General features: G+C 64.7%; 49 protein-coding genes, 1 tRNA gene and 9 pseudogenes (1 of these 59 cut by a window edge). 37 read left to right on the top strand and 22 right to left on the bottom strand.

Annotated elements, in window-relative coordinates:
• Positions 1 to 191: 191 nt before the first annotated feature.
• Positions 192 to 410 carry a DUF3126 family protein gene (locus FOM02_RS08965; protein ID WP_007602550.1) on the bottom strand — a complete coding sequence of 73 codons (219 nt, stop codon included), beginning with the start codon at positions 408 to 410 and terminating at the stop codon, positions 192 to 194.
• 122 nt (positions 411 to 532) lie between these two features.
• Positions 533 to 1,356, bottom strand: a pseudogene (gene cysE / locus FOM02_RS08960) (serine O-acetyltransferase).
• Positions 1,357 to 1,633: 277 nt separating this feature from the next.
• On the opposite strand from cysE, the gene FOM02_RS08955 reads away from it, so the two are divergent.
• The 4 genes from FOM02_RS08955 (at position 1,634) to FOM02_RS08940 (ending at position 5,259) form a co-directional block, all read left to right on the top strand.
• A complete protein-coding gene (locus tag FOM02_RS08955) occupies positions 1,634 to 3,004 on the top strand; it encodes a hypothetical protein (protein ID WP_265441657.1) in 1,371 nt (456 codons plus the stop codon).
• Between the two features lie 326 nt (positions 3,005 to 3,330).
• Positions 3,331 to 4,317: a c-type cytochrome gene (locus FOM02_RS08950; protein WP_231164079.1), complete on the top strand. Its 987-nt coding sequence runs from the start codon at positions 3,331 to 3,333 to the stop codon at positions 4,315 to 4,317.
• Between the two features lie 265 nt (positions 4,318 to 4,582).
• Complete coding sequence (locus FOM02_RS08945) at positions 4,583 to 4,888, top strand: hypothetical protein (RefSeq protein WP_265441656.1); 306 nt, start codon at positions 4,583 to 4,585, stop codon at positions 4,886 to 4,888.
• A gap of 137 nt (positions 4,889 to 5,025) precedes the next feature.
• Complete coding sequence (locus tag FOM02_RS08940; RefSeq protein ID WP_265441655.1) at positions 5,026 to 5,259, top strand: hypothetical protein; 234 nt, start codon at positions 5,026 to 5,028, stop codon at positions 5,257 to 5,259.
• Positions 5,260 to 5,457: 198 nt separating this feature from the next.
• Here the strand turns inward: FOM02_RS08940 and FOM02_RS08935 are convergent, their stop codons facing one another.
• Together FOM02_RS08935 and FOM02_RS08930 are read right to left on the bottom strand one after the other, a co-directional pair.
• Positions 5,458 to 6,213 (bottom strand): alpha/beta fold hydrolase, encoded by a 756-nt coding sequence (locus tag FOM02_RS08935; protein ID WP_027560097.1) that lies wholly within the window; start codon positions 6,211 to 6,213, stop codon positions 5,458 to 5,460.
• 109 nt (positions 6,214 to 6,322) lie between these two features.
• Positions 6,323 to 7,459 (bottom strand): hypothetical protein, encoded by a 1,137-nt coding sequence (locus FOM02_RS08930; protein ID WP_265441654.1) that lies wholly within the window; start codon positions 7,457 to 7,459, stop codon positions 6,323 to 6,325.
• Positions 7,460 to 7,777: 318 nt separating this feature from the next.
• Here FOM02_RS08930 and FOM02_RS08925 point away from each other — a divergent pair, with 318 nt between their 5' ends.
• Positions 7,778 to 8,023, top strand: a complete 246-nt coding sequence (locus FOM02_RS08925; RefSeq protein WP_007602543.1) for a zinc-finger domain-containing protein — start codon at positions 7,778 to 7,780, stop codon at positions 8,021 to 8,023.
• Between the two features lie 19 nt (positions 8,024 to 8,042).
• Positions 8,043 to 9,188, top strand: a pseudogene (locus tag FOM02_RS08920) (FAD-dependent monooxygenase).
• Between the two features lie 21 nt (positions 9,189 to 9,209).
• On the opposite strand, the pseudogene FOM02_RS08915 reads toward FOM02_RS08920, so the two are convergent.
• Positions 9,210 to 9,633 (bottom strand): annotated as a pseudogene (locus FOM02_RS08915) (twin-arginine translocation pathway signal).
• Positions 9,634 to 9,806: 173 nt separating this feature from the next.
• On the opposite strand from FOM02_RS08915, the gene FOM02_RS08910 reads away from it, so the two are divergent.
• From FOM02_RS08910 to FOM02_RS08900, 3 genes are all read left to right on the top strand, one after another.
• Positions 9,807 to 9,895 (top strand) — tRNA-Leu (locus FOM02_RS08910).
• 277 nt (positions 9,896 to 10,172) lie between these two features.
• The gene (locus tag FOM02_RS08905) at positions 10,173 to 10,838 is read left to right on the top strand and encodes a hypothetical protein (protein WP_265441653.1); all 666 of its coding nucleotides are present in this window, start codon (positions 10,173 to 10,175) and stop codon (positions 10,836 to 10,838) included.
• Positions 10,839 to 10,883: 45 nt separating this feature from the next.
• On the top strand, positions 10,884 to 11,315 hold the full coding sequence (locus FOM02_RS08900) for a hypothetical protein (RefSeq protein WP_265441652.1): 432 nt from the start codon (positions 10,884 to 10,886) through the stop codon (positions 11,313 to 11,315).
• 171 nt (positions 11,316 to 11,486) lie between these two features.
• Here FOM02_RS08900 and FOM02_RS08895 read toward each other — a convergent pair.
• Positions 11,487 to 12,265 (bottom strand): annotated as a pseudogene (locus FOM02_RS08895) (crotonase/enoyl-CoA hydratase family protein).
• Positions 12,266 to 12,352: 87 nt separating this feature from the next.
• Between FOM02_RS08895 and FOM02_RS08890 the strand changes: the two are divergent.
• The 3 genes from FOM02_RS08890 to FOM02_RS08880 all read left to right on the top strand — a co-directional run bounded on the left by FOM02_RS08890 (position 12,353) and on the right by FOM02_RS08880 (position 14,501).
• The gene (locus FOM02_RS08890) at positions 12,353 to 12,940 is read left to right on the top strand and encodes a TetR/AcrR family transcriptional regulator (protein WP_027560104.1); all 588 of its coding nucleotides are present in this window, start codon (positions 12,353 to 12,355) and stop codon (positions 12,938 to 12,940) included.
• A gap of 114 nt (positions 12,941 to 13,054) precedes the next feature.
• Complete coding sequence (locus FOM02_RS08885) at positions 13,055 to 14,305, top strand: multidrug effflux MFS transporter (protein ID WP_092213638.1); 1,251 nt, start codon at positions 13,055 to 13,057, stop codon at positions 14,303 to 14,305.
• A 55-nt stretch (positions 14,306 to 14,360) separates the two neighbouring features.
• On the top strand, positions 14,361 to 14,501 hold the full coding sequence (locus tag FOM02_RS08880; RefSeq protein ID WP_167336490.1) for a hypothetical protein: 141 nt from the start codon (positions 14,361 to 14,363) through the stop codon (positions 14,499 to 14,501).
• A 3-nt stretch (positions 14,502 to 14,504) separates the two neighbouring features.
• On the opposite strand, the gene FOM02_RS08875 is transcribed toward FOM02_RS08880, so the two are convergent.
• The 3 genes from FOM02_RS08875 to FOM02_RS08865 all read right to left on the bottom strand — a co-directional run bounded on the left by FOM02_RS08875 (position 14,505) and on the right by FOM02_RS08865 (position 17,212).
• Positions 14,505 to 16,100, bottom strand: coding sequence for a glycosyltransferase family 39 protein (locus FOM02_RS08875; protein ID WP_265442173.1), 1,596 nt, complete (start codon positions 16,098 to 16,100; stop codon positions 14,505 to 14,507).
• Positions 16,101 to 16,457: 357 nt separating this feature from the next.
• A complete protein-coding gene (locus FOM02_RS08870) occupies positions 16,458 to 16,835 on the bottom strand; it encodes a LysR substrate-binding domain-containing protein (RefSeq protein ID WP_265441651.1) in 378 nt (125 codons plus the stop codon).
• A complete protein-coding gene (locus FOM02_RS08865; RefSeq protein WP_265441650.1) occupies positions 16,832 to 17,212 on the bottom strand; it encodes a LysR family transcriptional regulator in 381 nt (126 codons plus the stop codon). Before FOM02_RS08865 ends, FOM02_RS08870 begins: the two co-directional genes overlap by 4 nt.
• Between FOM02_RS08865 and FOM02_RS08860 the strand changes: the two are divergent.
• The 3 genes and pseudogenes from FOM02_RS08860 to FOM02_RS08850 all read left to right on the top strand — a co-directional run.
• Positions 17,198 to 18,069, top strand: a pseudogene (locus FOM02_RS08860) (MFS transporter); the annotation flags it as partial. The gene FOM02_RS08865 and the pseudogene FOM02_RS08860 sit on opposite strands and share 15 nt — an antisense overlap.
• A gap of 36 nt (positions 18,070 to 18,105) precedes the next feature.
• The gene (locus FOM02_RS08855; RefSeq protein WP_322596982.1) at positions 18,106 to 18,666 is read left to right on the top strand and encodes an MFS transporter; all 561 of its coding nucleotides are present in this window, start codon (positions 18,106 to 18,108) and stop codon (positions 18,664 to 18,666) included.
• Between the two features lie 324 nt (positions 18,667 to 18,990).
• Positions 18,991 to 19,329, top strand: coding sequence for a RidA family protein (locus FOM02_RS08850; protein ID WP_265441649.1), 339 nt, complete (start codon positions 18,991 to 18,993; stop codon positions 19,327 to 19,329).
• 206 nt (positions 19,330 to 19,535) lie between these two features.
• Here FOM02_RS08850 and FOM02_RS08845 read toward each other — a convergent pair whose 3' ends face one another.
• On the bottom strand, positions 19,536 to 21,143 hold the full coding sequence (locus FOM02_RS08845) for an ABC transporter substrate-binding protein (protein ID WP_265441648.1): 1,608 nt from the start codon (positions 21,141 to 21,143) through the stop codon (positions 19,536 to 19,538).
• 136 nt (positions 21,144 to 21,279) lie between these two features.
• A pseudogene (locus FOM02_RS08840) lies at positions 21,280 to 22,886 on the bottom strand (ABC transporter substrate-binding protein).
• A 268-nt stretch (positions 22,887 to 23,154) separates the two neighbouring features.
• Here FOM02_RS08840 and FOM02_RS08835 point away from each other — a divergent pair.
• The 8 genes and pseudogenes from FOM02_RS08835 to FOM02_RS08800 all read left to right on the top strand — a co-directional run bounded on the left by FOM02_RS08835 (position 23,155) and on the right by FOM02_RS08800 (position 33,564).
• Positions 23,155 to 24,285 carry a M20/M25/M40 family metallo-hydrolase gene (locus FOM02_RS08835; protein ID WP_027560111.1) on the top strand — a complete coding sequence of 377 codons (1,131 nt, stop codon included), beginning with the start codon at positions 23,155 to 23,157 and terminating at the stop codon, positions 24,283 to 24,285.
• 240 nt (positions 24,286 to 24,525) lie between these two features.
• A complete protein-coding gene (locus tag FOM02_RS08830; protein WP_027560112.1) occupies positions 24,526 to 25,467 on the top strand; it encodes an ABC transporter permease in 942 nt (313 codons plus the stop codon).
• 21 nt (positions 25,468 to 25,488) lie between these two features.
• A pseudogene (locus tag FOM02_RS08825) lies at positions 25,489 to 26,375 on the top strand (ABC transporter permease).
• A gap of 150 nt (positions 26,376 to 26,525) precedes the next feature.
• Positions 26,526 to 28,175, top strand: coding sequence for an ABC transporter ATP-binding protein (locus FOM02_RS08820; protein ID WP_027560114.1), 1,650 nt, complete (start codon positions 26,526 to 26,528; stop codon positions 28,173 to 28,175).
• A gap of 235 nt (positions 28,176 to 28,410) precedes the next feature.
• A complete protein-coding gene (locus FOM02_RS08815) occupies positions 28,411 to 29,916 on the top strand; it encodes a M81 family metallopeptidase (RefSeq protein WP_092213622.1) in 1,506 nt (501 codons plus the stop codon).
• A gap of 14 nt (positions 29,917 to 29,930) precedes the next feature.
• Complete coding sequence (locus FOM02_RS08810) at positions 29,931 to 31,094, top strand: M20 aminoacylase family protein (RefSeq protein ID WP_265441647.1); 1,164 nt, start codon at positions 29,931 to 29,933, stop codon at positions 31,092 to 31,094.
• Positions 31,095 to 31,096: 2 nt separating this feature from the next.
• Positions 31,097 to 32,518 (top strand): amidase, encoded by a 1,422-nt coding sequence (locus FOM02_RS08805; RefSeq protein WP_265441646.1) that lies wholly within the window; start codon positions 31,097 to 31,099, stop codon positions 32,516 to 32,518.
• 155 nt (positions 32,519 to 32,673) lie between these two features.
• A complete protein-coding gene (locus FOM02_RS08800) occupies positions 32,674 to 33,564 on the top strand; it encodes a crotonase/enoyl-CoA hydratase family protein (RefSeq protein WP_092213616.1) in 891 nt (296 codons plus the stop codon).
• Positions 33,565 to 33,692: 128 nt separating this feature from the next.
• Here FOM02_RS08800 and FOM02_RS08795 read toward each other — a convergent pair whose 3' ends face one another.
• The 3 genes from FOM02_RS08795 to FOM02_RS08785 form a co-directional block, all read right to left on the bottom strand.
• Positions 33,693 to 34,670, bottom strand: a complete 978-nt coding sequence (locus tag FOM02_RS08795) for an NADPH:quinone oxidoreductase family protein (RefSeq protein WP_092213614.1) — start codon at positions 34,668 to 34,670, stop codon at positions 33,693 to 33,695.
• A complete protein-coding gene (locus tag FOM02_RS08790) occupies positions 34,670 to 35,278 on the bottom strand; it encodes a 2-hydroxychromene-2-carboxylate isomerase (RefSeq protein ID WP_265441645.1) in 609 nt (202 codons plus the stop codon). The genes FOM02_RS08795 and FOM02_RS08790 overlap by 1 nt, the downstream gene beginning before the upstream one ends.
• Positions 35,279 to 35,425: 147 nt before the next feature.
• Positions 35,426 to 36,127 carry a glutathione S-transferase N-terminal domain-containing protein gene (locus FOM02_RS08785; protein ID WP_265441644.1) on the bottom strand — a complete coding sequence of 234 codons (702 nt, stop codon included), beginning with the start codon at positions 36,125 to 36,127 and terminating at the stop codon, positions 35,426 to 35,428.
• 147 nt (positions 36,128 to 36,274) lie between these two features.
• Here FOM02_RS08785 and FOM02_RS08780 point away from each other — a divergent pair, with 147 nt between their 5' ends.
• Together FOM02_RS08780 and FOM02_RS08775 are read left to right on the top strand one after the other, a co-directional pair.
• Positions 36,275 to 37,297 (top strand): methionine synthase, encoded by a 1,023-nt coding sequence (locus FOM02_RS08780; RefSeq protein ID WP_265441643.1) that lies wholly within the window; start codon positions 36,275 to 36,277, stop codon positions 37,295 to 37,297.
• Entirely contained in the window at positions 37,297 to 37,530 is a 234-nt protein-coding gene (locus FOM02_RS08775; protein WP_265441642.1) for a hypothetical protein, read from the top strand. The genes FOM02_RS08780 and FOM02_RS08775 overlap by 1 nt, the downstream gene beginning before the upstream one ends.
• Here the strand turns inward: FOM02_RS08775 and FOM02_RS08770 are convergent, their stop codons facing one another.
• From FOM02_RS08770 to FOM02_RS08760, 3 genes are all read right to left on the bottom strand, one after another.
• A complete protein-coding gene (locus tag FOM02_RS08770) occupies positions 37,531 to 38,154 on the bottom strand; it encodes a hypothetical protein (protein WP_027560124.1) in 624 nt (207 codons plus the stop codon). It lies immediately after the preceding gene.
• Positions 38,155 to 38,308: 154 nt separating this feature from the next.
• Positions 38,309 to 38,836 (bottom strand): xanthine phosphoribosyltransferase, encoded by a 528-nt coding sequence (gene gpt / locus FOM02_RS08765; RefSeq protein ID WP_027560125.1) that lies wholly within the window; start codon positions 38,834 to 38,836, stop codon positions 38,309 to 38,311.
• 124 nt (positions 38,837 to 38,960) lie between these two features.
• Positions 38,961 to 39,698 (bottom strand): competence/damage-inducible protein A, encoded by a 738-nt coding sequence (locus FOM02_RS08760; protein WP_092213608.1) that lies wholly within the window; start codon positions 39,696 to 39,698, stop codon positions 38,961 to 38,963.
• Positions 39,699 to 39,979: 281 nt separating this feature from the next.
• Between FOM02_RS08760 and FOM02_RS08755 the strand changes: the two genes are divergently transcribed.
• From FOM02_RS08755 to FOM02_RS08725, 7 genes are all read left to right on the top strand, one after another.
• Positions 39,980 to 41,398 carry a circularly permuted type 2 ATP-grasp protein gene (locus FOM02_RS08755; RefSeq protein WP_027560127.1) on the top strand — a complete coding sequence of 473 codons (1,419 nt, stop codon included), beginning with the start codon at positions 39,980 to 39,982 and terminating at the stop codon, positions 41,396 to 41,398.
• A gap of 5 nt (positions 41,399 to 41,403) precedes the next feature.
• Positions 41,404 to 42,348, top strand: a complete 945-nt coding sequence (locus FOM02_RS08750) for an alpha-E domain-containing protein (protein WP_027560128.1) — start codon at positions 41,404 to 41,406, stop codon at positions 42,346 to 42,348.
• Positions 42,349 to 42,459: 111 nt separating this feature from the next.
• Entirely contained in the window at positions 42,460 to 43,308 is an 849-nt protein-coding gene (locus tag FOM02_RS08745; protein WP_027560129.1) for a transglutaminase family protein, read from the top strand.
• Between the two features lie 219 nt (positions 43,309 to 43,527).
• A complete protein-coding gene (locus FOM02_RS08740; RefSeq protein WP_265441641.1) occupies positions 43,528 to 44,613 on the top strand; it encodes an acyl-CoA dehydrogenase family protein in 1,086 nt (361 codons plus the stop codon).
• Between the two features lie 54 nt (positions 44,614 to 44,667).
• Positions 44,668 to 45,075 (top strand): carboxymuconolactone decarboxylase family protein, encoded by a 408-nt coding sequence (locus FOM02_RS08735; protein ID WP_027560131.1) that lies wholly within the window; start codon positions 44,668 to 44,670, stop codon positions 45,073 to 45,075.
• A 224-nt stretch (positions 45,076 to 45,299) separates the two neighbouring features.
• Entirely contained in the window at positions 45,300 to 46,058 is a 759-nt protein-coding gene (locus FOM02_RS08730) for a proteasome-type protease (protein WP_027560132.1), read from the top strand.
• Positions 46,059 to 46,082: 24 nt separating this feature from the next.
• On the top strand, positions 46,083 to 46,841 hold the full coding sequence (locus FOM02_RS08725) for an SDR family oxidoreductase (RefSeq protein ID WP_027560133.1): 759 nt from the start codon (positions 46,083 to 46,085) through the stop codon (positions 46,839 to 46,841).
• A gap of 199 nt (positions 46,842 to 47,040) precedes the next feature.
• Here the strand turns inward: FOM02_RS08725 and FOM02_RS08720 are convergent, their stop codons facing one another.
• On the bottom strand, positions 47,041 to 48,264 hold the full coding sequence (locus tag FOM02_RS08720) for an MFS transporter (RefSeq protein ID WP_265442171.1): 1,224 nt from the start codon (positions 48,262 to 48,264) through the stop codon (positions 47,041 to 47,043).
• A gap of 187 nt (positions 48,265 to 48,451) precedes the next feature.
• Between FOM02_RS08720 and FOM02_RS08715 the strand changes: the two are divergent.
• Positions 48,452 to 49,701: pseudogene (locus tag FOM02_RS08715) on the top strand (NupC/NupG family nucleoside CNT transporter).
• A 128-nt stretch (positions 49,702 to 49,829) separates the two neighbouring features.
• Here FOM02_RS08715 and FOM02_RS08710 read toward each other — a convergent pair.
• The 3 genes from FOM02_RS08710 to FOM02_RS08700 form a co-directional block, all read right to left on the bottom strand.
• Entirely contained in the window at positions 49,830 to 50,960 is a 1,131-nt protein-coding gene (locus tag FOM02_RS08710) for a rhomboid family protein (RefSeq protein WP_265441640.1), read from the bottom strand.
• A 343-nt stretch (positions 50,961 to 51,303) separates the two neighbouring features.
• Positions 51,304 to 51,843, bottom strand: coding sequence for a cupin domain-containing protein (locus tag FOM02_RS08705; protein ID WP_027560137.1), 540 nt, complete (start codon positions 51,841 to 51,843; stop codon positions 51,304 to 51,306).
• 300 nt (positions 51,844 to 52,143) lie between these two features.
• A complete protein-coding gene (locus FOM02_RS08700) occupies positions 52,144 to 52,431 on the bottom strand; it encodes an usg protein (protein ID WP_027560138.1) in 288 nt (95 codons plus the stop codon).
• Positions 52,432 to 52,818: 387 nt separating this feature from the next.
• On the opposite strand from FOM02_RS08700, the gene FOM02_RS08695 reads away from it, so the two are divergent.
• The gene (locus FOM02_RS08695; RefSeq protein WP_014494241.1) at positions 52,819 to 53,133 is read left to right on the top strand and encodes a co-chaperone GroES; all 315 of its coding nucleotides are present in this window, start codon (positions 52,819 to 52,821) and stop codon (positions 53,131 to 53,133) included.
• A 45-nt stretch (positions 53,134 to 53,178) separates the two neighbouring features.
• Positions 53,179 to 54,084 (top strand): annotated as a pseudogene (gene groEL / locus FOM02_RS08690) (chaperonin GroEL); the annotation flags it as partial.
• Positions 54,085 to 54,280: 196 nt separating this feature from the next.
• On the opposite strand, the gene FOM02_RS08685 reads toward groEL, so the two are convergent.
• The gene (locus tag FOM02_RS08685) at positions 54,281 to 54,832 is read right to left on the bottom strand and encodes a cytochrome b (protein WP_027560223.1); all 552 of its coding nucleotides are present in this window, start codon (positions 54,830 to 54,832) and stop codon (positions 54,281 to 54,283) included.
• A gap of 175 nt (positions 54,833 to 55,007) precedes the next feature.
• Between FOM02_RS08685 and murI the strand changes: the two genes are divergently transcribed.
• Both murI and FOM02_RS08675 read left to right on the top strand, forming a co-directional pair.
• Positions 55,008 to 55,799 carry a glutamate racemase gene (gene murI, locus FOM02_RS08680; protein ID WP_265441638.1) on the top strand — a complete coding sequence of 264 codons (792 nt, stop codon included), beginning with the start codon at positions 55,008 to 55,010 and terminating at the stop codon, positions 55,797 to 55,799.
• Between the two features lie 61 nt (positions 55,800 to 55,860).
• Positions 55,861 to 56,630: the 5' portion of an HpcH/HpaI aldolase family protein gene (locus FOM02_RS08675; RefSeq protein WP_092213505.1), read on the top strand. 4 nt of this gene lie beyond the right edge of the window; 770 of the gene's 774 nt are visible here — the first part of the coding sequence; the start codon lies at positions 55,861 to 55,863; the stop codon falls past the right edge of the window.

Genomic DNA, 56,630 nt, shown 5'->3' with positions numbered 1-56,630 from the left:
ACGGTGCGCTGCAGAGCCGGGGGCCCATGTTGCAGAGATGCGCTGTGTAGCTTCTGGGTCCCGGCTCTGCGCAGCAACGCTAAGAGCGTTGCAGCGCGTCCGGGACACGAGAAGACGCCTCGCGGAGCCCACACGGCTTCATTGCGAGCCCAGCGAAAACGCCGCTTCGCTCGCAATGACGGCGTCGAAAACTATTCCTGATCGACGAGATCGTCCTCGAGGATCGCCATCTGGAACTGGAACGAGCGATCGTCGTCCTCGTCGTCGACGAAGAGCACGCCGATGAATTCCTCGCCGATATAGACCTCGGCGGAATCATCTTTCTTCGGCCGCGGCACGACGCGGATCTTGGGATTGCCGAATACGCGCTTCAGATACGCGTCCAGCTTTCTGACTTCTTTGACGTCCACGGCAAGTCTCCGATCGAAATTGGTCGGCGGGTTTTAGGACGAGACGCGACGAACCGCCAGCATGAATTGCCAAAGAATTTGGGGACGACAAGCGCCGGAAAATCCGGCGCTTGCTCGCGCGCTCAAAGCCCCATCGCGTTGATCATCTGATCCATGGTGCGTGACGGCTCTGCGCAGCCGGCCTCACGACGATCTTGGCCGGCACGCCGGCGACCGTGACGTTATGCGGCACGGGCTTGACCACGACCGAGCCGGCAGCGATGCGCGCGCAATGGCCGATCTCGATATTGCCGAGAATCTTTGCGCCGGCGCCGATCAACACGCCGTGACGGATTTTCGGATGACGGTCCTCGTTCTCCTTGCCGGTGCCACCGAGCGTGACGCCGTGCAGGATCGAGACGTCGTCCTCGATCACAGCGGTCTCGCCGCAGACAAAACCGGTGGCGTGGTCGAGGAAGATGCCGCGGCCGATGCGCGCGGCCGGATTGATGTCGGTCTGGAACACCGCGGAGGCGCGGCTCTGGAGATAATACGCAAAATCCTTGCGGCCCTTCAGGTAGAGCCAGTGCGCGAGGCGATGGGTCTGGATCGCGTGAAAACCCTTGAAGTAGAGCAAGGGGTCGATGAAGCGCGCGGTGGCGGGATCGCGGTCGTAGACGGCGACGAGATCGGCGCGGAAGGCGTTGCCGAGATCGGGATCGTCGCGGAGCGCCTCGTCGTAGGTCTGGCGCACCAGATCGCCCGACAGCGCGGAGTGATCGAGCCGGTCGGCGAGACGATGGATCACCGAATCTTCCAGGCGGCTGTGATGCAGCACCGTCGAATAGATGAAGGTCGCAAGCTCGGGCTCGCGATGGACGATGTCCTCCGCCTCGCCCCGGATCCGGTCCCAGATCGGATCGAGCGATGCGAGCTTTCCTCCCGGATTGACCTGATGCACTGCCATGGGATCTGCTCTTTCGAATGGGCTGGTTTTGTTGGCTCTATAACACAGTCTAGGCGACAAAGTCCTGACGGGCTTGCCTGAGAGTGAACAGCGCCTTGCCCCGCGAAAGCAGCCAACGCGTTGAAACACAACGGTTTCTTTTGACGCCCCCAAGCGGCAAGGTGGGCTCAAAATGGTCAGGCTTTGGCCAAATTCAAGCCGGGCGGCGTCAAACTATTGGTGAATTCCGTCTCGACGGTTATTGCGGGCATGGTCCCCGGGGGACGACGGAGCAATCTTGAGCATCACCACCGATCAATTGCGCGCGCGCGCCGCGGGCTCGTTTTGGCTGCGGCTGGCGGCGGCAACCCTGCCCCTCCTGCTGATCGCGCCGGCGTTCTGGAACGGCTATCCGCTATTGCAATGGGACACCGGCGGCTATCTGGCGCGCTGGTACGAGGGCTATCTGGTCCCGAGCCGCTCCACCGTGTTCGGCCTCTACCTGCACTATGGCGAGAGCTTCAGCTTCTGGATCAACCTCGCGGTCCAGTCGCTGGCAACGCTGTGGCTGCTTCAGCTCACGCTGCGCGTGCTCGGCCTGATGCAGACCTTCCGCTTCGTCGCGATCAGCCTGCTCCTGATCCTGTCGACCGCACTGCCCTGGCTCGCCAGCATGCTGCTCACCGACATCTTTGCCGGCCTCTCGATATTGTCACTGTTCCTGCTGGTCGTCGGCGGAGAGCGCACGTCGCTGCTCGAAAAGATCTCGCTGTTCGTCTTCACCGCCTTTGCCGCCGCGACCCACAGTGCCACGCTCGGCGTGCTGCTCGGCCTCTGTGTCGTCGGCTGGACGGCGCGGCCGCTGCTGGGCAGCCGACTTCCGCTGGCCGGATTGGCGCAGGCGAGCCTGACCATCGTCGTGGGCGCCTTGATGCTGGTGTCGGCGAACCACGCGCTGTCGGGCAAATGGGCCTGGACCCCCGGCGGCTACGGCGTCGCCTTCGGCCGCATGATGCAGGACGGCATCGTCGCACATTATCTCAACGACCATTGCCCGCATGAGCACTACAAGCTTTGTCCCTATCGCAACGAGCTGCCTGCAACTGCCGACGAGTTCCTGTGGGGCAAGAGCATGTTCAACACGCTCGGCCGCTTCGAAGGCATGAATGACGAGATGGGCACCATCGTGGTGCATTCGCTCGCAGACTATCCGGCCTGGCAGGCCGGCGCAGCGCTCCGAGCGATGGGCCAGCAATTGCTGCACGTGGCGACCGGCGAAGGCGCCAGTGTCTGGCTCGGGCACACCTGGGGCATCATTGAGCGCTACATCCCGGCACAGGTCGCGCAGATGCGCGCGGCGCGCCAGCAGAACTGGGGCCTCGATTTCGACTATGTCAACTGGCTGCACGTCCCCGTCGCGCTGGTCTCGATGCTGGCGCTGGTCGCACTCCTCGCCCATGCGCTCGCAAACCGCCGGCTCGACGATCTGACGCTGCTGGCTGCGACCGTGACGCTGGCGCTGCTCGGCAACGCCTTCATCTGCGGCGTGATCTCGGGCCCGCATGACCGCTACGGTGCGCGGATGGTGTGGGTCGCGACCTTCGTGGTGCTGATGGCGCTGGCGCGCGCGTTCGGTGATGACGACGAGCCTAAGACCCAACGAGATTAGGGCGTGTACTCATAAACACTTGCCGAGGATCAGCGCCTCGATGTCTGCTCTACCCCCGACAGCGGCGGAATAGCGGACATCCCTCAACTGCCGCTTGGGGCCATGTGCAGTCAAGCCCCCTTTCGCCCCGCCCTGTGATTGATGTAGCCTAACTACGGAGCTGCTCAACGGGATGTGCCGAAGTCTCCGTCTATTGTGATGAGCAGCAATTGTGCCGTCGGCGGGCATCGCATTCTCTACTGATCGCATTTTTTGCAGCGCCGTCATCTCACGCCAAGTGTGTGTTCCGCCGCGGAACACCACCGGAGAAGCACGAGGGCTCAATCATGAATAGGTTCGAGGGCGCGATGAAAATCGCTAGAGCTGTCCTTGCGTCGGCAGCAATTTGCGTAGCGCTACCCATCACCACAGCCACGGCGGGCGACTCACCGCCACGATGGGCTTATCCGGAGAACAATCCCAACTACAAGCCGCCGGTCGATGACGGTAACGTTGTGCGTGTGCCGAACAGCACGGCCGGTTATACCTGGAGCCAGCTCCGGGACCGATTCATCGCGCCGATCTGGCACCCGGACGACCATCGGCCACTGCCGGACATCGTAGCCAACGGCCGCAAGCCCGACGTATTCGCCTGCGGGTTTTGTCACCGCGCTGACGGACCTGGGGGTCCGGAAAACGCCGACCTAGCAGGTCTTCCGAAGAGCTACATCATCCGACAAATGGCCGAATATAAGAGCGGCCTGCGCGGCACCGCTGTCGCTGGCCGTTTGCCGCCGAGCTTGATGATCGCCCTTTCCAAGCCGATCACCGATGCCGAAGTGGAAGCAGCTGCGACCTATTTTTCTGGCCTCCAGCCGCGCAAGCGCATCAAGGTGGTCGAGAGCGACACCGCGCCGAAAAGTTACATCGCGGCGTTGCTCTGGGCAGCGGTGGAGGACGGTGAACGTGATCCGCTTGGGCAGCGCATTCTCGAAATTCCCGACGACCTGCACCGTTTCGAGAGCCGCGATCCGCGCTCGACCTTCACCGCCTATGTGCCGGTCGGTAGCCTGGCGAAAGGCGAGGCACTGGTGAAAAGCGGGTCGGGAAAGACGGTCGTATGCGCACCGTGCCACGGGCCGGAGCTCAAGGGGCTCGGGCCAGTGCCGAGCATCGCCGGCCGCTCACCGAGCTATATGTTTCGCCAGCTCTACGACTTCGGGCATGGCGCGCGGAACGGCGAGTGGAGCCCGCTAATGACGCAGGTGGTGAGCAACCTCGACCAGGACGACACGCTGGCGATCGTTGCCTATCTTGCTTCGCTCGATCCGTGACACGGGGCGGAGCCGCCCGACCGGAAGCAGGGCCGAGGCCAAGTGCAAGCGTGGCTCGCAATGCCGACGATTCAATCAGGCCTGTTTTAGGTCAAACTGCGAAGAACTCAGGTTGAGCAAATCTGGTCCGCTCTGGCTTGATGAGCGGACCTCCGTCGAACACGACGCAAGTTCGCAGGTGGGCCATTAGCAGACCTCGCTAGGTAGCGCGCTATTATGGTAATGTTACGCGGGATGCGTTCTGGCTCAAGTCGAGACCCACTCCATGAGAGATGAAAAGCCAAGGGGAGTTCTTAAGCTCGTTAGCGAGAAGCCTGGGCCCTCGCACGACCCGGGGCCGATAGTCGCTCACGAGACGATGCGTAGCAGCGCCGAACTCGATCCGCTCGTTAGGCTCGTCGCAGCCAATGCCTCCCTAATGAAAAGGTTTCGAGAGACTGTCGGCTGCAACGACGAAGCTCGTGTACGCGCCGTGATCGATGAAGTTAGAAGTTATGCCATCAGGATAGATCCCAATTTGACCTATGCCGAAGGCGCGAAACTCGCTCTTTTGCTTGCAGACTATCGATGAGCTGAATGGCCCGGTCGATAATCCTAAAGGTTTTCAGAGGTGTTAGCCTGTTTTGCTTATGCATCGTGGGGGTTGCCGTCGTTGTAGCCCCCTTGGAGCTTGTCGCTTACCCTATACTGAAATCCATCGGGTGCAGCTTGAGCGAGGAACAGCAAAGCTTCACTTGCGGAGGTGGCTGGGTCGGTAACTTCATCTCGACCGCTCTCAACCTGCCGATACTGTTCTCTGACGCGCGAGAGTTTACGTTCGGGGCGGGAGCGTCGTTCGGGCGCGGATTAGCGGTCTACCTGTTCGACGCGATTTTCATTCTCGCGCTGGCGTATCCCCTACTGATACTCTTTGCGCGGAAAGGCGGCCGCCGAAGCAGCTAATGTCGGCAACGGGTCAAAACCAGTAAAGCTCAACCCGAGCAGATGCTTTCCGCTTGGCCGTCAGCAGCCGACGTTGCCTTTATGAGTACGCTCCTTAGCTAGGATGAATCGTCATTGCGCTTTACGTTGTTTGTTTAGGCATGATCTTTTCGGAAAACCGTTGCGCACATTTCCGGGTCATGCGCTCGGGACGAGACCTCAGCCGCGGCGTGACAGGAAATCCAGCACGCCGGTCTTGTAGACCTTGTCGCCGACCGCGCGCATGTGGTCGCGGCCCGGAATATCGAGCACTTCCGAACCCGGGATGATGGCGCCGAGCGCGCTGGCCGAGCCCGCGACGTCGTCGGTCGAGCCGACCGCGATCAGCACGGGCACGTCGATGCGTGCGGCTTCGCCCTTCGTCATGAGATCTCGCGTCCCGCGCAGGCAGGCGGCGAGCGCACGGCGGTCGGAACGGGTTTGGTCTGCGAATGCACGAAAGGTGCGGCCGACGGGATCGCTGACGTCGTCGAGCGATGGCGCCTCCAATGCCTTGGCGACGTTCTCGCCGGGCCCGGTGCCTTCGATCAGGCCGCCAATGCCGATGCCGCCGAGGATCGCCGAGCGCAGCCGCTGCGGCTCGTTGAGGGCGAGCCAGGCCGTCATCCGTCCGCCCATCGAATAGCCCATCATGTCGGCCTGCGGGATGGCGAGATGATCCATCAGCGCGAGCACGTCGCCGGCCATTGTGGGGATCGAGTATTGCGCGGGATCGTAAAGTTTTGCGCTCTCGCCATGGCCGCGATTGTCGAGCGCGATCACACGGCGGCCGTTCTTGCGCAGCTCCGAGACCCAGGTCGGATAGACCCAGTTCACGTTCTTGCTGGAGGCAAAGCCGTGCACGAGGATGATCGGATCGCCCTCGCCTTCGTCGAGATAGGCAATTTCAACGGCGCCGTTGTGAAAGCTCGGCATCATCAGTTCCGCAAGTCTTGAGGGGGAATGGGTGATCTTAGAGCATGATCCGGAAAAGTGTGCAGCGGTTTTCCGGCAAGATCATGCTCAAAGAATAGCGCGTTCCGCTTCAGGCCGTGACGGCCGTGTTCGCCAGAGCAGCCTGGGCTGCAATCTGGGCACGGCGGAGGCGCCGCGCCCGTCTGCGATCGCACCACGCCTGCGTCAGGCGCTCGGTGGTCGCCTTGATCGAGGACAGAAGGCCGAACAGCGTCAGTGCCGCACTGAGCAGCCAGAGCGCCAGATCGAACGCGCCGCCGATCAGCAGCAGCGCGCCGCGGCCGAGCAGCTTCATGATCGCGCGGGTCTTGCCGCCCTGCGCTTCCGCAAGCCGTGCCGCGCGCGCGACATCCTTCGGACCCTCGGCGATCCGCAAGCTATCCATGGCGCCGCGCGTGCCGGTCTTTTCGGCGACGCGCGTGACATCCTTGCCGAGCCGGACCAGCGCGCCGGCCTTCTCGGCCCGGAACGCCGCCCTGATCGCGCTGACGGTCTCGCCGGGGCGGAACACCGAACCCTTGGCGACGGCGTTCTGGAGCATCGGCGCATCGACCACCTCGCGGGCGGACCGGCCGGCCCATGCGGCGAGCCCCTCGCCGAGCCGCCCGACCTTGCGGGCATCCTTCACCAGCGTCAGCCCGGCGCGAACCGGCGCAGCACCGCCAACGGAGACATAGGTCACGGCAGTGACCGCAAGGCCCGCGGTCGCAAGGCCCAGCACCAGACGGTCGGTGTCCTCGCCCATCGCCAGATGCTTGCCCTCGCGCACGACGTCCCTGATGTCGCCGATCACGAACAGATCGCCGGCGACAGTTCCGGACAGACTCGCGACATCGTCGGCGTTGCCGGTGATGAGGCCTGTGGCGAACCGTTTGGCGAAGTGCGAGGTGGAATTCTCGGCCTTGACCGCATCGCTCACGCGATTGATGAGGTCATCGGGCAGCGCGAGGTTGCGGTCACGCGCGAGCGCAACGAAACTGTCGGCGAGATCGGCATCGCCTGCGGCGAGCGCGGCCTCGATATTGTCCTGAACCAGATGGTCGTTCTGCCGGAGCAGCGCATCGAGCTTGAGCTCGGAGAGCGCGGCCGGATCATCCTGGGCGGTGAGAATCGCGCCGGCCTCGCGGGCATGCGGCGCTACCTGCACGAGCATGAAGCTGCACGCCGCGATCCCGGTCAACGCTGTGATGATTCGCAGCCACTTCATGCGAAAAGCCTGGACGGTCCTGAAATCGTCTTGAAATCGTCTTGCGCCTGATGGTTCGTCTTTCGTCGCAACTTGCGCTTGCCCCAGACATAGTATGCCAAAATTGCGACACAACGTCCCCGACGAAAGAAGGGCTTCTCTCAGGCCGCAAGATTGTGTCGAATTTGCATGAGCAAATGAGCATGGGGCAATGCGAACCTTTCGGTTCCGCTGGACTAGCAATCATCAGCACCCACCATTATGGTCCGCGGCGCCTTAAAGATGCCGCGTCAGTTTTTGATTGTGTCTGCCGCCATTGCCACTCCAGGATGAACTACGATGTCCGACCATGTCGTCCCGCACTTCCATAACGATGCCGGTGTTCCCGTCATCGAGATCGGCTCGCAAGAGTTCATGTGCGTGGGCGCTAATCCGCCGTTCGATCATCCGCATGTCTTCCTGGACCTCGGCAACGACAACGAGATCATCTGCCCCTACTGCTCGACGCTGTACCGTTTCGCGGCGGACCTGAAGGCGGGCGAAGCCCGCCCGCCGGAATGCGTCTTGAAGGACAAGGTGGCCTGACCGTTCCCATCGGTCAGGGGTGGCGCTCTCCCGAACGATTGTCATCACCGGTGCCGGTATCGGTGGCCTGACGGCCGCGCTGGCGCTCGCGGCCCGCGGCTTCCGCATCGTCGTGCTGGAAAAGACCGAGCGGCTCGAGGAAGTCGGCGCCGGCCTGCAACTCTCCCCCAATGCCAGCCGCGTGCTGGTCGAGCTCGGCCTCACCGAGCGCCTCAAGCTGCGCGCCGTGACCCCGGAGGCGGTCTCGATCATGAGCGCGCGCGCCGGCGGCGAGCTCTTGCGCATGCCGCTCGGCGAGGCGGCGTCCGCGCGCGCCGGCGCCCCCTATTGGGTGGTGCATCGTGCCGACCTGCAATCGGCGCTGGCGGGCGCTGTTGCCGATCATCCTGACATCGACCTGAAATTGGGTGCGACCTTCGAGGACGTCGCGCCGCACGCCAAGGGGCTGACGGTGGTCCATCGCAGCGGCACGATCCGCCGCAGCGATCTTGCGAGCGCGCTGATCGGCGCCGACGGCATCTGGTCGACTGTACGCCAGCATCTTTTTCCCGAGGTGCAGCCACGCTTCTCCGGGCTGATCGCCTGGCGCGGCACGCTGGACGCCACGCAGCTGCCGAAGGACTACACCGCCCGCCGGGTGCAGCTCTGGATGGGCCGGAATGCCCATCTTGTCGCCTATCCGATCGCGGGCGGGCGCCAGATCAACGTGGCGCGTGCTGCCGGGCACCTGGAACAGGCCGGGCTGGAGCACGCCCGGCGATCCCCTCGAGGTGATGGACGCCTTCGCCGCGCCGCGTTGGCCGCCGGCGGCGCGGATGATGCTGGCTGGAGCAAGGGTCCGGTCGCGCTGCTCGGCGATGCCGTGCATGCGATGCTGCCGTTTGCAGCCCAAGGCGCCGGCATGGCGATCGAGGATGCCGCCGTGCTGGCGCAGCATCTCAGTCCGGAAGCTGCCGAGAGCGCAGCCGGCATCACGGCGGTGCTGAAGCAATATGGCCGCGCGCGGGCGGCGCGCGTGCAGCGGGTGCAGCGGACCGCGCGGCAGCAGGGCCGCATCTACCATTTGGGCGGGCCGCTCGCGCTCGCGCGCGATATTGCCATCCGCGCGCTCGGCCCGGACCGCATGCTGGCGCGGCAGGACTGGATCTACGGCTGGCGGCCCTGACGCAGGCTCGATTGCGCCGGCTCAGCGAGCGGCGCTGCCGGGTTTCGGCGCGGGCTTGATGTCCGGCCGCTGCGGCGTCGAGGGCGATGGCGGCGCATTCGGCGGCGTCTCCCGGCACCTGTTGCGGCGCCAGGCGTCGTCGGCAAGCTGCGCCGAGCCGCGCACTGCGACGTAGTCGTTGCGATAGGCGAGCTCGGACACCACGGCGCCGCCGGTCCCCGTCTCCGCCTTGTCCATCAGCCTCTGCAGATCGGCGGTGCGGGCCGCGAGCCCCTTCCGCTCGGCCTCGAGCTGCTTGCAATCGTACAATTCGTACTTGCCGGATCGGCAAGGCCGGCGCGACCGTCTCGCTCATGCTGGCGCAGCCGGACAGCGCGGCGCCCGCCGCGAGCAGCACAACAAGCGCGCCGCAGCAGCGCAGGCGGTGGGAAAACGAAGCAGCCATGCCGGATGAATAGTCCCCGTGGATTGAGAATGCCTAAAGCAGCAACAGATGTCCGGATTGAGGCTTTGCCTTGTGCGCCCGGCTCGCTTAAGGAAGAACCGCCCCTCCGGCTGCGCAAGCGCCGATTCCAGACCGCCGGAGGTGGACTTAAGTGTTTGATCTCGTTGGATCAAGCGGGCATGGCGGAATTGGTAGACGCAAGGGACTTAAAATCCCTCGGTGCGCAAGCGCTGTGCCGGTTCGACCCCGGCTGCCCGCACCACCTCAGCTGACGACGCCGCCTGCGCCCGCAGCATGATCCAGAAGCACACCAACGCGGCCGCGATCTGGACGAAGCTGCCTTCGATCGGCATGCCCGACTGCGAGACCAGTGTTGGGACGGCAACGCCGATGGTCAGGACGGCGACAAGGGCTGCGCCAGGAAGATCGACGATGAGGATGGCGCCATAGAGCGCCAGCTCGAAGAAGGCATATTCCTTCAGGCGCGGCGCGCAGAGATAGAGCCCATACATCGCCAGCACGGTGATCCGCAGGGCCTCGTGCGGATGGTCGATCAGCCAGCGATCGAGCCGGGCAAGGAAAGAGGCTTCAATGCGCGCGAGGCCACCGGCCATGCGCAGCACGACCAGAGCAAACGGCGCCAGCACCAGCGCGAATGCCACGAGCGCGTAAGCCACGAACACGACCGGCTTGCTGCCGCCGAGCCCGAATTGGTCCAGCGCGCCCTGCGCCAGCAGCAGCAGCGACGGCGTGGTGTCCATCACATAGACCGTATGCTGGTCGGGAATTTGACCCTTGATCGCGAGCAGCCAGCTCGCAAACAGATCGGGATAGAGGACCATCGAGAGCAGAACCGGCAGCCCAAGCCCTGCGGCCGCGGCTGCGATCAAGCCGATCTTCTGCCGACGCGGCAGCGGCAGGAAATACAGCGCGGCCAGCACCGGGCTGTACACCAGCTTGAACGAGGCAACGAGGCCGAGCAGCGCAGCGCCGACGATGCGCAGGCCGAAGCTTCGATCATCGTCCGCGTCCGGCGAAGGGAAACGCAGCAGCAGTGCCAGCGCAGCCGCGCTCAGCGTGCCGCTCATGATGGTAAAATTGCCCGACGCCAAGACCCACTCGAAGCCGACGAAGGCGCCGAGCGCCCAGAGCAGCCTGAGCGCAATATCGCGCGAGCCGCCGCGGTCGCGGCCGAGCCCCGGTAGCAGCAGGCCGCAGAGCATGGCCAGCAGGAGAAACACGCCGCGGTGATGTCCGAGGAGAAAGCCTCCCGCGCACAGCGGACGGAACGCGTCGAGCGTCACCGGCAGATAAGGATAGGAGAATTTCGTACCCTTCAGATTTTTCACGAAGTAGGGATCGAGCCCATCGACATGCGCATCGACCGCCGCGCAATTGACGCGCACGTCCCAGCCGAAATTCACATCGAGCGTGAGGTCGCTGACGAGATTGCCGAGCACCAGCAGCGCCACCAGCGCGACCAGGCAGTCGTGCCAGACATTGCGCTTCCCGGCCATGCCCGCCGGCCCCACCCATCGTGCTGTCCCGGTAACGTCAGACACGTCCAATCCTGCCTGTGGCTCGAGTTCCCTCGGCGCCTGACCGGCGTCCGGTCAGGCCACACTGGACAGGATGCGTTGCGGATTCATCTCCCCGATGGACCGTCCTCGCTGTTATGGTGAATCCCTGGTTTCCAGACTGCGCCTAAAGCGCGATAGCATGAAGGTGAATCACCATCGCGCTTTAGGTTACTGTTTGAGCATGATCTCCGCGCAAACGCGTTCCGCGTTTGTCGCGAGGGAAAACCGCTACGCACTTTGCGCTAACGCGGCCCTTCGGGTCCGGATCATGCTCTAGCGCGAGCCGCGGGCGGCGAGCCAGGCGTCGAGCGCCTCGCTTGTGTCCTGCGTCGCCGCCATGCGCGCGAACTGCTCGCTCTCGATGGCGAGGCCTTCCGTGATCGAGCTGTTGAGACCCCGCGTCGCGGCCGTGATGATGCGGCGACCGCGAGATGCGAGTGCCGCGTGATGCGGTCCGCCAGCGCGAAGGCTGCGTCCAGCAGCTGCTCATGCGGCACGATGCGGTTGACCAATCCGATCTCCTGGGCTCGCTGCGGTGAAAAGGAATCGCCGGTCAAAAGGTATTCCAGCGCGCGCTTGCGGCCTGCGAGCCGCGGCAGGCGCTGCGTGCCGCCGAAGGTCGGCGTGATGCCGATGGCGATCTCGGGCTTGGCAAAACTCGCCCGCTCGCTGGCGATTGCGAGATGCACCGCTTCCGTGATCTCGCAGCCGCCGCCGAAGGCGATGCCGTTGACGGCGGCGATGATCGGCTTCGGAAATGCCTCCATGCGCGCCGTCATGCCCTGCCCGCGCCGCACGAAGGCCTTCACCGCAGCGTCGGGCCCACACTTCACGCTCTCCGAGAACTCGGCAATGTCCGCGCCGGCCGAGAAGGCGCGCTCGCCCGCGCCGGTCAGGATGACGGCGCGGATGTTTGCATCGTCCTCGATGCGGTCGAGGATCGCCATCAGGCGGTCGATCAGCGCGTAGCTCAGCGCATTGAGCTTGCTCGGACGGTTCAACGTCAGCAGCGCGACGGCGCCGCGCGTTTCGCAGAGTATCAAGTCGGACAAGTGGCCGCTCCTTCCAGGTCGATCAGGGTCCGGAAGTCAGCCACAGCGGCCTTGTCGTGTATACTCACTAGGCAGTATACATTGCCGATGTCCGAGAAGGGTGACAGCACACGTGAGCAGATCGTCACTGCGGCGACACGCCTGTTCTATGGCGAGGGGATCCGCGCGGTGAGCATGGACGCCGTCGCCGAGAAGGCCGGCGTCACCAAGAAGACGCTCTACTATCACTTCACCAGCAAGGACGAGCTCGTCGCCGCAACCATTGCGGCCAGGGATCAGCCGACGCTGGAGCTCTACAAGCGCTGGTTCGCCGAGACCGACGGCACCGTCGCCGACAAGGTCCGCGGCCTCTTCACAAAGCTCGGACGCTCCGTCGACACGCCGCGCTGGCGCGGCTGCGGCTTCCTGCGCACCATCGCCGAGCTCGCCAACACGCCGGCCCATCCGGCCGTGAAGGCCGGCGCGGCGCACAAGAAGCGTTTCGAAGCCTGGCTGGAGGCGGAGCTGAAGCAACATGGCGTCCCCGGCGCGGCGGCGCTCGCACGCCAGCTCCTGATCCTGCTCGATGGCGCCACCACGGTGATGCTGATCCACCGCGATCTCGCCTATGTCGAGACGGCGGGGCAATTGGCGCTCGGCCTGGTCGAGGCGGCCCGGAAGACAGCTCGCGCCTAGAGCCGCTTCACCAAGTCGTGTCCGCCGCGGTTCCGCCGGCCTGCCATCCCGAAACATGGGTTGTGCGACGCAGCATAACCGCTAGAAGAGCCTCTGATTTCAGAGGTGAGCTGCTTGTCCGACGTCAATGCCGACGATTGGGTGTCCTCCGGACACCGCCCCATGGGTTTTCCCGAATTCGTCATCGTGATCGCGTCCATCATGGCGCTGAATCCGCTTGCGATGGACATGATGCTGCCGGCGCTGCCCAATATCGGGGCAGCCTTCCAGATTCCCGTCGCCAACCATCTCCAGCTCGTGCTGTCGACCTTCCTGATCGGCTTCGGCGCGGGCCAGTTCGTGATGGGGCCGTTGTCGGATCGCTTCGGCCGCCGCCCGGTGCTGCTCGGCGGCATGGCGGTCTATGCGGTGGCGAGCGTGCTGGCGGTCGCCGCGCCCTCGTTCGAGACGCTGCTGCTGGCGCGCGCGCTGCAAGGGCTCGGCACCTCGGCAACGCGCGTGATCGCGACCTCGATCGTGCGCGACTGCTATGTCGGCCGCCGCATGGCAAGCGTGATGTCGCTCGCCATGATGGTGTTCATCGCGGTGCCCGTGATCGCGCCCTCGTTCGGACAGGCGGTGCTGCTGGTGACGGCGTGGCGCGGCATCTTCGTCGTGCTGATGCTCTACGGCCTGCTCGCGCTCGCATGGTGCGTGCTGCGGCTGCCCGAAACCCTCCCCGAGTCGGAGCGCAGGTCGCTGGCGCCGGCCGACGTGCTCTCGGCGTTCCGGCAGACCGTGACCAATCGCCAGACCATCGGCTATGCGACGGCCGCCGGAAGCGTCATCGGCGCGCTGTTCGCCTACGTGTTCTGCGCCCAGCAGGTGTTCACCGGCGTCTATCACCTCGGCCATTACTTCCCGCTCGCCTTCGCCGCGATCGCGGCGGGCACGGCGGTGGCCGGCTTCCTCAATTCGCAACTGGTCGGACGGCTCGGCATGCGCGTGATCTCGCATGGCGCGCTGAGCCTCTATGCCGCGGTGGCCGGCATCATGCTGCTGACGGAAATTCTCGGCGTGCTGCCGCTCTCGCTGTTCATGGTGCTCTCGGCGCTGATGATGTTCTCGTTCGGCATGATGGTCGCCAACTTCACTGCGCTCGCGATGGAGCCGCAGGGCCACATCGCCGGCACTGCGTCCTCGCTCTACGGCTCGATCACGACGCTGATCGGCATCGTGGTCGGCATGGCGATCGGCCAGAGCTTTGACGGCACGCTTCTGCCGTTCTCGATCGGCTTCTTCCTGTCGACGCTCGCCGCGCTCGCGATCGTGCTGGTGGTGGAAAAGGGACGGCTGTTTCGGCCGCATCATCGTCCCATCGGTTGAGGAACTTCCCGGCGACGGCGATGTTGTACTGCAGCAATTTCGAAAGGCTGCCTCTATGGAACTGGAACATCGCGAAGACCGTACCGACAGGGATGCGCAGGCGGCGAAGCCATCCGTGCCGAATGCCGATCGAACGGCATTCACTCCGCCCTTCGCGAGCGAGGGCCTCGAGCAGGTGCGCGACAGCCACTGCTAAAGCTTAAGGCGCAGGACGCCTGCTGGCACCGAACTCGTCGGCCGCGCTCTCGGGCGCCGCGCCGCTGTCGCGCGGCGGCACCATCAGCACCACGACGTCACGCATCACGCCGGGCCTCCCCCACAGCGTTGCCTGCACGGTGAACTCGCGCCGGACGAAGTGCCCGGCTCGCCCGGACACTGATTCCATCCACCTGCCGCAATGATCCTGGCCGTGGAAACACAGCGCGGCCCAGCCGCGATCGAGCGTCGTCTTGCGCGGCAGGCCCCATTTGTATTGGTACTCGAACGGCCGCGCGTAACGGGGATGGTCAGGGCTGTAGAACGCGGTGGCAAAGGCCAGCGAATCGTCGCCGCTCACGGCACTCAATGGCTCGCCGGTCAGCTCCCGCCATTGCCGCGTCAGCTCGTTTGCCGCCTGCTCGTAGAAATTCCGCCCCTCTTCGTAGCCGTGATTGTTGCGATAGACAGCGTGGATCGGCGCTGCGACGAGGACGGCGGCGAGCGCAACGCCGATGACGATCACCGTGACATTGACGGTGTAGAAGCGCTCGATCGGATAGCGCGCGCCGCAGACGATGAGCACGACGAACAGGAACAAGCCCTGCAGCGCCCATAGCGAGGGCAGATCCGTTCCCATCGCGAGCGACGTCAGCACCGGCAGCACGATCGTGCCGATCGCGACATAGAACAGAAGCCGCAGGCCCGGACTCATGGCCGCGAAATCAGCCGGAAACTGCTTGAGCCGCGTCCCCGCGATCAACACCCAGAGCACCGCGGACACGCCCATGGCCGCCGCCAGCCCCAGCACGAAGTTCTTCACCTCGATCAGCGAGCTTGCGGCATTGCCGTTGGCGTGGGCCATTGCATAGGTGAAGGTCGACGCCCCCGTCGTCGCCAGCCAGTAGATGTGCGGCGACAGCACGGCGAGCCCGGTCACGGCCGATATCCAGGGCGAAGCCGAGCTGAAATAGGCACGCCGCGCCGGATGAGCCAGCGCCGCAAACGCGAAACTCGCGACCAGGAAGATCGAATAATACTTGCCGACCATCGCCAGCGCCGTCGTGCATCCCGCAGCAAGCGCCCACAGCGCCGTGCGCGTCTCGAACGCGCGCAGGAAGCACCAGGTCGCGAGCGGCCAGGCCGCGAGCAGCACCGAATTGGCATTGAAGCGCTGTGCGTGGAATTGATAGGCGGGCGTCAGCATCAACAGCAGCAGCACCAGGATGCGCTTGTGCCCGGTCACGAACTGCCGCGCGACCAGATCGACGCAGAACAACGCGAGCCCCGCATTGGCCATCGACATCAATTGCAGCGACCAGTCGCTCAGCGGAAACACCGCGGTCCAGCTCGCGGCAACCCAGCCCATCAGCGGCGGATGCTTGTGATAGCCGAACGCGAAATTCCGGCCCAGCGTCCAGGCCTCGAGCGTATCGGGATGCAGGCCACCGCCGGCATAGGCGATCGCAAGATAGAGCGTCCAGACCGCAACGAAGCACGCAATGAGAAGCGGCACGGCCCAGCCCGCCTCGACGGCGTCGAGCCAGCGCAGGAATGGCCGGCGCCATCGCGCTGGCGCGCGATCGGACCGTTCGGCCATCGCCTGGAATGCAAAATCGATCGGCACGGGAATCTGATGAAGGAAAGTGATGTGCGAGCTGCGCACATCTATTTCAATTCAGAAACAAATAGCAATGATTGGAAACTGGAAGGGTTAAAAGCTGACACGAAGCTGACAAGCCAAAGCGCGCTGCAACGCTTCCGGCGGCCCCCTATTGGACGCGTTCGTCGGCCTCGTCCAAAAGCCATGCAACGAATGCCTTCACCCGAGCATCACTTGCCAAGACCGCGGGCCAGCGCACGAGGTGTACCTTCGTCGACGGCATGTCCCAGGTCTCGGGCAGCACGCGCACAAGGCGGCCGTCGATGAGCGCGTCGCGCGCGAGGAGTGAGCGCGTTAGCACACGACGCCGCTGCCTTGAAGTGCGGCACCGATCGCCGTCGCCATGTTGGCGTAACGTAGTCCAACCGGCGGCGGCGCGTTGAGGCCAAGTCGCGCGAACCACGTCGACCAGGACCACTCGGTTCCCGCGTTCGCGTCTTCGCCAGCCCCCTTATGGATCAGCGGCAGCGCGGCGATGCGCATCGGGTCGTCGAGCGGCGCGGACGGCAATAGTCGCGCGTGGCAAACGGGGAAGACCTGCTCGCGGAACAACACGCGCTGCGTCGAGGTCTCGCGTGCCTCGTCCTCGAGGAGCCAATGGATCGTGATGTCGAGATCGAGGCGGATCGCTTGCGCCGTGCTCTCGACGATGATCAGTTCGATCGGCGTCATGGGGCCTTGAACATCGGCAGGCGTGCGACGAGCCAATAGTCCGCGAGCGCCGCGCTGACGCCCACGCGCAGTGGGCCATTGCTGGCCGCAGCGCGGCATCGCGCGCGTAGCTCTCCGAGGCCGGTGAGGAGCTCCGCGAGGCCGGATGCAAGCGCTTCACCCGCGGGCGTCGGCCGCATGCCGCCCGAAGTCCGCGTCAGCAGCGGCAAACCCATAAAGTCTTCCAGACGGCGCAACCGGTGGCTCACTGCGCTCTGCGTCACGCCGAGGTCGCTTGCTGCGGCGGTGACGCTGCCTAGACGGTGCACGGCTTCGAAGGCAATCAGGGCATCGAATGGAGGTTGGGCGGTCATGCCGGCATTATGAAGGAGATTCATGCCGAGTTGAACACTCCGCATACGCCGCGAGCGCAAACCGATGATACCAAGCGGGCATCGCAGCGCTTCTGCGCGGCACTTTCCCAGTTCGGCAGAGGATTTGTGAAAACGGCACCCGCCCTATGCGCTCGTGATCTTTCCGTTGCCCTGACACTCGGCCTCGGTGCGTTCTTCACGAATCTCGACGTCACCGCCGTCGTCGTCGCGCTGCCTGCGATGGCGCGTACTCTCAGCTTCGGCATGGACGCGACGGCGTGGGTGATCGATGCGTACTCGCTCGCTTTCACGGGCATGCTGCTCGCGGCTGGGGCAATCGCCGATCGCTTCGGTCGCCGCCGCGCGTTGCTGAGCGGCAATGTGATCTTCCTTGTCGCTTCCCTTGGCTGCGGCCTTGCCTGGGACGGCCCGTCGTTGTGGCTCGCCCGCGGTCTGCAAGGCGTTGGCGCAGCGTTCGTCGTCACAGCGCCTTGGCGCTCATCGCCAGCGCGTTCCCGGATGCTGCCGTCAGAGCGCGTGTGTTCGCCTTGATGGGCGTCGTCTCCGGTGTTGGGATGGCCGTGGGGCCGACGCTCGGTGGCGTGATCACGGCTTGGGCCGGGTGGCGCTGGATCTTCTTCATCAACGTGCCGTTCTGCGTCGCTATGGCCATTGCGGTGCCGCGGTTCGTCGCCGAGAGCCGAGCCGCGGAGAAGCGCCCGCTCGATATTGTCGGCGTTGCCCTGTTGACGACGGCACTCGCGCTACTGATTGACGCGACGTTGCGCCTGCGTGCCGACACGATCGGTGCCGCGAGCCTCGGCGGCGCAGCGCTTCTGCTGTTGGCAGGCTTCGCGCTTCAACAGCGTCGGCGCGCTGTGCCGCTCCTCGACCCGGCCGTGTTCGGGACACCCGCGATGATCGGTGTCGGCCTGCTGCTGATTGCGGTCTCCGTCAGCTACTGGGCCATCCTTGTTTATCTGCCGCCAGCGATGCAGAGCGCATTCGGGTGGCACGCCAATCGTACTGGCCTCGCGCTGCTCGCTGCCACGGCGCCGATGCTCATCGTGCCGCCAATTGGCGGCCACCTCGTGATGCGCATCGGTTGGCGCTGGCACTTTGCACATTCTCTCGCGATACTTGCGGTCGGCAACCTCCTTTTACTTGCATCCCTCTGGCGGACCGATACGGCCGAGACCCTCGTCCTTATGCTCGCGGGCATGGCAGCGATCGGCAGCGGCGCGGCGCTCGCCCACCCGCAACTTTCGGGTGCCCTGCTTGCGCTCGCCCCGCCAGACCGTTCCGGCATGGCCTCTGCCATGACGATCGTGGCGCGACAGGGTGGCTTCGCGCTTGGGATCGCTGCGCTGGCCGCAGTTGGTGGCGGGCAAGCCTTCGAGGGCATCTTTGCTACCGCAGCGTCAACAGCAGTCTTGGGAGTTCTTGCAGCAATTTTCCTGCTTCCCGCCGATCGGTGAGCGCGTGAAATATGGGTCTGGTTTGACGCGCGACCATCGGCGATCGGGCAGCCGCGCTCGGAGACGCACTTGCTCCCGGAGATGACATGCTTTCCGGCTCAATGTCCCGAACTGATGCGTCGCTTCTTGTATCCGATGCGTTTGCGGATCGGTAGCTTCCTGCATTATATCGACCGTTGGCTGCCTCGATCTGCGCTACCGCACGCACTTGGTGGCTATTGGAACAAAGCGGACCTCGTCACCAGTTACGTGACGCCGCTGGGTTCATAGATACACGGCCTAGTGGTGGCGCCGCCGACTGGCGCTCTGGCCAAGGGAGCCTTCATGAGCCGATCGGTGCATGTTCCTGTCGGAATCTTCGATAGCTTGCGCTACGGTTTCGCGCAGGTTGCTACTGTCCCCACACCGTTGGGCGACGTTGTGTATGTGTCCGGCCAGGTTGCTTGGGACGCAGACCAGAACGTCGTTGGCGCTGGCGACATCGGCCGTCAACTCAGCAAGAGCCTAGAAAATCTTAGCGTTGCGCTGGCATCGGTTGGTGCGAAACTCGATCAGGTGGGTGCGTTGCGGCTCTACATCAAGCAGAGCCATCTACACGAAGGCAAAGCGATTAGCGGCGCCCTCAAAGCGGCGTTCGGCGATAATCCGCCGTGTACAACCTAGATTGGAGTGCCAAGCCTGGCCAAGGATGAGTTCCTCATCGAGGTGGAGCCTTCTGCAGTTTTCCTGGCGCGAAACGGCTGATGCCGATCGTGGCTATGATCGCCGACTGAATTAGACAACACGCTACGACAAGCTGGCAGCGAACTACCTCGCTTTCGTTCAGCTTGCCTCGATCAGGCTATGGCTACGCCTTATCAGTCCACGTCCTACTCGGATTTGTCGATGTTCCAGAACACCGGCGTTGCCGGACCGTCGATCACGCCGGAGAGCGACTTCCGCCACGCGCTCGGCGCCTGATACTGGCCGAGCGGAACGTAGAGCACCTGGTCATAGGTCTCCTTCTGGATCTCGGTCGCGATCTTCTTCTGATCGTCGAGCGAAGCCGCGCGAACGAAAGCGTCCTTGAGTTGCTCGACCTTGGCATCCTCCGCCCAGCCGAACCAGCCGCCCTTCTTGCCTTGCCCGCCGACAGCGATGTTGGAGATCGGGTTCGACACGTCGGCGCTGACCCAGTTGGTGATGAACATGTTCCAGCCGCCCTCTTTCGGGGGCTTCTGGCTGGCGCGCCGGCTCACCACGGTCTGCCAATCGGTGGCCTGCAAGTCGACCTTGAAGCCGACTTCGCGCAGTTGCTGGGCCACCACGATCGGTTGGGCCTTCAGTGTCAGCACGTCGCCCGGCGCCATGAGCACGACCGGCGTCCCATCGTAACCGGACTCGGCGAGCGCCTTTTTGGCCGCAGCCATGTCGCCGCCCTTGGCGAGGGTCTCCCCGCCAACCTCCGTCGCGAACGGCGTGTCGCAGATGAAGACCGCGGCGCAAGCCTTGTAGTACTTGGGATTGCCGATCAGCGCGTCGAGCACGTCCTTCTGGTTGACCGCCATAAGTGCCGCACGGCGGACCTTGACGTTGTCGAATGGCGGATGAAGGAAGTTCATCCGAGCGCCCGTCTGGTAGCCGAACTTGTTCAGGATCTCGAGCTTGAGCTCTTTGTCGGCTTCGATGGTGGGCAACATTTCGATGGCGGGATTTTCCATGAAATCGATGTCGCCCGACTGCAGCGCGTTCAGCGCGGTCTGCGGGTCCGGCATCGTAATCCATTCGACGCGATCGACCTTCGCGACCTTGCCGCCGGCGGTCCAGCTCGCCGGCTCTTTGCGCGGCACGTAATCGGTGTTCTTGACGTAGACCGACTTCACCCCGGGCTGGAATTCCGACTGCACGAACTTGAAAGGGCCGGAGCCGATCTGCTCGGATATCTGCTTGTCCGCCGGCGTCTCGGCGAGACGCTTCGGCATCATGAAAGCCACCCGCGAGGACGGCTTGCCGATCGCTTCCAGCACGAGCGCGTACGGCTCCTTTAGCTTCAGCGTGATGGTCTTGGGGTCGGTCGCCTCGATGCTCGCGGTGAACAGCATCATCTGCTGACCCATGCTATCGACAACGGCCCAGCGCTTCAGGGAGGCAACGCAATCTTCCGCGGTGACCGGCGTACCGTCGTGCCACTTCAAACCGTCGCGCAGCGTGAAGGTGTAGGTCAGCTTGTCGTCGGAGATCTTCCAGTCCGCCATCTGCGGCTGGATCTTGAAGTTCGAATCCGTCGCGATCAGCGTGTCGTAGATCATGTAGCCATGATCACGCGAGATATAGGCGCTGGTGAAAATCGGATCGAGGACGCGCAGATCCGAATGCATCACGGCGGTGATGGTCTTGCCTGCGGCAAGAGCCGGCGAGGCCAGTGCCGAAAGCGCCACGACTGAAATCGCAAGTAGGGAGACGAACGCCCGACGCCGCCGGCGCATGAGTTGGAGCACTGAAATTCTCCTGGCAAGTTTTCTTGGGTGGGTCTCTTGGGAAGTTCTCCTGGAAGCTCGTCTGGCGAGCGGCGCCGCTGGTGACAGCGGCGCCGCGTGACGATCGGTACGAAGGGTGCGGGAGCGTGCCCTCGCCTCACTCGGACTTGTCGATGTTCCAGAACACCGGGGTGGCCGGGCCATCGAGCACGCCGGTCAGCGACTTGCGCCAGCCGCTCGGCAGAAGATATTGACCGAGCGGAATGTAGATCACCTGGTCATAGGCTTCCTTCTGGATCTCGGTCGCGATCTTCTTCTGCTCGTCGAGCGAGGCGGCGCGGACGAAGGCGTCCTTGAGCTGCTCGATCTTGGCGTTTTCCGCCCAGCCGAACCAGCCCTTCTTGCCCTGGCCGCCGATCGAGAGATTGGCGATCGGATTGGCGACGTCGGCCGCGACCCAGTTGGTGAAGAACATGTTCCAGCCGCCCTCCTTCGGCGGCTTCTGGCTGGCGCGGCGGCTCACAACGGTCTGCCAGTCGGTCGCCTGCAGGTCGACCTTGAAGCCGGCTTCGCGCAGGAGCTGGGCCGCCACGATCGGCTGCGCCTTCAGCGTGGTGACATCGCCGGGCGCCATGACCACAACTGGCGTGCCGTCATAGCCGGATTCGGCGAGCGCCTTCTTGGCCTCCGCCATGCCGTTGCCCTTGATCAGGGTCTCGGCGCCGACATCGGTCGCGAGCGGCGTGTCGCAGACGAAGAACGCGCCGCAGACCTTCTGATATTTGGCGTTGCCGATCAGCGCGTCGAGCACGTCCTTCTGGTTCATCGCCAGGAAGGCGGCGCGGCGCACCTTGACGTTGTCGAAGGGCGGATAGAGGAAGTTCATGCGCCCGAGCGTCTGGTATCCGAACTTGTTGGAGACGTCGATCGTGAGCTCCTTGTTCGCCTCCAGCACCGGCAGCATGTCGTAGGGCAGATTTTCCATGAAATCGATGTCGCCCGACTGCAACGCGTTCACGGCCGTCTGCGAGTCCGGCATCGTGATCCACTCAACGCGGTCGACCTTCACCACCTTGCCGCCCGAGGTCCAGCTCGACGGCTCCTTGCGCGGCACGTAGTCGGTGTTCTTGACGTAGACCGCCTTCACACCCGGCTGGAATTCCGACTGCACGAACTTGAAGGGGCCGGAGCCGATCTGCTCGGGGATCTGCTTGTCCGGCGGCGTCTCGGCAAGACGCTTCGGCATCATGAAGGCGACGCGCGACGAGGGCTTTCCAATGGAGTCCAGCACGAGGCCGTAGGGCTCCTTCAGCTTCAGCGTGATGGTCTTGGCGTCGGTCGCCTCGAGGCTCGCGGTGAAGTCCATCAGCTTCTGGCCCATGCCGTCGACCGCTGCCCAGCGCTTGAGCGAGGCGACGCAGTCTTCCGCCGTCACCGGCGCGCCGTCATGCCACTTCAGGCCGTCGCGCAAGGTGAAGGTGTAGGTGAGCTTGTCGTCGGAGACCTTCCAGTCCGCCATCTGCGGCTGGACCTTGAAGTTCGAATCGGTGGCCACCAGCGTGTCGTAGACCATGTAGCCATGGTCGCGCGTGATATAGGCCGTGGTGAAGATCGGATCGATGATGCGCAGGTCCGAATGCATCACGGCGTGATGGTCTTGTCGGCCGCAAGCACTGGCGACGCCAGGCCGACCGAAAGCGCGACGACCGACAGCGCAAGTTTGGAGGCGAACGCGCGAGGCCTCCGGCGCATGAAGTGGAACATGGAAAGTTTCTCCTGACGTGAAACTGTTCAAAGGCAGGTTATTGGTTGAGCATCCGGTCCGTTCTTTGGGCGAACCAACCTCATGCAATGCCTTTATCTTTTCGAGACTTGCAGACAGTCTTGAGCGCGTCAATCCGGTTTCACTGCAGGCCCTGGCGGCGCGCGCACGGGCTCCACAAGGATCGGTTTGGCTCTACAACTCTCTCCGCTCGTCCCACTGCACCGATGCAATGTGCGTTCCATCTTTCGAAGCCTGAGAGACATTGAGATGAATCCAGCCAATCTTCCCTTCGATTCCGAGGCCATGCTCGAGGGCCTGCGCACCTGGGTGGAATGCGAAAGCCCGACCTGGGACGCGAACGCTGTGAACCGCATGCTCGATATCGCAGCGCGGGATATGGCGATCATGGGTGCGACGATCGAACGCATCGCCGGCCGCCAGGGTTTCGGCGGCGTCATCCGCGCGCGCTTCCCGCACCCGAAGCAGGGCGAGCCGGGCATCCTGATCGCCGGCCACATGGATACCGTCCACCCTGTCGGCACCATCGAGAAGCTGAAATGGCGGCGCGAGGGCAAAAGGTGCTACGGCCCCGGCATCTACGACATGAAGGGCGGCAACTACCTCTCGCTGGAAGCGATCCGGCAGCTGGCGCGCGCCGCCTTCACCACGCCACTTCCGATCACCGTGCTGTTCACGCCGGACGAGGAGGTCGGCACACCCTCGACGCGAGACATCATCGAGGCGGAAGCCGCGCGCAACAAATACGTGCTGGTGCCTGAGCCCGGCCGCGCCGACAACGGCGTCACCACCGGACGTTACGCCATCGCACGATTCAATCTCGAGGCGACGGGCCGGCCGAGCCACGCCGGTGCGACATTGTCGGCAGGACGCTCGGCGATCCGCGAAATGGCGCGGCAGATCCTCGCCATCGACGCGATGACGACGGAGGACTGCACCTTCTCGGTCGGCGTCGTGCATGGCGGACAATGGGTCAATTGCGTTGCCACGACCGCGACCGGCGAAGCGCTCTCCATGGCCAAGCGCCAGGCCGACCTCGATCGCGGCGTCGAGCGGATGCTGGCGCTATCGGGCACCACCAACGATGTCGCCTTCAAGGTCACGCGCGGCGTGACGCGTCCGGTGTGGGAACCGGATGCCGGCACCATGGCGCTCTATGAAAAGGCGCGCGGCATCGCCAAGTCGCTCGGCGCCGAGCTGCCGCATGCGAGCGCCGGCGGCGGTTCCGACGGCAACTTCACCGGCGCGATGGGGATTCCGACGCTCGACGGCCTGGGCGTGCGTGGCGGCAACGGCCACACGCTGGAGGAGTATATCGAGGTCGAGAGCCTGGTCGAGCGCGGCCGGCTGATGGCGGGGCTGCTGGCGACGCTGGACTGATGGGGGTCATCATTCCGGGGCGATGCGTTGGTTCGTAGGGTGGGCAAAGGCGCTCTTGCGCCGTGCCCACCATTTCCGTCCGGTGGGCACGCTTCGCTTTGCCCACCCTACGAAGACCGCTGAGAAGACCGGCCCTGCAAAACCTGTGGCCCGGATGGCACGGGAATTGCTGAAATGTTAGGCTGATGGCAACCTGCCGAAGGCCCTGCCGCAATTTGTCTCTAATCTGACGGATCCAACTTGCTGGGATATCTCGTTCGCCGAATTTTCGCCGCCGTGCCCGTGATGGGCGTCGTGGCGCTGTTCGTCTTCCTCCTGCTCCGCCTCACCCCCGGCGATCCCGCCGCGATTCTCGCCGGTGACAACGCGACGCCGGAACGGCTGGAGCGCATCCGCGCCTCGCTCGGCCTCAACGAGCCGCTGATCGTGCAGTTCATCACCTGGGTGAACAAGCTCTTGCACGGCGACCTCGGCACATCGCTGATCTCCAACCTGCCGGTGCTGAAGATGATCGGCCAGCGCGTCGAGCCGTCGATCTCGATCGCGCTGTCGACCATCATCCTCGCCGTCATCGTCGCCGTGCCCCTGGGCGTGATCGCGGCGTGGAAGCACGGCACCTGGATCGACCGCTTCGTGATGGGCCTGTCGGTGCTCGGCTTCTCGGTGCCGGTGTTCGTGGTCGGCTACATCCTGATCGAGGTCTTCGCGATCGACCTGCGCTGGGTGCCGGTGCAGGGCTTCAAGAGCATCTCGAACGGCTTCGGTCCGTTCTTCGAGCGCATCATCCTGCCGACCTGCGCCCTGTCCTTCATCTACATCGCGCTGATCGCGCGCATGACGCGGGCGGCGATGCTCGACGTGCTCGGTGAGGACTACGTCCGCACCGCACGCGCGAAGGGCATCAACGAGGTCGCCGTGATGATGCGGCACGCGCTGCGCAACGCCGCCGTGCCCGTGATCACCGTGATCGGCACCGGCTTTGCGCTGCTGATCTCCGGCGTCGTCGTCACCGAGAGCGTGTTCAACATCCCCGGCATCGGCCGCCTCACCGTCGATGCGGTGCTGGCGCGCGACTATCCGGTGATCCAGGCGATGATCCTGTTGACCTCGCTGATCTATGTCGTCGTCAACCTCCTGATCGACGTCGCCTACACGCTGCTCGATCCCCGGATCCGGTACTAGGGCTTAAGGATAACAACAACGATGTCTGTCGATAGCCTTCCCCGGTCCTCCATTCCGATCACCTCGCCGCTGCGGCCACGGTTCGGATTCCTCACCTCGACGCCGATCATCGCGGCGGCCACGGTGCTGCTCGCCCTGATCGTGCTGATCTCGATCCTGGCGCCGCTGATCGCGCCACACGACCCGATCCAGCTTGCGCCCTCGCAGCGGCTGAAGCCGTCCTCGGCGCAGTACCTGCTCGGCACCGACGCCTATGGCCGTGACCTGTTGTCGCGCGTCATCTATGGCGGGCGGGTCTCGCTGCTGATCGGCATCGGCTCGGCGATCCTGTCGATCGCCATCGGCCTTTCGATCGGCCTCGTCTCCGGCTTCTTCAAGCTGGTCGATGCCGTCATGATGCGCATCATGGACGGCCTGATGGCGATGCCGAGCATCCTGCTCGCGATCGCCGTGGTGTCCCTGTCTGGCGCCAGCATCTGGACCGTGCTGGTCGCGATCACCATCCCCGAAATTCCGCGCGTGCGCGCCTGGTGCGCTCGGTCGTGCTGTCGGCACGCGAAGAGCCTTATGTCGAGGCGGCGATCTCGGTCGGCTCGTCCTTGCCGAAGATCATGTGGCGGCACCTGATGCCGAACACGATCGCACCGCTGATCGTCCAGGGCACCTATGTCTGCGCCTCCGCGATCCTGACCGAGGCCATCCTGTCCTTCCTCGGCGCCGGCATCTCGCCGGAGACGCCGACCTGGGGCAACATCATGGCCGAGGGCCGCCAGTACTTCCAGATCAAGCCATCGCTGATCTTCTGGCCGGGCCTTTTGCTCTCGATCGCGATCCTCAGCATCAACCTGATCGGCGACGCCGCCCGCGACGCTCTCGATCCCCGCATGAAGCAGCGGGAGGGGAAGTGAAACCAATACCGCTGTCATTCCGGGGCGCGACGAAGTCGCGAGCCCGGAATCCATTTCACCACCAACACTGCGGCCCGATGGATTCTCAGGTGCGCAATTGCGCACCGTAGTTCGCGCTGCGCGCGCCCAATGACGGCGGAGAGAATTGAAGTGACCAACACCGTCCTCGACATCAACAACCTCGTCGTCTCCGTCGGCAAGAGGCCGGGCGGCGCGAAGATCATCGACGGCATCTCGATCCAGGTGCGCGAGCGCGAGACGCTGTGCCTCGTCGGCGAAAGCGGCTCGGGCAAGTCGGTGACCTCGCTCACCACCATGGGCCTGTTGCCGAAGGGCACGCTGGTGCCGACCTCCGGCAGCATCAAGCTGGTCGGCGAGGAGCTGCTCACCGCGACCGACCGCCGCCTGCGCCAGCTACGCGCGACGCAGATGGCGATGATCTTCCAGGAGCCGATGACCGCGCTCAATCCGGTCGTGCCGGTCGGCCGCCAGATCGACGAGGTGCTGCGCGCCCACACCGATCTCGACGCCAGGGCGCGCAAGAAGCGCATCCTCGACATGATGGAGCAGGTCCGCCTGCCCCAGGTCGAGCGCATCTTCGCCTCCTACCCGCACCGCCTCTCCGGCGGCCAGCGCCAGCGCATCATGATCGCGATGGCCCTCGTGCTGGAGCCGAAGCTGCTGATCGCGGACGAGCCGACCACCGCGCTCGACGTCACCACGCAGAAGCAGATCCTGACATTGATCCGCGACCTCCAGCGCGATCACGGCACCGCCGTCTTGTTCATCACCCATGACATGGGCGTGGTCGCCGAGATCGCCGACCGCGTCGCGGTGATGCGGCAGGGACGGCTGGTCGAGACCGGCCCGCTCGAGACCGTGCTGCGCAAACCATCGATGGACTACACCCGCAATTTGCTGGCGTCGGTGCCGAGCCTGGTGCCGCGGTCGCCGCGCGAGGAGAGCCGCGAGCCCGTCGTGCTCGAGACCAACGACCTCAGCAAGATCTACAAGGAGCGCGCCTTCTTCGGAAAAGGCCGCGAGGTCGTCGCCGCCGACAAGGTGACGCTGACGCTGCGCAAGGGCCGCACGCTCGGCATCGTCGGCGAGAGCGGCTCGGGCAAGTCGACCGTGGCGCGCTGCATCGTGCGCCTGATCGATCCGACCTCCGGCGGCGTGCGACTTGCCGGCCGCGAGATTTCGGACATCTCGCGCCGCCTGCTCCAGCCGCACCGGCAGAAGATCCAGATCGTGTTCCAGGATCCCTACCGCTCGCTCAACCCGCGCGTCACCGTCGGCGAGAGCATCGCGGAAGGGCCGATCAATTACGGCGTCTCGCACGCGGATGCGATGAAGCGCGCCCGCGAATTGCTCGAGCTGGTCGGCCTGCCGGCCGACGCGGTGTCGCGCTATCCGCACCAGTTCTCCGGCGGCCAGCGCCAGCGCATCGCCATTGCGCGCGCGCTCGCGCTTGATCCGGACGTGCTGGTCGCGGACGAAGCGGTCTCCGCGCTCGACGTCTCGGTGCAGGCGCAGGTGCTGGAACTGCTGGACGAGATCCAGAAGCGGCTCGGCATCGCCATCCTGTTCATCACCCACGACTTGCGCGTCGCCGCGCAAATCTGCGACGAGGTCGTAGTGATGCAGCACGGCCGCGTGGTCGAACAGGGCCCCGCCGCCGAGGTGCTGACGCATCCAAAGGAGGCTTATACCAAGGCGCTCCTCGACGCCGCCCCCGGCCGCAACTGGGATTTTGCGAACTTCCGGCCGGTGTCGGAGGGCGTGGCGGCCAGCGTGTAATCTCTCCACTGTCATTCCGGGGCATCGCGAAGCGATGAGCCCGGAATCCATCGCGCGGCAGAGTCTGCCGCCTGATGGATTCCGGGCTCGCGCCAAGTGGCGCGCCCCGGAATGACGGCGGAGCAGCATTCCCAAAACAGCTTGACCCTATGCATGGCGCGATTGCTTCCCGCCTTGCTCTCTCCTCAAGGCCAAGGCTAACGTCGCGCCTTCTTGATCGACTGGACCTGAATTGATGACACGTATCGCCGTCGGCGGCTTCCTGCACGAGACCAACACCTTCGCCCCGACCAAGGCGACGTTCGCCGACTTCCAGCATGGCGGCGGCTGGCCCGCGATGACCGAAGGCGCCGACGTGCTGAAGGTGATGCGGCGCATCAATGTCGGCCTTGCCGGCTTCGCCGACAGCACCGAGGCCAATGGCTGGGAACTCATTCCGACCATCGCCTGCGGCGCGAGCCCGTCCGCCCACGTTACCAAGGACGCCTTCGAGCGCATCGTGAAGGTCATGGTCGACGGCATCAAAGCCGCCGGCCCGATCGACGCCGTCTATCTGGACCTGCACGGCGCCATGGTGACCGAGCATCTCGACGACGGCGAAGGTGAAATCCTGGCGCGCGTGCGCCGCGTCATCGGCAAGGATGTTCCGCTGGTCGCAAGCCTCGACCTGCACGCCAACGTCACGCCCGAGATGATGGAGCATGCCGACGCGCTGATCGCCTACCGCACCTATCCCCATGTCGACATGGCCGACACCGGCCGCGCCGCCGCGCACCATCTCGCGCTGCTGCTGAAGACGAAGCAGCGCTTTGCCAAGGCGTTCCGGCAATTGCCGTTCCTGATCCCGATCAGCTGGCAGTGCACCAACGACCAGCCGACCAGGGGCATCTACCAGAAGCTCGCTAGCCTCGAGAGCGATGCGGTTCCGACCCTTTCCTTTGCGCCGGGCTTCCCCGCCGCCGATTTCCGCGACTGCGGCCCGAGCGTGTTCGCCTATGGCAGGACGCAAGCGGACGCCGACCGCGCGGCGGACACGATCGTCAAGCTGATCGAAAGCCACGAGGACGATTTCGACGGCAAGATCTGGTCGCCCGACGACGGCGTGCGCCACGCCATGGAACTTTCGAAGACCGCGAGCAAGCCGATCATCATCGCCGACACCCAGGACAATCCCGGCGCCGGCGGCGATTCCGACACCACGGGCATGCTGCGCGCGCTGGTGCGCAACAAGGCAAGCGCCGCGACCGGGGCGATCTACGATCCGGAATCGGCCAGGGCCGCGCATGCGGCCGGCGTCGGCGCCACTGTGACGCTGGCGCTCGGCGGCAAGTCCGGCATTCCCGGCGACGAGCCCTATCGCGAGACGTTCGTCGTCGAAAAGCTCTCCGACGGCCGCTTCATCGCGCCCGGCCCCTATTATGGCGGCCGCGAGATGGAGATGGGCCCCTCCGCAGCCTTGCGCATCGGCGACGTCCGCGTCGTCGTCTCCTCGCACAAGGCCCAGCTCGCGGACCAGGCGATGTACCGCTATGTCGGCATCGAGCCGACGCAGGAGAAGATTTTGGTCAACAAGAGCTCGGTGCATTTCCGCGCCGACTTCGAGCCGATCGCGGAAAAGCTGATGATCTGCGCCGCGCCCGGCGCGATGCCGGCCGATACCGCCTCGCTGCCCTGGACGCGCCTGCGTCCGGGCATCCGCATCAAGCCGAACGGCCCCGTCTTCAATCCTCCTTCACGCTAACCGGACAGGAACCCATGCCCACGATCGACCGCATCGACGGCTACGCCGACGAACTCACCGCCATCAGGCGCGACCTCCACGCCCATCCCGAGATCGGCTTCGAGGAAGTGCGGACGTCCGGCATCGTCGCCGACAAGCTCACGAGTTGGGGCATCGAGGTGCATCGCGGTCTCGGTGGCACCGGCGTGATCGGCGTCATCAAGGGCAAGGGTTCGGGCAGCAAGCGCATCGGCCTGCGCGCCGACATGGACGCGCTGCCGATGGAAGAGAACACCAATCTGAAATGGAGCTCGAAGATCCCCGGCCGCTTCCACGGTTGCGGTCATGACGGCCACACCACCATGCTGCTCGGCACCGCGCGCTATCTCGCCGAGACCCGGAATTTCGACGGCACCGTGCATCTGATCTTCCAGCCGGCCGAGGAAGGCCTCGGCGGCGCCCGCGCGATGATCAAGGACGGCCTGTTCGAGAAGTTTCCGTGTGACGAGCTCTACGGCTTGCACAACGCGCCCGACCTCAACCACGGCGAGATCGCGATCCTCCCCGGCCCGGCGATGGCCGGCGCCGACTTCTTCGATCTCCGCATCACCGGCTATGGCGCGCATGGCGCGATGCCCGAGCGCTCCAAGGACGCGGTGATCATCGCCACCACGCTGGCGCAGGCGATCCAGACCATCGTCAGCCGCAACGTCGACCCGCTGCAGGCCGCCGTCATCTCGATCACCCAGATTCATGCCGGCTCGGCCTACAACGTCATTCCCGGCGATGCGCATCTGTGCGGCACGATCCGGACCTTCTCCAATGAAGTCCGCGCCCTGATCGCCGAACGCATCCGCACGATCTGCGCCGGCGTTGCGGCCGCTTATCAGTGCGAGATCGAGGCCGACATCCGCGACACCTTCGGCGTGCTGGTCAACCAGGTCGAGCAGTCCAAGGTGGTCGAGGAGGTCGCGCGCACTGTGGTCGATCCGGCCAACGTGATCACCCGCGCCCAGCCGAAGATGGGCAGCGAGGATTTCGCCGACATGCTGCAGACCATTCCCGGCGCCTATTTCTGGGTCGGCCATGACGGCTCGGTGCCGGTGCACAATCCCGGCTTCGTGCTCGACGACAAGATCCTGCCGATCGGTGCCAGCATGTTCGCCCGTATCATCGAAACGCGCATGCCGGTGAGCTAGCAATGCATAAAAAGAGCGTCGAAGAGGCCGTCACCTCGCTGCACGATCTGTCCGCGGTCGACCTGATCGCGGGCTATCGCGCAAAACAATTCTCGCCGAGCGAGGTGCTGGAGGACGTGCTCGCGCATGTCGCTACGTGGGAGCCGCACCTGAAGGCGCTCTATGCATTCGATCCCGACAGCGCGCGCGAGGTCGCCAAGGCCTCGACCGCGCGCTGGACCGGCGGCGAACCCTCGGGCCCGCTCGACGGCGTGCCCGTCACGGTGAAGGACAACATCGCCACCAAGGGCGTGCCGGTGCCGCTGGGCGCGGCCTCCGTCAAGCTTGTGCCGGCCGAGAAGGACGCTCCGCCCGCCGCGCGGTTGCGCGAGGCAGGCGCGGTGATCTTCGCCAAGACCACCATGCCCGATTACGGCATGCTGTCCTCGGGGCTCTCCTCTTTCCATGCGCTCGCGCGCAATCCTTGGGATCTCTCCAAGAATCCCGGCGGCTCCAGCGCGGGCGCGGGCTCTGCTGCGGCGGCCGGCTACGGCCCCTTGCATCTCGGCACAGATATCGGCGGCTCGGTGCGCCTGCCCGCGGGCTGGTGTGGCCTCGTCGGCCTGAAGCCGAGCTTTGGCCGCGTGCCGATCGATCCCACCTATGTCGGCCGCGTCGCCGGTCCGATGACCCGCACGGTCGATGATTGCGCGCTGATGATGAGCGTGATCGCAAAGCCCGACCGGCGCGACGGCATGAGCCTGCCCGCCGAGCCGCTCAACTGGAAGGGACCGGAGAAGTCGCCGCGAAAACTGCGCATCGGCCTGATGCTCGATCCCGGATGCGGCATGGCGCTGGAGAAGCCGGTGCGCGAGGTCGCGGTGAAGGCCGCGAAGGCATTCGAGTCCGCAGGCAGCGTCGTCACCGAAGTCGACGGCATCCTCACCCGCGAGATGCTCGACGGCCTCGACAATTTCTGGCGCGCGCGGATGTGGGACGACCTCGCCAAGTTGACGCCGGCCGAACAGGCAAAAGTGCTGCCCTACATCTTCAAATGGGGCGAGTCCGGCGCGAAATTGTCGGGCGTCGACGTCATCCGTGGCTTCAACCAGACCATGGCGATCCGCGCTGCGGCGTCAAAGCTGTTCTGCGAGCTCGACTACGTGATCTCGCCGACCGCGCCGAACGTGAATTTTCCGGCGGAATGGGCCTCACCGATCAACGATCCCATGAAGCCGTTCGAGCACATCGCCTATACCGTGCCGTGGAATATGTCGGAGAACCCGGCCGTCTCCATCAATGGCGGCTTCGATGCCAAGGGTTTTCCCATCGGCGTGCAGATCGTCGGACGCCGCTTCGACGATATCGGCGTGCTCGGCATGGCCAAGGCCTTTGAGGGCCTGCGCGGAACGCAGCGGCCCTGGCCGAAGCCGCCGGCTCATTAAACGCACCGTCATTCCGGGTTGCGCCCTCTTGGCGCAAGCCCGGAATCCATTCATGGGCGCTACTGGCGCGGAGAGATGGATTCCGGGCTCGCGCTTCGCGCGCCCCGGAATGACGTGCTAGAGAAAACGACAAAGAGACAAGGGAAGGACCCCCCATGGCGTATGAGACGATCAAATACGAGGTCGCCGAGCAGATCCTCACCATCACGCTGAACCGGCCCGACAAGCTCAACGCCTTCAACGCTCAGATGCAAGCCGAGCTGATCGACGCGTTCGACGCCGCCGACAAGGACGACAATGTCCGCGCCATCATCGTCACCGGCGCCGGCCGCGGCTTTTGCGCGGGCGCCGATCTGTCGTCAGGCGCCGACACGTTCGATCGCGACGCGCGGCGCGGGCCGGTGAAACGTTTCGCCGACGGCAAGGTCGATTACAGCGATCCGCAGGTGCGCGACGGCGGCGGCCAGGTGACCTTGCGCATCTTCAAATGCCTCAAGCCCGTGATCGCCGCGGTGAACGGACCTGCGGTCGGCATCGGCGTCACCATGCAGCTCGCGATGGACATCCGCATTGCATCCGAAGCCGCGCGGTTCGGCTTCGTGTTCTCCCAGCGCGGCATCGTGCCGGAGGCGGCCTCGAGCTGGTTCCTGCCGCGCATCGTCGGCATCTCGCAGGCGCTGGAATGGTGCTATTCGGGCCGCGTCTTCCCCGCGCAGGAAGCCCTCGCCGGACGCCTCGTCAGCAAGGTCGTAGCTCCCGATGATCTGCTGCCCACCGCCCGCGCGCTCGCCAAGGAGTTCGCCGCCAAGACCGCCCCGGTCTCGGTGGCGCTGATCCGCCAGATGATGTGGCGCATGATGGGCGCCGACGATCCTATGGAGGCCCATAAGGTCGACAGCCGCGGCATCTACACCCGCGGCCGCTCGGACGATGTGAAGGAAGGCGTGGTCTCGTTCCTGGAGAAGCGCCCGGCGCAGTTCAAGAACAAGGTGTCGAGCGATATGCCGGACTATTTCCCGTGGTGGACGGAGCGGGAGTATAAGTGAGGCTTTCGCGACTTCTCGTAGGGTGGGCAAAGCGAAGCGTGCCCACGTTCTTTCGTTATCATTGAGAGATGGTGGGCACGGCGCAAGAGCGCCTTTGCCCACCCTACGGCACCGTCACCACGGCACCGTCACTGCATCACCAGCGCCACGCGCCCGATCGCCTTGCGATCGATCAACAGCCGCATCGCCTTCGCGTAATCCTCCAGCGGCAGGCGGTGCGAGACGTTGGGACGGAGCTTGCCCTCCTCCGCCCACTGCAAGAGCGCCTTCAGGCGCACCTCGCCCAGCGCGGGGTTTTTCCGCACGGCTTCGCCGGCGCGCACCCCTAGCACGCTGGCGCCCTTGATCAGCAGCAGGTTGGTCTTGGCCGAACCGATGCCGCCGGTAAAACCGATCACCAGGAGCCGGGCGCCCCAGGCGATGCAGCGCATCGAGTTCTCGAAGACCTCGCCGCCGACGGGATCGAACACTACGTCCGCGCCGCGGCCGTCGGTGATGCGCTTGACCGCATCGCGGAACGGCTCGCGGTCGTAGCGCACGAGATGGTCGGCGCCGCGCGATTTTGCGATCGCGAGCTTCTCGTCGCTGGAGGCGGTCGCGATCACGGTCGCGCCGAGCATCTTGCCGATCTCGACGGCGGCAAGACCGACGCCGCCGCCGGCGCCATGCACCAGCAGCACCTCGCCCGGCTCGACCCGGCCGCGATCGATCAGCGCGTGATAGGCGGTGCCGTGGCCGGCAAGATAGGTCGCAGCCTCCGCATAATCGAACGTCGACGGCATCGGCGTGAGCTGCGCCGGCGTCACCACGGCCTCATCGGTGAAGGCGCCGTGGCGCATTTTCACGATGACCTTGTCGCCGACGGCAACGCCCCTCGCCTCCGCACCGACCTCGGTGACGTCGCCGGCGGCTTCCATGCCCGGCGTGAACGGCAGCTCGGGCTTGAGCTGGTATTCGCCGGCCGCCATCAGCACATCAGGGAAATTCAAACCAGCGGCACGGATCGCAACGCGCACCTCGCCCGGCTTCAGGACGCGCGACGGAAACTCCTCCAGCCGCAAGGTTTCGGGCGCGCCGAGCGCGCGGCAGACAACAGCGCGCACCATCAGGCCGCGCTCGCCTTGCTGCGCAGCAGAGCCTCGCGGATCAGCGGCAGGCGATCATTGCCGAAATACATGTCGATCTTGTTCACGAAGATGGTCGGCGAGCCGAAGCCGCCGCGCGCCACGACCTCCTCCGTATTGGCCTTGAGCTGATCCTTGATGCTCTGCTCGGAAATGCCGGCGAAGAACTTTTGCTCGTCAATCCCGACCTTCTTGCATATCTCAGCCAGCACCGCGTCCTGCGAGATGTCCTTGTCGCCGCCCCAATAGGTCTCGAACACTGATGTCGCGAACGGCACCATCTCCTTACCGAGCCAGATGCAGCCGCGCATCGCCTTGACGCTGTTCACCGGAAACACCGTCGGCGGCATCTTGATGGCGAGGCCCGCCGAGCGCGCCCAGTCGGAGAGGTCCTTCTTCATATAGCGCGCCTTCAGCGGCACCGGCGTCTCGCGCTGCGCGTAGACGCTTGGGTTGACCGTGTTGAAGATGCCGCCGACCAGGATCGGCCGCCAGACGATCTCGGCGCCAAGCTCCTTTGCCAGCGGCTGGATGTTGTGGAAGGCGAGATAAGTCCAGGGGCTGGAGCAGTCGAAGAAGAATTCGATCATGGCGTTTCCTTTGTCTGTCTGTCATTCCGGGATGCGCCGCAAGGCGCAGGCCCGGAATCCATTTCGCCTGTTGTTCTGCGGCCCGATGGATTCTCAGGTGCGCAATTGCGCACCGTAGCTCGCGCTTCGCGCGCCCCGGAATGACGGCTACTTCCTTCCCAGCACTTCCTTAGCCCGTTGCCCGAACATGATCTTGCGTGATTCCTCGTCGAACGGCTCCTTCACGAATTTTCCAATCGCAAGCCCTGCCTGCACCTGCGGCCGGGCGCGCACCTCAGCGTACCAGCGCCTCACGCTCGGATAGTCGTCGAGGGTAAAACCCTGCGCCTTGTGGGTCATGGTCCAGGGAAAGCAGGCGATGTCGGCGATGGAATAGTTGCCGGCGAGATAGGCGCCGGTCTTGCCGAGCTGCCGGTCGAGCACGCCATAGAGCCGCGCCGCCTCGTCGCGGTAGCGCTCGATCGCGTAGGGAATTTTCTCTGCCGCATAGAGCGTGAAATGGCCGTGCTGGCCGAGCATCGGGCCCAGCCCTCCCATCTGCCACATCACCCATTGAATGGTGGTGGAGCGGCCGCGCAGATCGGTGGGTAGGAAACGGCCGGTCTTCTCCGCCAGATAGATCAGGATTGCGCCGGTCTCGAACGCCGAGAACGGCGCACCGCCATCGGCCGGGTCATGATCGACGATCGCGGGAATGCGGTTGTTGGGGGAGATCGCCAGAAACTCGGGGCTGAACTGCTCGCCGGCGCGGATATTGACCGGCTTCACGGTGTAGGGAAGCCCGAGTTCCTCCAGCATGATCGAGATTTTCCAGCCGTTCGGCGTCGGCGCATAATAGAGGTCGATCATGACCTGTCCTCTGGCCTTTCCTTTGGGCCTTTCCCTTCGGCCTTCCCTGGCGTCGCCGCTGGAATAGAGAGCGACTTTCGTTGTTCTGTACCTCGACGTTAGGACATGGCAGGAAGGGGCGCAACTCAACCTGCCGGGAGGGCCGCCATGCTGTTTCCAACCACGATCGCCGGCTCCTTGCCGAAGCCCGAATGGCTCGCCGAGCCCAACATGCTCTGGGCGCCCTGGAAGTCCCAAGGCGACGAGTTGCTCCGCGCCAAGCGCGACGCGACGCTGATCTGGCTTAAGGTCCAGGAGGACGCCGGCATCGACATCGTCACCGAGGGCGAGCAGGCCCGCCAGCACTTCGTGCACGGTTTTCTGGAGAAGATCGAGGGCATCGATTTCGCCCACAAGGTCGAGATGGGCATCCGGAAAGATCGCTACAAGGCGATGGTGCCGCAGGTGGTCGCCCCGCTCCGGCTCAAGGGCCGCGTCCACGCCTTTGAGGCGCAAGTGGCACGCACGCATACGAAGAAGAAGCTGAAATTCACCCTGCCGGGCCCGATGACGATCATCGACACGATCGCCGACCGTTATTACGGCGACCGCGTCAAGATGGCGTTCGCCTTCGCCGAGCTGCTCAACGAGGAGGCCAAGGCCTTGCAGGCCGACGGCGTCGATCTCGTGCAGTTCGACGAGCCCGCCTTCAACGTCTACATGGACGAGGTCAACGACTGGGGCATCAAGGCGCTGGAGCGCGCCGCGCAGGGCCTGACCTGCACCACCGCCGTGCACATCTGCTACGGCTACGGCATCAAGGCCAACACCGACTGGAAGGAGACGTTAGGCAGCCAATGGCGGCAATACGAGCAGATCTTTCCGGCGATCGACGCCAGTCCGATCCAGCAGGTCGCGATCGAGTGCCGCAATTCGAAAGTGCCGCTCGACCTGCTCGCGCTGCTCAAGAACAAGATCGTGCAGGCCGGTGTGATCGATGTCGCCAGCGACACGGTCGAGACCGCCGAGGACGTCGTGCAGGTGATCGACGCCGTCTCGAAGTTCGTGCCGAAGAGCAACATCATCGCCACCACCAATTGCGGCATGGCGCCGATGCGGCGCGAGATCGCCGAAGCCAAGCTGATGGCGCTTGGCGCCGGCGCCGCGCTGGCGCGCGAGAAGCTCGGCTGATGGTGGACGTCCGGACGCTGCTCGTCGCCGCAGTCTTTGCGGCGATCACCTCGCCTGTGCATGCGGAGGATCGCTCCGTGCTGCTCAACTGCAAGACGATGGTGGAACGCGCCGAGAAGGCGGCCGGCAGTGTCAGCGAGGCCGAACTCAGCCGTTGCCGGCAGATCATCCGCGAATGGGCCCTGCGCGACGCGCGCACGACGGTCGACGAACAGGGACGGCCGCTGAAGTAGCTACGCGGCGTTCTGTGCACTAGGATGCATCGTGATCTCGTAGCCGGCATTCATGGCGCGCAGCGTCGAAGGCGGCGTCAGCAGTTGCGCGCCTTCAAATTCGCGGGCATCGGCAACATAACCCGCCGGCGACCACAGCAACGCCCTGCCCTGCACCACCAGAAAACTCTCCTCGCCCTGCTGCACCATCGCGCCGTCAGGGAGCTGGTCGAGCGGCACCAGCAGCGCGTGCAGCCGCTTCCTGCCCTGATCGAGCCGCTCGTGGTGCAACACCGTGTCGATGTCGTGCATGCGCACATTGTGCACGCGATTGCCCTTCTCCCATGCGCTGCGGAAGCGATTGGCATCGTCGCGGCGGCAGTAGAAGCAGGGGCGATGGCCGGCGGCGAGCGCGGTGGCCTCGTCCAGGAAGAACAGCTCGGTCCAGCTTCGCTGCGCCATCACTTCGCGATGGCGGCCGCGGAATTCGCAGGTGCAGGTGAGCCAGGCTGGCGTCGACCAGCGCTTCTTCAGAAGCGTCTTGGTGGCGGGATCATGGATGATGCCCCGATTGCCGGTGAACATGCCGCGATGCGGGGTGGCGATGATGTCGCCGGTGGGGGTGACGCGGTTTTGCAGGGGCATGGTGCGGCTCTTCTCCTTCTCCCCGCGTGCGGGGAGAAGGTCGGGATGAGGGGGAGCCTCCGCAAACTCGGTGAGAGCTGGACTCGCGGAGAGTCCCCCTCACCCGCGCCTACGGCGCGGCCTCTCCCCGCACGCGGGGAGAGGCGAAGAAAAACTACGCCGCCCCGTCGCGCAGCGGTGGATGGTACGACAGCGCGGTGTCCCACGGGAAGAATATCCACGTGTCCTGCGACACTTCGGTGATGAAGGTGTCGACCAGCGGACGTCCCATCGGCTTGGCATAGACCGTGGCGAAATGTGCATCCGGCAGCATCTCGCGTACCATTCTGCCGGTCTTGCCGGTGTCGACGAGGTCGTCGACGATCAAAAGCCCCTTGCCGGTGCCGTTGCCGAGCTTCATGGCCGCCTCGGAAATGCCCTTGAGCACCTGAAGCTCGCCCTGCTTGTTGTGATCGTAGCTGGCGATGCAGACCGTATCGATCACGCGCACGCCGAGCTCACGGGCCACGATCGCAGCCGGCACCAGACCGCCGCGGGTGATCGCGATCACCGCGTGGAACGGGCCGACCTCGTTGAGGCGCCAGGTCAGCGCCCGGCAATCCCTGTGGAACTGGTCCCAGGACACCGGGAAGGCCTTGCCGGCCTTCTCCTGCGCATTCAGTTCCGGTGCTTCGCCAGCCATTGTCGTCTCCTGCTTCGTCACACGTCCGGCAAGCCGGGCGCGAAAGCATGATCCGGAAAAGTGTGCAGCGGTTTTCCGACAAGATCATGCTCGAATAAAACGCTAAAGCGCCGGGCCCGGCGCTTTAGCGGGTGATGTTCAATCCCGCCAGCATGTCCTTCACCGCCGCCATCGCTGCCGCCAGCTTATCCGCATCGCGCGAGCGTACCACCAGATTGGTATTGGGCTTCTGCTCTTCGTCCATGAACGGATAGCTGCCGATGATGGTGTCCGGGTGAGCCTCCGCGATCGCCCGCAGCGGGCTGCCGATGTCGCCTTCCCGCGCATTGGCGCGGACCGATTCGGACAGCATGCGCACGCCGGATTTCAGCTTGGGCGAGACGATGTCCATCATCGCCTGCATGATCGAGGGCACGCCGGCCATGACGATGACATTGCCGATCTTGAAGCCGGGCGCGAGGATGGTCGCACTCTGGATCAGCTCGGCGCCGTTGGGGATGCGGGCCATGCGCAGGCGGGCCTCGTTGAGATCCTGCTCGCTCCAGCGCTCGCGGAAACGGGCGACCACCTCCGGGTGATGGTCGATGCCGACGCCAAAGGCCTTGGCGACGCTGTCGGCGGTGATGTCGTCATGGGTCGGCCCGATGCCGCCGGTGGTGAAGACATAGGTGTAGCGATGCCGCAGCGCATCCAACGCGGCGATGATGTCGGCCTCGTCGTCGGAGACGACCCGGACTTCCTTCAGGTCGATGCCGATATTGGTCAGGTATTCGGCGATGAAGCCGATATTCTTGTCTTTGGTCCGGCCGGACAGGATTTCATCCCCGATGACCAGAATGCCCGCCGTGACGATCTCGCTCATTGCCTTCAGTCCCTCACCTGTCGTCTCGACTTTGCCGAGGTAACGCGTTGAAGTCACGCGGTTTTGCTGCCGAAATAAGCAGTCCTCAGCCATTTTTTCAGGCAAGCCGCCAGTCGTCCCCGGCAAATGCCCCTCCACCATGCTTATCGCGCTGGCCCGGCCCTTGCTACCACATGAAAGTCATGCACTCTTGCCGCATGGCCACAGGACGTTGCGGTCTGCACCTGGACCTCACCGACCTGACCATTGGCGCAACGCCTTGCGGAGACAAGTCGGGATCTATGGCAATCGCGTTTGACGAAATGAATATTCCCGGCGGGGACCTTCGCCCCGCCTATCAGGAGCTGGCACGCTGGCTCAAAGAGACGCCGCCCGAGGCGCTCGAATATCGCCGCCAGGAAGCCGAGCTCCTGTTTCGCCGCATCGGCATCACCTTCGCGGTCTATGGCGAGGCCGAGTCCACCGAGCGCCTGATCCCGTTCGACGTGATTCCCAGGATCATGTCCGGCAAGGAATGGGCGCTGCTGGAGAAGGGCCTGAAGCAGCGCGTGCGCGCGCTCAACATGTTCCTGCGCGACATCTATCACGGCCGCGACATCCTGCGCGCGGAGGTCGTGCCTGACGATCTGATCTTCCAGAACCCGGTCTTCCGCCCCGAGATGAACGGCCAGCAGGTGCCGCACGACGTCTACGTGCACATCGCCGGCATCGACATCGTCCGGGTCGACGCCGAGGACTTCATCGTGCTGGAGGACAATGCGCGCACGCCGTCGGGCGTGTCCTACATGCTGGAAAACCGCGAGATCATGATGCGGCTGTTTCCGGATCTGTTCGCCCGCCACAAGGTGGCGCCGGTCGAACGCTATCCGGACGAGCTGCTCGCGGCCTTGCGCTCGGTCGCGCCGCAAAGCGCCTCCGGAGAGCCGACCGTCGCGCTGCTGACGCCGGGCGTCTACAATTCCGCCTATTACGAGCACTCCTTCCTCGCCGACAAGCTCGGTATCGAGCTGGTCGAGGGCCGCGACCTCATCGTCAAGAACAACGAAGTGTTCATGCGGACGACGGAAGGGCTGAAGCGGGTCGACGTGATCTATCGCCGCGTCGACGACGATTTCCTCGATCCCCTCACCTTCCGCCCCGACTCCGTGCTCGGCGTGCCCGGGCTGATGTCGGCCTATGCGGCCGGCAATATCACGCTCGCCAACGCTGTCGGCACCGGCATCGCCGACGACAAGGCGATCTACTCCTACATGCCTGACATCGTGAAATTCTATCTCGGCGAGGAGCCGATCCTGAAGAACGTGCAGACCTGGCGCTGCCGTGAGCCGAAGGATCTGGCTTACGTGCTGGACAATCTCGGCGAGCTCGTCGTCAAGGAGGTGCACGGCTCCGGCGGCTACGGCATGCTGATCGGCCCCGCCGCGACGAAAGCGACGATCGAGGCGTTCCGCGAAAAGCTCAAGCGCGAGCCGGAAGGCTTTATCGCCCAGCCGACGCTGGCGCTCTCGACCTGCCCGACCTGCACCGCAAGTGGCCTTGCGCCGCGCCACGTCGACCTCAGGCCCTTCGTGCTCACCGGCAGCAAGCGCACCACGATCGTGCCGGGCGGACTGACGCGCGTCGCGCTGAAGGAAGGTTCGCTCGTGGTGAATTCGAGCCAGGGCGGCGGCACCAAAGACACCTGGATTCTGGACGAGTAGAGAGAATGCTGTCGCGTACCGCCGAAAACCTCTACTGGCTCGCCCGCTACGTCGAACGGGCCGAGTATCTCGCGCGCACCATCGATGCGACCTTGCGCGTCACAGCCTTGCCGGCTGCCTATATCGGCAAGACCAATGAATGGGACTCCGCGCTGCTCACCGCCGGCGTCGCCGCCAGCTTCTACCAGACCTACGAGGAAGCCAACGAGCACAACGTCGTCGACTATCTCTCGTTCTCTGCGGACAACCCGTCCTCGATCCGGAACTGCATCGAGGCGGCGCGGCTGAACTCGCGCTCGGTACGCACCGCGTTGACCAGCGAGATGTGGGACACCATCAACTCGGCCTGGATCGAGCTGCAGGCGGTCTGGAGCAAGGGCACCTCGACGCGCGAGGACCTCGCAAAGTTCCTGCGCTTCGTGCAGGAGACCTCGCTGCGCTTCGACGGCTCGGCCTACCGGACCATGCTGCGCAACGACGCCTACTGGTTCTCGCGGATGGGCGTGCATCTGGAACGCGCCGACAACACCGCGCGCATCCTCGACGTGAAGTATCACGTGCTGCTGCCCGAGGAGGAGCATGTCGGCGGCCCGCTCGACTTCTACCAGTGGAGCTCGATCCTGCGCTCGGTCTCGGCGCTGACGGCCTATCACTGGGTCTACCGCGAGACGCTGAAGCCCTGGCTGATCGCGGACCTGCTCATCCTCAACGACACGCTGCCGCGCTCGCTTGCCAGCTGCTACGGCAATCTCGTGCGCAACCTCGACCAGATCGGCGTCGCCTATGGCCGCCAGGGCCCGGCCCAGCGCCACGCCCGCGGCATCCGCAACCGGCTGGAACACAGCAACATGAACGACATTTTCCAGCACGGCGTGCATGAATTCATTCAGGAATTCATCGCGGATAATTCCAGGCTGGGCGAAATCATCACGAAGCAGTATTTGATCTGATACACGCCGTCATTCCGGGGCGGTCCGAAGGACCGAACCCGGAATCTCGAGATTCCGGGTTCGATGCTGGCGCATCGCCCCGGAATGACGACTTTGGAACAACGGTCCACCATGCGCCTGCGAATCCAGCACACCACGACCTATCGCTACGAGCCGGCAGCGACCAGCGTGATCCAGATCCTGCGCATGACGCCCGGCAGCCATGACGGGCAATATGTGGCGGAATGGCAGATCGACGTCTCCACCGACACCAAGCTCGACACCCATGAGGACGCATTCGGCAACGTCATCCATGTGCTGTCCTGCGGCCCCGTCGGCGACATCAGGATCACCGCCGAGGGCCTGATCGAGACCCACGATACCGGTGGCGTGCTGCGCGGCGCCGACGAGCGTTTTCCGGCCGGCATGTTCCTGCGCACGACCGACCTCACCTCCGTCAATCCGGCGATGATGGCGGTGGCGCGCCAGCTGCGCAGCGAGGCCGAGAACGACACGCTCGGCTTCCTGCACACGCTGATGACTGAGATCAGCGACCACATGACCTTCGACGAGGACCCGACCAACAGCGGCACCTCGGCGGCCGAAGCCTTCACGCTCAAGCGCGGCGTCTGCCAGGACTATGCGCACATCTTCATCGCCTGCGCCCGCACCGGCGGCGTGCCGGCGCGCTTCGTCTCCGGCCACTTCCTGCGTGCCGATGGCACCGTGCACCAGGACGCCGGCCACGCCTGGGCGGAGGCCTACGTGCCTGACCTCGGCTGGGTTGGCTTCGATCCCGCCAACAGCATCTGCGCCACCGACGCCCATGTCCGCGTTGCGATCGGGCTCGATTATCTCGGCGCCGCGCCCGTGCGCGGCACCCGTTACGGCGGCGGCATGGAGACGCTGACGGTGGCGGTCAAGGTCGACCAGGCCGGCCGCGGCGGCCAGTCGCAATCGCAGTCCCAGCGGCAGGGCTAGGCGCAGCGTTACAGCTGTAATCGACGACCACCGCGCTGAAACCGCGCCGTAGCGCCATCCGTTCAACCTTCGTTGCGATCCGTTTCCGCAACAGAGGTTGAGACAGATGCGGCTTCAAGAAAAGACCAAAACACATTCCGTGCAACTGCGCGATCCCCACAAGGACATGCTTGCGGGCATCCAGAAACTGGCGCCGTCGATCAAGGCTCGCGCCGCGAGATGGAAGCCGCGCGCCGCGTCTCGCCTGATATCGTGGAGCGGCTGAAGGCGATCGGGATCTTTCGCATGTTCGTGCCGCGAAGCCATGGCGGGCTGGAGCTGGATTTTCCGGCCGGAATGGAGGTCATCAGGGCACTTGCCCGTCTCGACGGCTCGATCGGCTGGATCACGGTCGTCGCGGGAGCCAGCAGCCTGTTCGTCGCCGCGTCACGCCCGGAATTGTACAAGCGCATCTATCAGGACGGGCCTGATACGGCGATCTGCGGCTCGTCCCAACCCGGTGGAACGGCAGAGCGCGTGGACGGCGGCTATCGCGTCAAGGGCCGCTGGCCGTTTGTCAGCGGTTGCACGCATGCCGAATGGATCGGCGGGTTCTGTATCGTCACCGAGAATGGCAAACCGATCCCGGGCGCGCAGGGCAAGCCGCAGGTTCGCGTCGTGGCGCTGCCGGCGCGCGACTGGGAGATCGAGGACACCTGGCACGCGGCGGGGCTCAAGGGCACCGCCAGCCATCACGTCACGCTGAAGGAGACGCTGGTTCCCGAGGCGGATTTCATCGATCTCGAAGCAGGCCCGCAACAGCCGGGTCCGCTCTATCAGGCGGTGCGGCAATGGCTGCCCCTGGTGCACGGCGCAGTCACGGTAGGCATGGCGGAGGGCGCCGTCGATGAACTGCTCGCGCTTGCCGATACCGGAAGGCAGCAATTGTATGCGGCCGTGCCGATGCGGGAGTCCGAGACCTTCCATTACGAGCTCGGCCGGATTTCCGCTGACCTGGCGGCCGCGCGGGCGTTTCAAGAGGCCCAGGCCGCCAGCCACTGGCATCACGCGGTGTCGGGAACGCTGAACGACGAAGACCTCGTCATCGAAGGGGCTCGATCCGCGACCTGGCTCGCCACGACCTGCGTCCGCATCGCCGATGCCTGCTTTGCGCTGGCCGGAAGCAGCGCGGTCTACGACACTTCGCCGTTGCAGCGGCGTCTGCGCGACCTCCATGTCGCAGCTCAGCACGCTCACGCGCAGCAGAGACAGTATGTCGACATCGGCAAGCTGGCCTTGCGTCGTTCGACCGCGCATGCCGGCTGACCGTGCGAGCCGTGCTACACTCGCGGGATCAGACCTGCCCCCGCGAGGACCCCCATGGCGACCGTGAAGCTGCTGTCGGACGATGAACTCTCCACCGAGGCGCGCGCCGTTTTCGACGATATCCGCAAGGTGCGGAAGTCGGACTTCGTCAACAATTTCTGGCGCGCGCTGGCACATGATCCGAAGACGCTGCGGCGGACCTGGGAGAGCATCAAGGAGGTGATGGGTCCGGGCACGCTCGATCCCAAGGTCAAGGAGATGATCTATGTCGCGGTGTCGATCGCGCACGGCTGCAGCTACTGCATCCATTCCCACACCGCCGCCGCAAGGGCCAAGGGCATGACCGAAGCCGAATATGGCGAGCTGCTCGCCATCGTCGGCATGGCCGCCGAGACGAACCGGCTGGTCACGGCGCTCGGCGTGCCCGTCGATGCGGCGTTTCTGGTGGATGCGGCGGATTGAGCTAGCTGTCATTCCGGGGCGCGCGTAGCGCGAGCCCGGAATCCATCAGGCGGCACAGGTTAGTGCCCGGAATCCATCAGGCGGCACAGGTTAGTGGACGAATGGATTCCGGGCTCGCGCTACGCGCGCCCCGGAATGACGGCCTATCCCCCCGGGAATCGGGGGGTTTCATGCCTCCCCGAAATTGGCTAGTAATTCCGCGCAAACGCGTTCGGGGACTGGAAATGACCTATTGCTGCGGAATCCTGGTTCGGGACGGTCTGGTGATGATCGCCGATACCCGCACCAATGCCGGCCTCGACAACGTCTCGACCTTCCGCAAGCTGCACATCTTCTCAAAACCCGGCGAGCGCATCATGGCGATCGCCAGCGCCGGCAACCTCGCCATCAGCCAGTCGGTGCTGTCCACCCTGACCGAAGGCCTGGAGGACCCCACCACCGGCGAGGTCGAGACGCTGATGAATGCGCCGACCATGTTCCAGGCTGCCCAGCGCATCGGCCGGGCGATCCGCGCGGTGCACGCCACCGAAGGCCCGGCGCTGAAATCCGAGGACGTGTCCTTCGACGTCTCCTTCCTGTTCGGCGGCCAGATCAAGGGCGCGCGGATGCGCCTGTTCATGGTCTACACCGCCGGCAATTTCATCGAGTGCACCACCGACACGCCCTACTTGCAGATCGGCGAGCACAAATACGGCAAGCCGGTGCTCGACCGCGCCATGCATTACGACGTCGAGCTCTACGAGGCGCTGAAGACCGGCCTGATCTCGATGGACTCCACCATGCGCTCCAATCTCGGCGTCGGACTTCCGATTGACGTGCTGGTAGTGCGCTCGGACGCCTGCGATGCCGATCTCAACCACCGCATCGAGGCGGGCGAGCCCTATTTCCACGACCTGCGCTCGCGCTGGTCGGCGGCCTTGCGCGCGGCGCATCAGAACATCCCGCGGCCGCCCTACAAGAACGACAAAGAACCCAAAACCTGACAGCAAGAGAAAAGGCAGGAAACGATGAGTGAAGCGAAAAAGATCGCATTGGTGACGGGCGCCGGCACCGGCGTCGGGCGCGCCGCGTCGCTGGCGCTGATGAACGCCGGCTTCACCGTGGTGCTCGTCGGCCGTCGGCTCGACATGCTCGAGGAGACCGCCAAGCTCGGCCCCGCGGGCAAGAGCCTGTGCGTCACCGCCGACATGACCAAGCCGGATTCCATTGCCGCCCTGTTCGACAAGGTGAAGGCGACCTATGGCCGCCTCGACGTGCTGTTCAACAATGCCGGCATGGGCGCGCCGGCCGTCAACTTCGAGGACCTCAGCCTCGAGCAGTGGCAGGCCGTGGTGAACACCAACCTCACCGGCCCGTTCCTGTGCACCCAGCACGCCTTCCGCATCATGAAGGACCAGAACCCGCGCGGCGGCCGCATCATCAACAACGGCTCGATCTCGGCGCACGCGCCGCGGCCGTTCTCGGCGGCCTACACCTCGACCAAGCACGCCATCACCGGCCTGACCAAGGCCAGCAACCTCGACGGCCGCATGTATGACATCGCGGTCGGCCAGGTCGACATCGGCAATGCCGCAACGCCGATGACCGACCGCATGGTCAACGGCCCCGGCGTGCTGCAGCCCGACGGCACCACCAAGCACGAGCCGCGCATGGATGCGAAGGCGGTCGGCGACGCCGTCGCCTACATGGCCGGCCTGCCGCTCGATGCCAACGTGCTGACCATGACTGTGATGGCGACGAAGATGCCGTTCGTGGGGCGGGGCTGAAGTAAGAGCTGAGAAAACAACCCCATGCACAGTAGGCGTCAAGGGGCGCTTACTGTGGGGGTGACGTCGACTAAAGCTCCGCGCCGCCTCCGCAATTGTCATTGCGAGCGCAGCGAAGCAATCCAGGGTCTTTCCGCGGAGGGATTCTGGATTGCTTCGTCGCTTCGCTCCTCGCAATGACGCGGAGAGAGCGGTGGCCCTACTCCAGGCTCTCCACCTGACGGAGGCTGGGGAACAGCTTCATCCACAGCAGCGCGACCGCGACGGTGCAGACGCCGCCCAGCACGGCCGCGGGCATGGCGCCGAACAGAGCCGCCGTCAGGCCGCTCTCGAACTGGCCGAGCTGGTTCGAGGCGTTGATGAACAGGAAATTCACCGCACCGACGCGGCCGCGCATCTCGTCGGGGGTGGCGAGCTGCACCAGCGAGAAGCGGATCACGACGCTGATCGTGTCGGCCGCGCCCAAGACGGCGAGCGAGAGCACCGACAGCCACATCCAGGACGACAGCGCGAACACGATAGTGGCGAGGCCGAACACGATCACGGCCTGGAACATGCGCAGGCCCACATGCCGCGAGATGGCGTGACGCGCCAGCACCACCGTCATCAACAGCGCGCCGACCGCGGGCGCGGCGCGCAGCACCCCTAACCCCACTGGGCCGGTCTGGAGGATGTCGCGGGCATAGATCGGCAGCAGCGCGACAACGCCGCCGAACAGCACCGCGAACAGATCGAGCGAGATGGTGCCGAGGATCGCCGGATTGCTGCGGATGAAGCGGACGCCGGCGAAGATATTGTCGGCATCGTCCATGTCCTTGGCGATCGCCTGCGGACGCGGCCGGATGAAGCCGGTCAGGATCATCCCGAGAATCCAGAACAGCACCATGACGGCATAGGCCAGATGCGGCGCGATGGCGTAGGCAAAGCCGCCGAGCGCGGGACCGGTGATGGTCGCGACCTGCGCCGCGCCGCTGGACACGGCGGTGGCACGCTGGAGCGAGCCCTGTGGCGCGATCAGCGGCAGCAGCGCCGCGGTGGTCGGGCTCTCGAAGGCGCCGGCGATGCCGAGCACGAAGGTCGCAACGAAGATCTGCACCTCGCCGACCGCGCCGAGATAAGTGATGATTGCGAGATAGAGCGCGGTCGCAGCTTCCACCAGCTGGCAGAGCTGGACCACGCGCTTGCGCTCGAAACGGTCGGCGGCGTGGCCGGCGACGAACACCAGCAGGCCTGTGGGGAGGAACTGCACCAGGCCGACCATGCCGAGATCGAACGCCGAGCCGGTGAGATCGTAGATCTGCCAGCCGATCGCGACCGCCGCGATCTGGCTGGAGAATCGCGACAGGCTGCGCGACAGCAGGAAGAACAGGAAGGCGCGGTGGGCGAGGAGCTGGCCGGCCGTCACCGGCGGACTGGCCGTCACCGGCTGCGCTTCGCTAAGCGCTTCACTTGCCTTTTGGCTCACCTTCCGGACCATCCGCGCCTGATATTGACGATGCCCCGCGTGGCTGACGCGGACGGGCTTGTCAACAGCGGGCGGCTCCGGTGTCCTTCCGGCATTGCGTTTGCAACGTAAGCGCGGCCATAATCATTGAGGGTTTGGGGACATCATGCTGCGGCTGCAATCGGCACTCGGCATTTTCGCATTGCTGCTGCTCGCCTATGCGTTGGCGGAGAATCGGCGCGCGTCTCGCTGCGGCAGGCCGCGATCAGCCTTGTCGTGACCTTCTTCACCGCGCTCGTGCTGTTGAAGCTGCCTGTCGTCGCGCACGCCTTCGGCGCCATCAACGACGCGGTCGGCGCGATCTCGGCGGCCTCGCGCGCCGGCTCCGCCTTCGTGTTCGGCTATGTCGGCGGCGGCACCCTGCCCTTCGACCTCAAGGTCCCGGGGGCCGATTTCATCCTGGCTTTCCAGGCGCTGCCGATCGTGCTGGTGATGAGCGCGCTGACGACGCTGCTGTTCTATTGGCGCGTGCTGCCTCCGGTCGTGCGCGGCATGGCCTGGCTGCTGGAGCGCACGTTAGGGGTCGGCGGCGCGGTAGGCCTGTCGACCGCCGCCAACATCTTCCTCGGCATGGTCGAGGCGCCGCTGTTCGTGCGGCCGTACCTGAAGCAGATGACGCGCAGCGAATTGTTCCTGGTGATGACCGGCGGCATGGCCGGGATCGCCGGCACGGTGCTGGTGCTCTATGCGACGCTGCTGGCGCCGCTCATCCCCGACGCAGCCGCCCATTTCGTCATCGCCTCGGTGCTGGGCGCACCCGCCGCGATCCTCGTCAGCCTGATCATGGTGCCGGAGACAAGTGACAGGCGCACCGGCGGCGCGCTCGAGGATCCCGACATGGACGTCGCCAGCACGATGGACGCGATCGTGAAGGGCACCACCGCCGGCCTCGAGCTGCTGCTCAACATCGTCGCGATGCTGCTGGTGCTGGTGGCGCTGGTCTATCTCGTCAACGCCGCGCTCGGATTGCTGCCTGATATCGGCGGCGCCGCGATCTCGCTGCAGCGTCTGCTGGGCCTCGTGATGGCGCCGGTGTGCTGGCTGATGGGGCTGCCGTGGGACCAGGCGATCACCGCCGGCAGCCTGATGGGCACCAAAACCGTGCTCAACGAACTGATCGCCTATGTCGATCTGTCAAAACTGCCAGCCGATGCGCTCGATCCGCGCTCGCGCCTGATCATGCTCTACGCGATGTGCGGCTTTGCCAATTTCGCCAGCCTCGGCATCATGATCGGCGGCTTGGGCGTGATGGCGCCGGAGCGGCGCGAGGAGATCAATGCGCTCGGACTGAAATCGATCGTATCAGGCACGCTGACGACGTGTCTGATGGGGGCGGTGGTGGGGGTGCTGAGCTAGCTCTCTCCACTCGTCATTCCGGGGCGCGCATAGCGCGAGCCCGGAATCCATCTCGCGACACGCATTGCCGCCTGATGGATTCCGGGCTCGCGACTTCGTCGCGCCCCGGAATGACAGCAAACTCCCGCTCAACCGCACAATTTGTGCTTCTGCAAGATGCGACGCACGTCGGCCATCTTGGCACCGCACGGCTCGGCCGCCATTGCCTTCGCCTCGCTGGTCCGTCCCTGCACCATCAGCAACACCGCCATCAAGCCCTGCGCCCCGGAGCGCACCGGCCCGCCCGCCACATCCGAGGCTGCGAGCGACATGGCGGCCCGCACTTCCGCCTCGGCGGCACCGAGATTCTCCTGCTCCAGGAAATAGACCGCACGGAAAAAATGTGCCCGCGGGTCTTTCGGGTAGCGCGTGACCAGATCGAAGGACCGGTCAGCCACCTTGGTACCCTTGTCCGGGTATTCCGATATTCGGACATACTGCCTGGCGTCGGCCATGTAGGACGCATAATGAGCAGCGGCGAAGCCGGCGCAGATCAGAGATCCGACGCATCCTGCGAGTAACGTCATGCTCGCGCTCCGCGGCAGGCTGTCATAGGAACGGAAGAGAAGCCACGGCATGATGGCCAGCACACCGCCGGCCAGCGCACCACCTGCATGGGCAAAATAGTCGACATTGCCAGAGGCGCCAAAGGCAAGCGGCAGCAGCGCGGGAACGCCGAAGAAGAGCGACGTCTTCAGTCGCGATATCGTCTGATCGGCGTCCGCTTCCGGATCGAAGCTCGAGACGAACAGCGCGGCGATGAGCCCGGTAATGGCGCCGGACGCACCGACGCCTGGCTGGCCGGGCGCATTGCCGAGGAGCGACCCCGCCTCGCCGACCAGCGCACTGGCAACAAAGATCAGCGCAAACCAGCCACGGCCGATCAGAGGCTCCAGCCTGACGCCGACGATGAACAGCGCAATGCAGTTGCCGATGAGGTGCCAATCGCTGCCGTGCAGAAGCGGCGCAAGGCCAATCCGCCACCACTCTCCCCTTCCAACAACCAGATCGTAGCTGGTCGCGCCGTAAGCGATCAGCGAGCGGACATCGAGTGAGCCGTCGCGCGCAACGTCGATGGCCAGACTGCGTTGCAGGGCGAAGATCAGCAGCAGACCGAAGATCAGGCCAATGGTGAGGAAGGGGATATCGGCCAGCAGCTTGTTGTCGGCAAAGAACGTCCCCTCGCTGGGCAATGGCCGAGGCGCGATCGGCGCGGCCACGGGTTGAAGCGATGCGCGTTGAAACGATCCACTTGGTGGTGGCGCCACGACGCCGCGTCGGCCAAAAGTGTTGGTCGCCATGAAAGCATGTCCTGCATGTTCACAGCCCTGAGTTGACGCGAGGAATATTCTCGACTGGTTACCACCAGCGCTGCAGGTGGCTGGAACCTTTCAACTAGTAACGGTCCGGTTTCTCGGATCGCGTGGATTTTAGGGATTATCGCGCGCTGTCATTCCGGGGCGCGACGAAGTCGCGAGCCCGGAATCCATCAGGCGGCAGCACACGCGGTGAAATGGATTCTCGCGCTGCGCGCGCCCCGGAATGACGGCTGAGAGAGCGTGCCTACGCCTTCAGCTCCACCGTCTTGAACTCTGCCGGCAAGATCACCTCCAGCAGCTCCACATCGTCCGAATAATCCAGGATCATGTGCTTGATCTTCGGCGGCTGGGTCCAGGCGCTGCCTTCCTTCATCAGGCTCTCGCCCTGGCCGTCCATGTAGGTCTTCACCCAGCCCTTGAGCACGTAGACCATCTGGAATTCGACGTCGTGGAAGTGCAGCTTCGAGACCTCGTCCGGATTGCAGGGACCCTGCAGGCGGATCACATGGGCCTGCGCGAGGCCGTGGGTCGCATCTGAAATGCCGAGGTCACGGTATTTGGCGTAGGTGCGCAGGCCGTCGGCTTTGAAATCCTCCTCGCGGTGATGGCTGATGGCGATGCGCTGCTTGGGGCGGGCAGGCTTTTTCGGAGCCGCCGTGCGGGCCTTCGCCTTCACTGCCTTGCGCGCCGTGGATCGCGCTGCAGCCTTGGTGCCGCTCCGCTTCTTGATCGCGGTCTGCGCAGCGCTGCGCGATTTTGCTTTCTTGCTTGATTTCTTGGCCATGGGCCGCCTCCCGTTGTTGTTATGGGCGGAGGCTAGCACAGAACGAAGGTCCGTAGGATGGGTAGAGCTCTTGCGAAACCCATCATCTCTCGGCCTGCCAAGGCGATGGGTTTCGCTTCGCTCTACCCATCCTACGCAGCTCCAACGCGAATATCGTAGGGTGGGCAAAGCGACTTGTCTGCCATAGCTCGAAGAGCGACGGCGGAAGCGTGCCCACGTTCCGCGCGTGTTCGGAGAGAGATGGTGGGCACGGCGCGCGAAGAGCGCGCCTTTGCCCACCCTACGCGACCGGTGTTCGCCTCAATGCAGCCGGAACACGCCGTCCACGGCGCGCAGCTCGGCGGGCTTGATCAGCTTGGAATGGGCGACCGTGACCGAATGCAGCGGGCCATCGAGCTTCTCCTGCCAGAAGGCCAGGAAGTCGGTCAGCGCCGGAAATTTCGGAAACATGTCGTAGTTCTGCCAGACATAGGTCTGCAGCAGCGACGGGTGATCCGGCATCCGGTAGAGAATTTGTGCCGTCGTCAGCCCGTAACCCAGCATCTGTTTCCGGAAATCCTCGGAAACGCCCCCAACGCGCAGTCCCATGCCAAACCTCCTTTGCAGGAGCGCATTCGGGGAGTGGCTTGATCGGTGCCCCGGGAGCCACCCGGAAACGATGCGCTCACATGAGAGAAATGTGACGCAAACTGACAATCCATCTCAAGCCCAAAAGTTTAACAAGCTGTTGAAATTCAAAGCGTTAGCAGCAGATGCGCCCCCGTGCTAATACGGCCTCCACGAGGCCCTCGCGTTCGTTAACGATGGTAAAGAGATTCTGGCACTTGGGCCTTCTGAGTGCCGATTTTTCTGCTAGAAGCCCTTGCCCCCGCAAAATTCCTGTCCTATTTCAGCCTCGCCCGTGCTAGCACTCGCGGGCAACGATTGCTAACAATCTCAAAATCCTCAACTCGTGCAAATGTTTAGGAGGACTGCATGAAATTCCGTCCGCTTCACGACCGCGTCGTGGTCAAGCGCATCGACGCAGAAGAGAAGACCGCAGGCGGCATCATCATTCCCGACACTGCCAAGGAAAAGCCCTCCCAGGGCGAAGTCGTCGCCGTTGGCCCGGGTGGCCGCGACGAAGCCGGCAAGCTGATCCCGATCGACCTGAAGGTCGGCGACCGCGTGCTGTTCGGCAAGTGGTCCGGCACCGAAGTCAAGATCGACGGCGTAGACCTGCTGATCATGAAGGAAAGCGACATCATGGGCGTCCTCGACGTCCCCGCTTCCAAGAAGAAGGCGGCCTAAGAGCCCCTCTCTCCCTCCAGTCAACATCCTCAAGGAAAATTCCAGATGGCAGCCAAAGAAGTCAAATTCTCGGTTGAAGCGCGCGACAAGATGCTGCGCGGCGTCGACGTTCTCGCCAACGCGGTGAAGGTCACGCTCGGTCCGAAGGGCCGCAACGTCGTGCTCGACAAGTCGTTCGGCGCTCCCCGCATCACCAAGGACGGCGTCACCGTCGCCAAGGAGATCGAGCTCGACGACAAGTTCGAGAACATGGGCGCCCAGATGGTGCGCGAAGTCGCCTCCAAGTCCGCTGACGCGGCCGGCGACGGCACCACCACCGCCACCGTGCTGGCCCAGGCGATCGTGAAGGAAGGCGCGAAGTCGGTCGCCGCCGGCATGAACCCGATGGACCTCAAGCGTGGTATCGACCTCGCGGTCGAGGCCGTCGTTGCGGACCTCCAGAAGAACTCCAAGAAGGTCACCTCGAACGAGGAGATCGCCCAGGTCGGCACCATCTCGGCCAACGGCGACCAGGAGATCGGCAAGTTCCTCTCCGACGCCATGAAGAAGGTCGGCAACGAGGGTGTCATCACCGTCGAGGAAGCCAAGTCGCTCGAGACCGAGCTCGATGTCGTCGAGGGCATGCAGTTCGACCGCGGCTACATCTCGCCCTACTTCGTCACCAACGCCGACAAGATGCGCGTTGAGATGGACGACGCCTACATCCTCATCAACGAGAAGAAGCTCTCCTCGCTGAACGAGCTGCTGCCGCTGCTCGAGGCCGTGGTGCAGACCGGCAAGCCGCTGGTCATCGTCGCCGAGGACGTCGAGGGTGAAGCGCTCGCGACCCTGGTCGTGAACCGCCTGCGTGGCGGCCTGAAGGTCGCGGCCGTCAAGGCTCCGGGCTTCGGCGATCGTCGCAAGGCCATGCTGCAGGACATCGCGATCCTGACCGGCGGCCAGGCGATCTCGGCGTCACCCTGAGGTGGCCGCTTCTTCAGCGGCCCTCGAAGGGCGACGGCCCGGCTCTCTCTGCGCGGCTGCAGCGGTGGCCGCTCATCCTTCGAGGCTCCCCATGGGACGCTCTGCGTCCCACGTCTCGCACCTCCAGCGACATCCGCTTCGCGGTTGCGCAGGGATGACGGATTGAGCACACACTATGCCCGCCCTACCTCGCCTCGTCCGCCACCATCCGCGCTACGACGCGGTCGCGGCGGATGAAGTGGTGCCAGAGGGCGGCGACCACGTGAAGCGTGATCAGCGCGAGCAGCACATAGGCAAACAGGATGTGGCGGTCCTCATAGGCGTTCGCCGCCGTACGATCCGGCGTGGTGAATTGCGGCACGTGAAACAGGCCGAAGAAGTCCGAATAGTCCGGCGAGTGCGCGCCGGAATGCGCCCAGCCGAGCATGATGACGACGATCACGGCGAGATAGAGCGCGCCGTGGCTGATGCGGGCGGCGAGCTTCTGCCAGGGCTGGCTGTCGGCCGGCAGTGTCGGCGTCGGGTTGATGACGCGCCAGACCAGGCGCAGCAGCGTGAGCAGCAGGATCACATAGCCGATGTCGGCATGGATCGAGCGATAGAAGAAGCGGTCCGGCCGCGCCGGGATGTGGTTCATCCACCAGCCGAAGCCGATCATGCCGACGATGGCCAGCGCCAGGATCCAGTGCAGCCACCGGGAAACGCTGCCCCAGCCGGCATTTGTGTTTCTGATCATGTCAGCCCCCGGAATTTTGCGGATATGCCCCCGATCCGCAGTGCAATATCGCTGCCTGATAGCGGGACAATGCGGCAAACGCGAAATTGAATCGTTCCAAATTGCCGGCGCAGGCGGCCCGCCGCAAAACCGCCCCAAAAACCGAATGGTAACCATGGCGGGCTAGGGTAAAGCTGTGACCAATTCCTCGACGATCCTGGTGTTCGATTCCGGCCTTGGCGGGCTCACGGTGCTGCGTGAGGTCGTGGCCGCGCGCCCGGACGCGCATTACGTCTACGTCGCCGACGACGCCTTCTTCCCCTACGGCCACCACAGCGAGGACGAGCTCGTCGCCCGCGTCGTGCCGCTGATGGGGGAGCTGATCGGCACCCATGATCCTGACCTCGTCGTCATCGCCTGCAACACGGCGTCCACCCTGGTCCTATCGCATTTGCGCGCCGCTTATTCCCTGCCCTTCGTCGGCACCGTGCCGGCGATCAAGCCGGCCTGCGCGCAGTCGAAGACCCGCCGCGTCTCGGTGCTCGGCACCAAGGGCACCGTGAAGCGCGAATACACCAAGGCGCTGATCCGCGATTTCGCGCAAGGCTGCGAGGTGACGCTGGTCGGCTCGCCCGAACTCGCTTCGCTAGCCGAAGCCGAGCTGAGCGGTCATCCGATCAGTGACGACGCCATCCGCGCCGAGCTCGCGCCCTGCTTCGTCGGCGAGGAGGCGGGCGCGCGCACCGATACGGTCGTGCTCGCATGCACCCATTACCCGCTGTTGCTCGACCGGCTGAAGAAGCTCGCGCCCTGGCCCGTCGACTGGATCGACCCGGCCCCCGCCATTGCCCGCCGAGTCTCCGACCTTCTCGGCGCGAGCGTCAGCGGCATCGCGCAGTCCGGCGCCGAGATGATCTTCACCTCGAACCGCGTGCATGGCCTTTCCGCAACCTTGACGCCGTTCTTCGGCGGGCGCGCGGTGGCCTGACTTTTCGCAGACACGGCGCGCTGCTAGGCTTTGCCGTCGTCATCTCTGCGCAGGTCATCCCATGCCGGTCCCCGCAAAGCCGCTCAATCGCCTCCGCCAATTGTGGAGCGAGGGCCGTCCCGCCTTCGGCGCGATCGCGACCATCCCCAGTGTGCAGATGGTGCAGATCATGGCGCGCTCGCTCGACTGGATCATCGTCGATCTCGAGCACGGCCCGATCGGCCTCACCGAAGCGCATGCGATGATCGCGGCGACGACAGGCACGCCGTGCACGCCCCTGGTGCGGATTGCGGCGAACGAGCCGTGGCTTGCGAAAGCGCCGATGGACATCGGCGCCTTCGGCATCAATTTCCCGATGATCACCAATCGCGACGAGGCCGAGAAGGCGGTGCGTAGCGTACGCTACCCGCCGCGCGGCGATCGGCTCTGGGGTCCATTCCACGCACCGTTCCGCTGGGGCCAGTCGATGCCTGATTATATGGCTTCTGCCGACGACGAGATGATCTGCATGGTCACCATCGAGCATGTCGATGCCGTCAACCGCATCGACGAGATCATGGCGACGCCCGGCATCGACGTCGCCGTGATCGGGCCCGGCGATCTCGCCACCTCCATCAACAAGCGCGGCCGGATGGACGATCCGGAATTGCTGGAGCTGGTCGCCCGCGCGGAAGCTGGCATCCTCAGAAGCGGCGTGCCGATCGGCGGCGTCGCCCGCACCGCCGACCAGGCCAACGAGCTGATCGACCGCGGCTACCGCGCGATCGCGCTCGGCTTCGACTGGTCCCTCTTCCAGCGCGGCATCATGGCGGCGTTCGACGGGATCAGGCG

It is taken from the genome of Bradyrhizobium sp. SEMIA (genome assembly GCF_014844175.1).
Lineage (GTDB): Bacteria > Pseudomonadota > Alphaproteobacteria > Rhizobiales > Xanthobacteraceae > Bradyrhizobium > Bradyrhizobium arachidis.
The sequence above is the reverse complement of the archived record's forward strand: the minus strand, read 5'-3'. Positions and strand labels throughout refer to the sequence as shown.

What these genes read in the sequence shown, in the direction of transcription:
- FOM02_RS08760 (WP_092213608.1), bottom strand. Translation starts at nt 39,698, where the DNA reads ATGAGCGAGATCGTCACGGCGGGCATTCTGGTCATCGGGGATGAAATC.
- FOM02_RS08935 (WP_027560097.1), bottom strand. Translation starts at nt 6,213, where the DNA reads ATGCCGAGCTTTCACAACGGCGCCGTTGAAATTGCCTATCTCGACGAA.
- FOM02_RS08705 (WP_027560137.1), bottom strand. Translation starts at nt 51,843, where the DNA reads ATGGCCAAGAAATCAAGCAAGAAAGCAAAATCGCGCAGCGCTGCGCAG.
- FOM02_RS08755 (WP_027560127.1), top strand. Translation starts at nt 39,980, where the DNA reads ATGGCAATCGCGTTTGACGAAATGAATATTCCCGGCGGGGACCTTCGC.
- FOM02_RS08795 (WP_092213614.1), bottom strand. Translation starts at nt 34,670, where the DNA reads ATGGTGCGCGCTGTTGTCTGCCGCGCGCTCGGCGCGCCCGAAACCTTG.
- gpt (WP_027560125.1), bottom strand. Translation starts at nt 38,836, where the DNA reads ATGGCTGGCGAAGCACCGGAACTGAATGCGCAGGAGAAGGCCGGCAAG.
- FOM02_RS08785 (WP_265441644.1), bottom strand. Translation starts at nt 36,127, where the DNA reads ATGATCGACCTCTATTATGCGCCGACGCCGAACGGCTGGAAAATCTCG.
- FOM02_RS08875 (WP_265442173.1), bottom strand. Translation starts at nt 16,100, where the DNA reads ATGGCCGAACGGTCCGATCGCGCGCCAGCGCGATGGCGCCGGCCATTC.
- FOM02_RS08735 (WP_027560131.1), top strand. Translation starts at nt 44,668, where the DNA reads ATGGCGACCGTGAAGCTGCTGTCGGACGATGAACTCTCCACCGAGGCG.
- FOM02_RS08700 (WP_027560138.1), bottom strand. Translation starts at nt 52,431, where the DNA reads ATGGGACTGCGCGTTGGGGGCGTTTCCGAGGATTTCCGGAAACAGATG.
- FOM02_RS08770 (WP_027560124.1), bottom strand. Translation starts at nt 38,154, where the DNA reads ATGCCCCTGCAAAACCGCGTCACCCCCACCGGCGACATCATCGCCACC.
- FOM02_RS08925 (WP_007602543.1), top strand. Translation starts at nt 7,778, where the DNA reads ATGTCCGACCATGTCGTCCCGCACTTCCATAACGATGCCGGTGTTCCC.
- FOM02_RS08865 (WP_265441650.1), bottom strand. Translation starts at nt 17,212, where the DNA reads ATGAATCTCCTTCATAATGCCGGCATGACCGCCCAACCTCCATTCGAT.
- FOM02_RS08685 (WP_027560223.1), bottom strand. Translation starts at nt 54,832, where the DNA reads ATGATCAGAAACACAAATGCCGGCTGGGGCAGCGTTTCCCGGTGGCTG.
- FOM02_RS08695 (WP_014494241.1), top strand. Translation starts at nt 52,819, where the DNA reads ATGAAATTCCGTCCGCTTCACGACCGCGTCGTGGTCAAGCGCATCGAC.
- FOM02_RS08870 (WP_265441651.1), bottom strand. Translation starts at nt 16,835, where the DNA reads ATGACGCCGATCGAACTGATCATCGTCGAGAGCACGGCGCAAGCGATC.
- FOM02_RS08815 (WP_092213622.1), top strand. Translation starts at nt 28,411, where the DNA reads ATGACACGTATCGCCGTCGGCGGCTTCCTGCACGAGACCAACACCTTC.
- FOM02_RS08930 (WP_265441654.1), bottom strand. Translation starts at nt 7,459, where the DNA reads ATGAAGTGGCTGCGAATCATCACAGCGTTGACCGGGATCGCGGCGTGC.
- FOM02_RS08745 (WP_027560129.1), top strand. Translation starts at nt 42,460, where the DNA reads ATGCGCCTGCGAATCCAGCACACCACGACCTATCGCTACGAGCCGGCA.
- FOM02_RS08835 (WP_027560111.1), top strand. Translation starts at nt 23,155, where the DNA reads ATGAATCCAGCCAATCTTCCCTTCGATTCCGAGGCCATGCTCGAGGGC.
- FOM02_RS08810 (WP_265441647.1), top strand. Translation starts at nt 29,931, where the DNA reads ATGCCCACGATCGACCGCATCGACGGCTACGCCGACGAACTCACCGCC.
- FOM02_RS08855 (WP_322596982.1), top strand. Translation starts at nt 18,106, where the DNA reads ATGATCGGTGTCGGCCTGCTGCTGATTGCGGTCTCCGTCAGCTACTGG.
- FOM02_RS08730 (WP_027560132.1), top strand. Translation starts at nt 45,300, where the DNA reads ATGACCTATTGCTGCGGAATCCTGGTTCGGGACGGTCTGGTGATGATC.
- FOM02_RS08945 (WP_265441656.1), top strand. Translation starts at nt 4,583, where the DNA reads ATGAGAGATGAAAAGCCAAGGGGAGTTCTTAAGCTCGTTAGCGAGAAG.
- FOM02_RS08800 (WP_092213616.1), top strand. Translation starts at nt 32,674, where the DNA reads ATGGCGTATGAGACGATCAAATACGAGGTCGCCGAGCAGATCCTCACC.
- FOM02_RS08890 (WP_027560104.1), top strand. Translation starts at nt 12,353, where the DNA reads ATGTCCGAGAAGGGTGACAGCACACGTGAGCAGATCGTCACTGCGGCG.
- FOM02_RS08750 (WP_027560128.1), top strand. Translation starts at nt 41,404, where the DNA reads ATGCTGTCGCGTACCGCCGAAAACCTCTACTGGCTCGCCCGCTACGTC.
- FOM02_RS08790 (WP_265441645.1), bottom strand. Translation starts at nt 35,278, where the DNA reads ATGATCGAATTCTTCTTCGACTGCTCCAGCCCCTGGACTTATCTCGCC.
- FOM02_RS08775 (WP_265441642.1), top strand. Translation starts at nt 37,297, where the DNA reads ATGGTGGACGTCCGGACGCTGCTCGTCGCCGCAGTCTTTGCGGCGATC.
- FOM02_RS08900 (WP_265441652.1), top strand. Translation starts at nt 10,884, where the DNA reads ATGTCCGAGGAGAAAGCCTCCCGCGCACAGCGGACGGAACGCGTCGAG.
- FOM02_RS08850 (WP_265441649.1), top strand. Translation starts at nt 18,991, where the DNA reads ATGAGCCGATCGGTGCATGTTCCTGTCGGAATCTTCGATAGCTTGCGC.
- FOM02_RS08740 (WP_265441641.1), top strand. Translation starts at nt 43,528, where the DNA reads ATGGAAGCCGCGCGCCGCGTCTCGCCTGATATCGTGGAGCGGCTGAAG.
- FOM02_RS08805 (WP_265441646.1), top strand. Translation starts at nt 31,097, where the DNA reads ATGCATAAAAAGAGCGTCGAAGAGGCCGTCACCTCGCTGCACGATCTG.
- FOM02_RS08725 (WP_027560133.1), top strand. Translation starts at nt 46,083, where the DNA reads ATGAGTGAAGCGAAAAAGATCGCATTGGTGACGGGCGCCGGCACCGGC.
- FOM02_RS08950 (WP_231164079.1), top strand. Translation starts at nt 3,331, where the DNA reads ATGAATAGGTTCGAGGGCGCGATGAAAATCGCTAGAGCTGTCCTTGCG.
- FOM02_RS08780 (WP_265441643.1), top strand. Translation starts at nt 36,275, where the DNA reads ATGCTGTTTCCAACCACGATCGCCGGCTCCTTGCCGAAGCCCGAATGG.
- FOM02_RS08880 (WP_167336490.1), top strand. Translation starts at nt 14,361, where the DNA reads ATGGAACTGGAACATCGCGAAGACCGTACCGACAGGGATGCGCAGGCG.